The sequence below is a fragment of the Pseudoalteromonas citrea genome (assembly GCF_000238375.3).
Taxonomy (GTDB): domain Bacteria; phylum Pseudomonadota; class Gammaproteobacteria; order Enterobacterales; family Alteromonadaceae; genus Pseudoalteromonas; species Pseudoalteromonas citrea.
In genome coordinates this window covers 230,687-288,357 of record NZ_AHBZ03000023.1, presented here as the reverse complement: position 1 = coordinate 288,357, position 57,671 = coordinate 230,687, and the positions used below count along the sequence as shown (strand labels likewise).

Genomic DNA, 57,671 nt, shown 5'->3' with positions numbered 1-57,671 from the left:
AATAAAACTCGGTGTAAAGGTTGCGCGTTTGATAGTTCACTCCCCAAGATAGACGATGGGTTTCATGTATAAAGTCGACCTCAAATTGGTGAGGTGTGAGATCTGTGATTGGCCGCTCTCCTGTAATTAAGTCGTTAAATGTAGCATGTCGATAAGTATGCGAGAGTTCGATACGACCGCCGGTTAATATTTGATCTATTGCAAATGTTATGTGTGTGTTCATGCCAAAATATTCAGCATCACCTGCATTACCAATACCAGTCCCGCCGTTTGCGAGAGGTATATATTCATGCACATTTTGCTGCCATTGATAAAATGCGCTTATATTTAGCGTACTACTTTGACTCGCTGCGTAGCTGAGTTGCAGTGAAAGCTCATCAAACTGCATGGGCTTGAGCTGCAAGTTACCCGTTAATAGTCGATCATAATTTGACTCTTCACTTGATACAAAAGAGTCAAAGTCGAGCTGCTTTACTTGCTGCTGCGCAGTGGCTGAAAGTGATACATTGTTATTTGCATCAAAGTTAAGTCGCGCGAAAGGTTTAATGTGCAGTTCTGTCACCTCAAAAGGTTGCTCGCCCTGTGTACTCAGTTTTGAATATTCAGTATTTACACGAGTAATTAGCTGCCAGTGTGAGTTAAGTGCAGTACTCATTTGTATGTAAGGCTCATAACGAGTTTCTAACACGGTACTGCGGATATTAATGGGATTGTGGGCTGATGAGGATGGGTGCGTATTAGCAATAAGCTCATTGCGGCTTATAGCAATACCGTATTCGGGTGCTAGTTTATGACTTGGTTGGCTTATTGCGATTTTAGTGGCGTACTCGGTTAATGTTTTTGATTGCGCAAAGCGGCTATCATGCGCTGAAGCAGGGTCTGTTTCCGGTTCGAAAAATGAGGAAATAGAGAGTGTCTCATCTTTGGTTCTTTTGGCAAACCCAGAACCATGTAGTTGCCATGATGCAAAGCCTCGATATTGCCAATTGGCGCCAAACTCTAGTTGTGACTGCTCATTTTCGGTTAAAAAGCGTGTTTCATCCAACGCTGAGAAGTCGTGTATTGTTTCTTCTTGTAAATTATTTTTTTGTGCGTTGAGGGTGAGCTGTACACGGTTTTTTTGCTGTTCTAAATGGCTTGATAGAGTCACATTAACGTTGTTCTCTTGCTCAGTATAGATTTCGTCCGCTGTTAAAATTACTGTGCCGTTGGTATTTTTATCTACGATGTCAGCCGTGGATAAATAGCGCGGGTTTTGTGTATTGATGTTGAGTTGATTATCCCACCCAGACCAAGGTGCCGCTATACGCAGAGATACTTCATCCATCATAGTTTTACCGGATTGCAGTGCGCCTTTGCCAAAAAGGGTCACTTTTTTGGTGTTTTTTTGCGTGACAATATTAATGAGTTGGCTGAATTGGCTTGCGACAGAAAATGGATGGTTTGCTTGGTATAAATCAATGTGCTGAATATTGTCCGTAGAGATCTGTCGAAGCTGTGTTTGCAAAGACGCATTCTTTGATAAGGGGGCAACGCCGTTTATGAGGATGTTTGCTGTTGCATGCGATAGTCCCCGCTTGGCTTGCTTTTCAACAAGGGTAAAGCCCGGAATATTGTCGATAACATCGAATGCGGTTTGCGCCTGTCTTTGTGCCCAAAATTCAGCGGTGAACGTTTGCGGCTTGGACCTGTTTTGAGGTGCAGCAATGCTTGTGTGCGTGGTAAACAGACTGATACTGATGACAGCAAGGTGCCACAGATGTACTGATAGTATGTGATAGATAGACAATATGAAATTCCTGAAACGATGGCTACTTCGCCGTGATTTGTATTTATTAGATATAAACAAACCTTTTATTTCAAAGTGCTAGGGATGAGTGGTGGGTATATTGGGAGGGGAAGAAAAAATAGCCTGTTCGTCCCATGCTCAGAGGGAGGAGTGTCTATGGTGAAAATTGAACAAATATTACGCTGCGTTACATAATTGCGTTACGTGACGTTTATAGGTTTTGCTTAAGTTAATTGGTTGGCCATTTTTCATCATGATGGTCACACTCCCTGTTGATGACGTTTGAAGGCGTTCCACATGGCTCAAATTAATTAAATGGCAGCGGTGTGTGCGGATAAACTGTTTGCTTGGTAAGTGCTGCTCAACCCCTTTGAGTGTGGCGCGTTTTAAATAGGTTTTATTAGAAGTGAAGATTTCAACATAGTTACTCGCTGAGTTGATATGCATTATATCACTCAGTGGGACCAACACTTTGTCTTTGCCACTGTCTACCAACAAGGTCTCGGCGGCTGGGAGAGAATGTTGATTCAGAAAGTGGTGCCATACAACCATAATAACCCCGATCACCATAGGGTGAGATGGGGCAAAATATACCAATGTTGCTGGAATTTTATCATTATAGAAAAAGGCGTCAAAAATAGCTTGGTAGCTCATGGAGCAACAAAAAATAACGATGAAAACCAGTATATAAGGGCGATTCTTGGATTTTTCTTGGCTATGTAATTGATTGAGCAAGCGAAATGAAATGGGTGTTAGTAAGTACCAAATAGCCCATTCTTGTAAGGCCCAAAAAGGGTGATTATTAAAGCGGTGTTCAGGGACGACCAATAAATCGTGCACACTGTTTATTGCCGTTAATAATAAAATAACACCACTCCAAGCCAGGCTTGAGTACAACCACTCTTTTTTGATTTGTGCTGAGAATGTGCTCATCTATTATTAGGGTCTTTATTCGGTACTTACAATGAGTTTATAGTATCTAGGTTAACTGGTTCAATAGTTGTGCAGACAAATTGCCTAAATAGACGCATCCCGTTTCATCTCTAAAAAGACAGAGACACTTGCACCCCACTAAAATGGGTATTTTCAGCTTTCCAGTGACTACTATTAATTTGACGGTATCGTGTGTAGGCTTCAATGTTTAACTGATGAAGCTTCACGGCCGCAGCAACACTTGCAAGGGTATCAATGTCATTGTCGTCGCCCATCAGAACCATTAATTTTTATAATGTGTTAAGTAATGCATAACCTCGCCGTGACCGGGTATAAGGCAAAAACCTAGTAGCAAACCGGCTTAGCCAAATACACAGCGAAAACAACCCCCGTTCTCACGTTTTATATATCGAAGATCGCCGCCATGATTAATCATGATTTGGCGTGAAAGGCTCAAACCGATCCCTGAGCCTTGGGGCTTAGTGGTGAAGAATGGCACAAATATCATGTCAATAACATGCTCAGCAACCCCCAGCCCAGTATCGGCTATATCAACATACACTTGCTGTGCACTGTTTTGCGCTAAGGTAACGGTAATAGCCGCAGTGCTACTCTTGCAATTTAGCTCGGCGGTGTTGATGGCTTCAATGGCATTTTTAAATAAGTTTATGAGAACCTGTTCGATTTGTGCATGATCAAACATCACCAAGTGGGCAGCGTTGATGTTTAATGAATACGCAATTTTACCTGCCTGCAATTGTGAGTGATGTAGAGCGATGATCTGTTCGAGTAGTGGCTCTAAGGAGTTAGGGGTTAGTGTCGGTTTTGGTAAGCTACTGACATTGCGAAAACGTTGGATGAACTCCCCCAAATGCGTCGTCCGAGATGCTAACGTGTTAAGTGCTAAGCTGAGATCTTCTTTATCTTCTTCATCTTCAAAGGTTAATGAGTCTGGCATTAAGCTATGGCAGGTTTGTGCTATAGACGCTAAGGGGGTAATGGAGTTCGCGACTTCATGCGTAAGCACTTGAGTGAGACGTTTGTATGCTTGCTGCTCTTTCATAAGTAACACCTCACGAATCGAGTGCAGGGTAATGACTTTGCGTATTTTTCCTTGTATTTGTGCCACACTTACTTGTATAGACAAGGTGTCTAACTGTTCTCCTTGTTGCCATTGAGCCGTGCTGCGTAGACTTTTCTCTGTGTTGAGTATTAAGCTGCCTAGCGTATTTAATTGCGACAAATGGTCAACTTGTAGCCCTAATAACTTGGCAGCCGCAGGGTTAGATTCAATCACGGTACCACTGGCATCACAGACCAATACTGCAAGGTCTATATGTACTAATAAGGCCTGTAAAAATTGCGTTTGTTGCTCAGCATTGAAACGTGCAGATTGGATTTGTTTTTTCACATTTTCAAAGTGTTGTAGCATAGGGTCATGAGGAGGCAGCCCTAACGTGCTGTCACCATTAGCCAGTGCTTTTATCACATACCCCAGCCGCTTATTATGTTTGTGAAATAGCGAAAAAAGCGTACTAATAAGTGTTGCCGTGATTAAAACTAGTAGCACCCAAGTTGCGGATAACCCATCTTGTATATACAAATAAGTTAGGGTACTTATACAGACCATTAAGCCCGTTAAATGCAGCGTTAATTTAATAAAGGGGTTGCGAATCGCATGGGCCACAGTCTCTATTCCTATTATGTTTGATACATAGTTAAATTTATAAATTGTATTTTTCTAAGCGTCGATACATGGCACCTCGCGTGAGGCCTAGCGCTTTGGCTGCATGACTGACATTTCCTTGATGATGCTTTAATGCGGCACGCACAGTACGCTGCTCTATGATTTCTAAGTCAAATGTGTCGGTGTCTTGTGTAGTGGGCTCATTGGCCGAATTCAATGCTGCGGGCATATTCGTAGAGGGTTGCCCTACAACAGTGGCGATATTGAGCGTGTTACCCTCACTTAAAATAACAGCACGTTCAATGGCATGAGACAACTCTCGTACATTGCCAGGCCATGCATAATCGCATAGCAACTGCATGTCGCAAGGCGCAATGGTTAAATGGCGTTTGTATTTTTTCGCAAAATGAGTGAGGTAGTAATCGACGAGCAAAGGAATGTCACAGGTGCGTTCACGTAAAGCAGGAAGGCGCACTTCAATGGTATTTATCCGATATAGTAAATCTTGACGAAATCGGCCTTGGGCCACTGAATCTGATAAATTATCGTTGGTAGCGCAAATTAATCGAATGTCGACATCAACAGGTTTGCTGCCGCCAACAGGCGTGATCTGTCTATTTTGTAATGCTGCTAATAAGGTCGCTTGGTGCGCCAATGGTAAATTACCTAACTCATCTAAAAACAAGCTGCCACCATGGGCTAATTCAAAACGGCCAACTTTATCGGCCTTAGCATCAGTAAAAGCGCCTTTTTTATGACCAAATAATTCACTTTCAAACACGCTATCAGAAAGCGAACCCATATCTAAACTAATTAATGGGTTACCTCGGCGTAGACTGGCTTGGTGTATGGCGTGTGCAGCAAGTTCTTTACCGGTCCCACTTTCGCCGGTAATCAATATGTTGGCGTCGGTTTGTGCTGCTTTTTCTATGGTATTAAATACCTGCTGCATCGCTGCGCTTTGGCCTAAAAAGTCAAATGCAGGGCCGCTTTGGCTTTCACTGAGTGCTTGATTTAGCCCTTGTGTTTGGCGAGTGAGTTTATTGACTTGTTGTTTGTCTTTGGCGTGGGCGAATGCTGCGGCAACAGCGGCCAATAATTGGTCATTTTGCCAAGGTTTCGCGATAAAGTCGGCGGCGCCAGATTTGATGGCATCGACGGCAAGTTGAATATCGCTATAGGCGGTCATGAGTAGTACAACTATACTAGGGTCTTGTGCGATGATCTTTTTGAGCCAGTAAAACCCTTCTTTGCCACTGATTGAATCTTGGGTAAAGTTCATATCAAGTAAAATGACTTCAATGGGATGAGATTTTATGATTTCCTCGATATCAAACGGATTGCCCGTTGTTTTGACAATCTTATAGTGCTGTTTCAGTAATAGCCGTGCTGCAATTAAAATATCAGGGTTGTCATCAACCACTAAAATAGAACCTGTTTGTTTCATATGTTGTATTTGTCCATAAATTGTTTTTTCTTTTAGCTTATCGCACTTTACCTAACTCAGTCTATGTGGGAGATGTCCATTATTGGGCACATTGCAATTTGATAAGTGTTCTATTAATGGACATATTGTTATTCTATATTAAACTTTAAAACTTTAAAACTTTAAACCTTTGAATTTATTGATTTTTTTAATGTTGGCATACGACTTGATAATATTAAGATATACACCGGCCAATGGCTGCGGACAACGTATCAGTAGGAATAGACGCATGGATAAAAAAATAGCACGTTCAGGACTTCAAACGCACCTTAAAAAAGGGGTGGTAGCTGCCATTGCATTGGGCCTAGCTGCAGCTGCATATGGATTCAGTCAAGCGGGCACTCAGGGTCGCAGCCAGACGTTAGCGAAAGACAGCTTAACCATTAGCATCGTTCGCCAAGGTGCCTTTAAACATGCATTGAGCTTACGTGGTCAAGTAGTTCCTAAAATAAGCATTTACTTAGATACCATCGCTGGTGGTCAGGTTGAGCAACGACTGGTAGAGCAAGGTGAGTTTGTTGAAAAAGGACAGCCCTTGGTACGTTTAAGTAATACTAACTTGCAACTTGACGTGATGAGCCGCGAAGCCCAGGTGACAGAGCAATTGAACTTTTTACGTAATACGCAAATGAATATGGAAACCAGTCGTTTAAACTTACGTCGTGATTTATTAGAAATAGATCTACAAATTAGTCATTTAGAGCGTCGTTATAAGCAGTCTAAACCCTTAGTTGAGCGCGGTGTATTAGCACAAGACAGACTCTCTGAGATTTCAGAAGATTTAGCTTACTACAAGGCGCGTAAAGAGCTGACATTAGAGAGACAAGCACAAGAAAATTCGATTCGTAAAGTGCAGGTTGAACAGCTTGAAGACAGTGCTGATATGCTACAAAAAAACCTACAGTTTGCCCGTAAAAACCTTGATAAATTGCTAATTAAAGCGCCAGTGTCGGGTTACTTGAGTGAGCTTGATGTAGAAATGGGAGAATCAAAAGGCCGCGGTGCTCGCCTTGGTCAAATTGATATTCCTAATGAGTATAAATTGATAGTGCGTTTAGATGAGTTCTATCTAAACCAAGTACAAAAAGACATGGATGTAAATGTGCAGTTAGATGGCGGTAGTGTGATGGCACAGGTAAGTAAAATTGACAGCCGTGTTGCGCAATCACAGTTCCAGGTTGAAGTGGCATTGCCAAGTGGCCAAACCAAGATTAAACGCGGCCAAAGCATTGATGTTGAACTGATGCTAGGTGGAAACAAGGACAACGCATTATTACTAAAGCGTGGCGCATTCTTTACCAGTTCAGGTGGTAACTGGGTGTACGTACTTTCAAGTGATGGCAAAATAGCAGAGCGTCGTGAGATCCGCTTAGGTAAGAAAAATCAAAATTATTTCGAAGTGTTAGACGGTTTATCAGCGGGTGAGCAAGTGATCATCTCAGGCTATAGCAACTTTGATAAAGCACAGACATTAAAATTTTAAGGACCAGACTCATGATCAAATTAACTAACTTAAATCGTGTATTCCGCACTCAAGATGTTGAAACAACTGCTTTAAACGACATTAATTTAACCGTTGAACAAGGCGAATTCGTCGCCATTATGGGCCCTTCTGGCTGTGGTAAGTCAACTTTGCTGTCTATTTTAGGCATGTTGGACTCACCGAGCTCTGGTAATTTTGATTTTGACGGTACTGATATCGCAGGCTACAGCGAAAAGCAGCTATCGCAATTGCGTAAAGCTTCAATTGGCTTTGTATTTCAGAGCTTTAACCTGATTGACGAGCTCACCGTATTCGAAAACATTGAGCTGCCACTGCAATACCAAAGTATCTCGAAAAGTGAACGAAAACAGCGTGTTGAAGACATCTTAAAGCGCGTTGCCATCGATCATCGAGCTGATCACCTACCGCAGCAATTATCGGGTGGTCAACAGCAGCGTGTGGCGGTTGCGCGTGCCTTAGTGATTAATCCTAAACTGGTTTTAGCCGATGAACCAACCGGTAACTTAGATTCTAAAAATGGTGAAGAAGTGATGGCCATGCTGCGCGAACTAAACCGTGAAGGCACAACGGTGATCATGGTGACCCACTCAGAAAAAGAAGGCGCGTATGCCGACCGGTTAGTACGCCTATTAGATGGTCAGATCATGTTAGACAAAGCCAATCGTGTATCCCAAGGACTAGAAAGCGAGGTTGTATAGTTATGATATTTAATTACCTAACCACAGCATTTCGTGCCTTTAAACAGCAAAAGCAGCATTTTTTGTTAAATGTAATAGGTCTAAGTGTTGGCCTAGCTGCGGCAATTTTAGTGGCGTTGTTTGCTAAAAATGAGCTGTCGTACGATGCTCAACAGCCGCACGCAGAACGTACCTATCGGGTTGCACAAGATTATTCAAAATTGGGCTTAGGGGTTATTCCTATTTTCAATTATAACCAAGGTGTTCGCGCGGCTGAGTACAGCCAAGTTGAAGAAATCTTTGCACTTAAAATGGTGGAGTTTACTCGTGAAGCCGAAGTGGATGTTAAGTATAATAATCAGGGCTTTAAACTAAATGATTTGTATGCTTCTACGGCTAACATCGAAAACTTTATTGATATCAAAACGCTTGCGGGCGACTTAAAAGAAGCCATGAACACGCCAGAAAGCCTTGCATTAAGTGAATCTGAAGTGCTACGTATTTTTGGTCGCATCAATGTGGTTGGTGAAACGCTTAATCATGCAAAAGGTAAATATACGGTTCGCGCTGTATTTGCTGACTTACCAGACAATACACACTTTGGTTTTAAAGCCTTAGTGTATGCCGATAACGATCCTAAAGATTTGATGATGACGGCTCATTACGTTTATCTAAGAGTGGGTGCTGGCACAGACATCAAAGCGTTAGAAAAACAGCTGACAGAGCAAACTTATACTGGTGAATTTAAGGGTCAGATGTTTGTTGAATTACATGCTTTATTAGATCTTCATTTAACCGCTAAATCGCCGTTTGAAATGAAAAGCGGTGGGACAAAGCAAGTGGTCAGCATTTGTATCGGGTTGAGTGTGTTACTGATCCTGATTGCGAGTTTTAACTTCATCAATATGACGGTTGCACAATCGGCAAAACGTGCCAAAGAAGTGGGTGTACGTAAGGCGTTGGGCGCAAGTAAAGACCAGTTAGTGGTACAGTTTTTATCTGAATCTGTGTTGGTATCAGTGTTGTCGATGACCATAGCGTGTGTGCTTGTTGAACTGATTTTACCTAGCTTTAATAATTTGGTTGACCGCGATTTAGCGCTTAATTACGTCTCGAATTTTGGTGGGACTATCGTGATTATTGCTATCGCTGTGGGTGTGTTAGCGGGACTATATCCAGCGTTCTTTATCTCGTCGTTCAGTGCAAAGCGTGTATTAAGTGGCGATTTACAGCGCGGCAGTACAGCAATTTGGGTACGTAAGAGCTTACTTACTTTTCAGGCTTCATTATCAATTGGTTTGATTATTGGCTCTGTGACTTTGCTACAGCAGTTATCGCACTTACAAAACCTGCCTTTAGGCTATCAAACTAATCAGCGTTTAGTGATCTCAGATGTGCCGGTGAGCGACGTCTTTACTCAGCAGCCGAGTGCGGTGTTTAACCAATTGTCGGCCATCAATGGTGTGCAGCATGTTGGTGTTATCGACACGCAATTAACGCGCTCGATCAATAATACCCTAAAGCCAACTTGGCCTAATGGCGAAAAGTCGAGTGGATTAACGCCGGTTATTGGTAGCAGCTATGAAGTAGTAAAAAGCTTAGGGTTAGAGTTATTGGCTGGTCGTGACTTCTCGGCGCAATATGCGGGTGATTGGGCGAGCCGCACAAATGGCGTGACGCATCTCGGTGCCATTATTACTGAGACGGTCGCGAAACAGGCGGGCTATACCAATATGGCTGATATCATTGGTAAAACCATTAAAGACACCGGTCGCAATGTTGATATGCGCGTAGTGGGTGTTGTTGCCGACGTAAAAGTAGGTAACGCGCACAATTCGAACTCAGATATCATGTTCTTACTGGGCTTTAGTTACTTCAACCCAACCTCAGAAGTGGTATTAACGGTAAACCCGCAAAATATCTTTACCATCAGACAGCAAGCCGCTGAGATTTTAGCGCAGCATGCCAACGTATTTGAGCCAAATATAAACTTGCTATCAGATAGCTACGCAGCGGTATTAAAAGGCGATGAGCGTGTCTCCCACGTGGTATTGATTTTTACCGGCCTTGCGGTGTTCTTGACCTGCCTAGGTACTTTTGGCTTGGCGTCATCCGCAGCCGCTCGTCGTCAAAAAGAGGTCGCAGTTCGCAAAGTATTAGGCGCATCACGCATCAGCATTGTGAATATTCTAGCCAAAGAGTTCTTAGTATTAGTGGGCGCAAGTATTGCCATTGCTTACCCAGTGACTTACTGGGTGATTGCAGAGTGGTTAGCTAATTTTAACGACCGTGTTGAGCAGCTTGGGTGGGTGTATATGAGCGCGGCATTATTGGTCTCAGGTATCACCTGGTTAACGGTATCAAGTTTGGCATTTAAAGCGGCAAGCGTGCGACCTTCGTTAATATTAAGATATGAGTAGGGCCACTCTCAATAGGTAAGATTGAAAGCTAAATATTACATTTGCAGTTTAATATTGAAGGTGGATAAAAACATCTAACGGTGGTATCGCATTATAGAACGAGACCTGCGTATCGGTTTGAAGTTGGTCCTTGAGGAAATTGGAAAGCGCTTTATTGCGAGCTTGAAAAGCATTTTTTACTGTTAGTATGGAGGGTGTATATGTTGTTTCTGGAAATGGTGTATATACCCAGTACAGTGGTGTTTCAATTGGCAAAAAGCATCGGGATTATTTGAGGAACTTAATGATCTACGAGCTGAGAGTTAGGTCATTACTTTATGCTTAAATAGAGCAATTGAAACTCAATTAACCATGAACTATATAAACTACATAATTACATAAGGATAAACTGAATGATCACACTAACAAACTTAAATCGTATGTTTAGAACTCAGGATGTGGAAACAACAGCTCTAAACAACATTAACTTACATGTTAATGAAGGGGATTTTCTAGCGATTATGGGACCATCAGGATGTGGTAAGTCAACCCTTCTATCTATTTTAGGTATGCTCGACTCCCCTTCGTCTGGCCGCTTTGAATTTTTAGGTATGGATATCGCTGATTATAATGAAAAGCAGTTAGCCCAATTAAGGAAGGCGTCGATTGGTTTTGTTTTTCAAAGCTTTAACTTAATAGATGAATTGACTGTATATGAAAATGTTGAATTGCCATTACAGTATTTGAATATTTCAAAATCTGACCGCAAAAAGCAAGTAGAAGCAATTTTAAAGCGTGTCGCTATTGATCACAGATCGGACCATCTACCTCAACAACTTTCTGGCGGGCAGCAGCAAAGGGTTGCTGTGGCAAGAGCCTTAGTGATTAACCCTAAGTTGATTTTAGCGGACGAGCCTACAGGTAATCTTGATTCTAAGAATGGAGATGAAGTTATGGCTATGCTAAGAGAATTAAACAGTGAAGGAACAACCGTTATCATGGTAACTCATTCAGAGAAAGAAGGCGCATATGCGGATAGGTTAGTAAGGCTGTTAGATGGGCAAATAATGATTGATAAAGCAGATACTGTAGTTCGATTAAACGAGGTTGGTTAGCATTTGAGCGAATGCGACCTTTCAGAGCATTGTATTAAAGCTTCCTTTTTCGAACTTAGTAGGTTTGAGAGTAGGGTAATTACATCGATAAGGAAAATAAAGCGTGTTAATTAACTATATGAGAATAGCATTGCGCGTCATTAAACATGATACGTGGCACTTTATGTTAAATTTGTTTGGTTTTAGTATTGGCTTAGCTGCTGCTATCATCGTTGGGCTGTTTGCAGCTTACGAATGGTCTTATGATAATCAGCACCCTAATGGAGAGAGGGTATATCGAGTTCATACTGATTACCGAGCATGGGGTTTACAAATGATAGCTCATTCAGATTCAAGACTATCTTTGGAAATGTTAAATCATACTCAAGTGGAAGATGTTTTAATTTTATCGCAAATGAAAGATCTAGGCTATTTTTCGGAACCTCTTGCTATGGAAGTCGTGATTAATGGGGAACAAGCCAGGCTATCTAATGCATATGTAGCATCGGCGAATATAGGTGATTTCATTCAGTTAGACGTATTGTCAGGAGATTTAGATAAAGCACTCACAGAACCTGGAAAATTAGCCATTAGTCGGAGTGAATCAATACGTTTTTTCGGGACTGAAAACGCGCTGGAAAAAACACTTAGTTACGACGGCGGTCGATACGTCATTGCCGCAGTATTTGCAGATCTACCTGATAATACGCACTTTGTATTTGATACGCTAACAGGTATTCCAAAAGTATTATCACGACCAATTCGTGGCTATGTCTATATGCGTCTTGACCAAAGCGCGGATCCCCGTGTGATTGCTGAACAAATAACAACTAACATGCGTGAAAAATCGACTGGACGTGGGAAAAAGTTGAGTATTACACTAAACAGTTTACAGGACTTGCATTTTCACAGTAATGGCCCGTTTGAAATGAAGCAAGGTAGCTCAAAATTAGTCATGCAGGTGAGTATAGCGTTGACATTTTTATTATTATTGATTGCAAGTGTGAATTTTATCAATCTAAACATTGCAAGCGCCGCTAAGCGAGCAAAAGAGGTAGGGGTTAGAAAAGCACTAGGAGCAAGTAAATCCCAGTTGATCACACAGTTTTTGATAGAATCTTTATTTGTTGTTACTTTAGCTGTTGTTATCGCACTTTTTCTAGTTGAACTATCTATACCTTACGTAAATGCGTTGCTTGAGCGCAGCTTGTCACTGAGCTTTTCTTCTCTATTCTTGGCATTAGTGATCTCGGTGACGTTATTAATTGGTGTGTTGGCTGGATTGTATCCAGCACTATTTATTGCGTCATTTAGTGCAAAAAGAGTACTTAGTGGTGATCTACAACGAGGTAAAACGGCTATTTGGGTTCGAAAATTGACGTTAGCTTTGCAGGGGGGGCTATCGGTCGCTTTGATTGTTGCCGCTGTCGTTATTTACAAGCAAATGGCGTTGATTGATAGTTTACCTGTTGGGTATAGTAAATTGGATCGGATAATTATCAAAGACTTACCAACTGAAGCTGTTTTTCAAATGGAAGGTAGTCATTTACTGGCACAATTAGAGCAGATAGAAGGTGTTGAGCATGTCTTACCATCGAATACTATTCTCACAGAAGATATTACTGCTGAATTGTTTTTTACATGGCCGAATGGGGAACAGTTGCGAGGGACACAGCCTACAATTTCTACTGGATTTAACCCAGTAGAAACACTTGGTTTAGAGCTGGTTGCTGGGCGAGATTTCTCATCGGATTATATAAGTGATTGGGCTGTGACCAATGATCAAGGAGAGCGGACTTTTTCTGTTTTGATATCTGAAGGATTGGCTAAGCAAGCAGGTTATTCAGATCCAACTACGTTATTAGGAAAGACATTGTCTGCGAATGATGGAAACTCTCGTGCTAAGGTCGTAGGTATAATTAAAGATATAAAAATTGGTTCGGCACGGCAACAGCAATTACCATTATCAATTAATGCGGCCGCCATAGATAACTCACCTGAAAGCCATGTAGTAATCAAAGTGGGCCCAGGTGCAAACAAAGTGAGAATTATGGAGCAGGCTCAAAGATTTATTTCAACAGAACTTGCCGTTAGTGATGTCAAAATCAACTTGATTGAGGATGACTATCGGCATGCACACATTAATGAATATAGAATACAACAATTAGTTTTACTATTTAGTGGTCTCGCAATCTTACTAACTTGTTTAGGAATTTTAGGTTTGGCATCTTTTAGTGCGATACGTCGACAAAAAGAAATAGCTATACGTAAAGTGCTAGGGTCATCTAGACTCAGCATTGTGAATTTATTGTCTAAAGAGTTTTTAGTTATCGTCTTATGTGGTGGGGGAGTCGCTTGTCCTGTAAGTTATATCTTAATGAGCGATTGGTTGGCAAACTTTAATGAGCGGATAGAGCTCGCATTATGGATATATGGAGTTGCTGCTATCAGTGTGATAGGGATTACTTGGTTAACGGTTGCAAGTTTAGCGTTGCGGGCAGCAAGCACTCGTCCTTCCCTGATATTGAGATATGAGTAACATTGAATTGTTATAAATATTGCAATTGATTGCTTCAATTATAATTTTGATGGTTGTAAATTTGATGTACTTTCAACCATCGACCATAATTTGAAAATAAAAGTAATGAGATTTTCTCTGTCCTGGATAGGGGGGTTGCCTATCTAACAGAATAAATTTGAACGATTGTAACGAAAATATGCTAACATAAATTAGGCGCACTTTACCTACCCTAAATCAAAAGCATGTAGGTTAAGTCTTAAACTTTATTTTGCAATCCTAAGGTGTTATTTAGTAAAGTATTGGCACATGTGTTGATACGCAGGAACACATAAACTTTAAGTGGGTATTTAGTAAGTATGTTTAATGATAGAGATAGTTTAATCTTAGCAACGTTGAATAATAGTGAGAAGTTGCATAGCGAGAGTTTTGAGTATAAATCTCTTTTTTTAAGCTTGATCACGCCAGATGAAACAAATGCTCGGTTTTTACCTAGTATATTTATTGAAAATGAACATGCTAGGCTGTTTTCTGAACGAAAAATGACTAAAAAGCAATTGATAGATCTTTATGATGCGCAAGAGAAAGTGATCATAGGGAAGGGTTGTATAATCAATTGCTTAAAGTATGGCACAAATAGTTGGAAAAAAGCTAATCATACTGTTGACTCGATCATTGAGTTGGGTGAAAACATCTCTGTATCAGAAATGATTCAGGTACCGACGTTATATCCAATAGATAATTCACAATATCAAATTTTAACAGGCCATAGACGATTTTTTGCTATGATTTTCATTTATGGCTTAGATCATGCGGCTCAGTTTAAAGTTTATGATGCAAAACCAGTATTGTATAAGGTCAAGCAATTTCAAGAGAATGCGAGTCGGGAAGACCTTCCACAATATGGAAAGTTACAGGCGTTTTTGTCGGCAATGTTGGAAATTGAAGGGTTGGATTCAGCTCGGTTAAAAATAGGACAGAAAAAGTTAACGGTGAAAGAGAAGGCCAAGAATTTAGGAATATCAATGGGAGCATTTGACAATTACAATGTGTTAACACGATATCCAGAAATAATTAAAGCGTATGCTAATGGCCTTAATGCATCTTTTCTAAAAGTAAAAAAAATCATTCTGGAATGTGAATACAATCATAAATCAGAGTTCAATAAAAAACTTATTAATCAATCAGATAAAAAAATAATATCTGAAAAAATACTTGAGAAACTTTCTGGAAAAAAACAATTAGTATGTAAACCCGTGCAATTTCATATCAAAAATATCTCTAGCGTAAATACTTTGAAAAAATTGTTATTCACGGATGTTTCTAAAGTAACCCCTGGTTTTGATTGGGATAGCTTAGATTGGGATGATGTTGATGCAGTAAATAAGGTGCTCATTAACTTAGTTGATGATATTTCAAGTTAGCTTTCGCCTGTAGTGACTATATAAAAGTAATTACTTAATTTTCTAAGGCGTAGACTTTTTACAGTTGGTACTTTACTTTCATATAAATTATGATAGTTTTGAGCCAGCTGTATTTAGTCCTATCGTTAAGTAAACATTTTGGCGGTAAGCTATTTCACAATCAAATAACAGTTTACTCAATAGATTGGTTATATATGATGAACTTGTGTTTGCATTGGTGAATTGAGTGTAATTAGTTTATAAAAATAAACTATAGTCAATATTGGAAGTAAGTAATTGATATATTTAATGTGTCTTAATGTACTAACTTCATTAGAAGTGAAAGTGCTGTTCAGCATATAATTGAGGTAATAGTGAATATGCAAAGCCCTTGGGTTGTAACACCCGAAAAGAAAGACAGTAAGGCAACTCGATTGCTCTGCTTTCCTTATGCGGGAGGTGGTATTTCGTCCTTTTGGTCTTGGTCAAAACTCGTAGCAAGTAATATAGAAGTGAATATTATTCAAAACCCAGGGAAAGGATCTCATTTTAAAACTCCCCCAATAGATGATATGGAGATGTTAGTCACTCAGCTGATGCCAAATTTAAAAGAAGTTTTGTCAGGGGATTATATAATCTTTGGTCATAGTTTAGGTAGTCGAATAGGGTTTGAAGTTGCAAGAAGAGCTTTATCCTGTGGGCTTAATGCACCAAAACATTTTTTTGTTTCAGGTAGTGGGAGTCCAGATAAAACATGTTTAAAAAAAACTCCACGTGAATTATCTGACAGGGAGTTCATTCAGCAGCTGAAGGATATTGATGGCACGCCTAAAGAGGTCCTTGAAAGTCAAGAGCTAATGGAGTTATATTTACCTATGCTCAGAGCTGACTTTAAAATCGCTGAAAATTACTTTTTTAATGGCTCTGATGTTATTCCTTGTGATGTAACGGTGATTACTGGTAAGGAAGATAAAATTTCGTTTGAGAAGTTAATGGGCTGGGATCGTTTTTTTATAAATACTGAGGTTCAGTTTTGTAATGGTGGTCACTTTTTTATAGATACACATCAACAAGAACTCATGCAATTGGTCAACAGAAAACTTAGAATGTATGTTGGGTTTGAAGCTGAGCACGAAAAGGTTGGGGAAGTTTAAAAGGTGGTAATAAAATTCATCGGATATTTTGAAGTATGAGTCATAGTTGCTGTAAGGGCTCCTGAGATAGTAGCTACTCTCATTGGTAGAACAAGAATAAAAGTACTAAAAACTATGTGGAGTATAGTTATAAAAACATCTTTATTGAGTTTTTAGCCCGACTATATTTGTACACAAATCTGTTTGATGTTGTCGTGATTTTTGAAGGCAACATTGACTGATATTAAAAGATCTCATGAGTGAGATGATTAACTTAATTGAACTTTGGAGGCATTTTGAAATATGCAAAATTTATTTTATATATATCTGTAATTTTTACTTGCTCAGTTAACGCAAATACATTTATAGACTTGTATAAAGCAGGGCTCAAAAGCAATCTATTATTGAAGGCAAACAATGCCAGCTTTGATTCAATAGAGCAAGAAAAAAGAACTGCACTTGGTGCTTTTCTACCGAGTGTTAATTTACAAAGCAATTTCCGATTTCAAGACTTAGACGCTTCTCAGCAGTCTCAAAACTATTTGCTGCACACTCCAGATACTGATACTAAATCTGAAGGTGTAGGGTATGCGATTAACGTAGAGCAACCCCTGTTCGACCTGGAACTGTATCATCGTTATGATAGAGCTGCTTTGAATTCGAAGCGTACAAATTTAGAGAGAAATTTAGCTGCTTATGAATATTTACGTGATTATTATGATGCATATTTAAATATCTCATCTGCATGGGCTGAGCGGGAGAATCTAAAAAGTTTACTACGAGCTTACACTGAACATCTAATTTTAATTAGAAAGCAGCATGCGATTGGACTCGCACAGCCAAGTGACCTTTATCAAGTTGAAGCTTCATTAGCAAATCTAAAAGTGAATGAAATAATGATTGAAAATAGGCTGAACTTTTCTTTTAAGCGCTTGGAACTTATTTTACAGAAGGAGGTTTTTTTTATTCAACACATGAGTGTTGACGTAGAACATTTTGCTCAGCCAAGTAAAAGCCCAAATGAATATCTTAAGGAGTTTAGCCAGAATCTAGACTATCAAATCGCTACCTTTGATGTGAAAATGGCAAAAAAAGATTTGAAAATTGCTAAGTCATTAACGCTTCCTAAGGTATCAGCAAGTCTAAGCTATAACTATAATAATCAGGATGATACTTTTGACTTTCAAGCGGATAGATACTTAAAACAAGATGGATTAACGTTCTCGATCAATATGACTATGCCGCTTTATGCTGGTGGGAGGGACTCGTCTAGAGAAAAAGGGACCACATATTTATATGAAAGTCGAAAATATCAGAAGCAATTTCTACAACATCAAATAAAACACTCTATCGCTGCTACTTACGATAATGTTCGAGCCAATATTGAATCGATTAGCGCACGTCAGAAATCTATTGAAGCGCTTGAGTTGGCTTTAGAAAATACAAAAACCGAGTACATGAATGGCTTCAATGATTATATTCAGCTCAGAGATAGTCAAATAAGATTACATGAAGAACGTAACCAGCTAGTAATTGATAAAACTACATTAATGTCAAGCTATTTTCTACTAAACCAATTAACAGGGACTAACGTTGAAGAACTGGCACGTAACATAAACTTACTTTATGGTGGGGAGATAATAAAAAATGAAAGTTAATATAGTGGTTCTTTTATTGATATTAGTGACTGGTTGTTCAAAGGAGAGTCAAGATCATACGAATGACCTGATTGAGAGTGATACAATTAAAATTAATGAGCAAAAACTCTTTGGGGCTTGGGTTTCGTCAGACAGTCTGGATGGCTTTGAGTTTCATGCATCGCCAACAAAAATAGGCAGCTTGAATGCTGATTTTACTATTACACAAGCACATCTGCAGAAAGAAGGTGTAATGTTTAAAGGTAATAGGGCGTCTAATTACTTTACTTGGAATATCGGTAGGGATGGCCAACTAAGGTTGGACCTCAAAGATATATCATGTCAATCGCGGCCTTTAGTATTGTGTGATACAACTTCTCGGTTGCAAATTGAAGTACTAGGCAAGGAAGGAAGCTTGTTAGAGTTCCGTATATCTGAAGAAAAGAACCTTGATGGTATATTTGATAATGGCTATAGTTGGCAGCTGAAGCGAAAGCAGTTACCTAATATTACTTTTGACAATATGGCTTATTTAATCGAAGACTTGTTCAGTGTGTCCCGTCAGAGTTACCTTACGTCTGGAAATAGTGGATTAGAATTGTATTTATCAAGAAACGAGAGTGATTGGAGGTTTGTAGAGCAAGAGAGAAGTGAGTATTCTATCAGCTTTACCCACAATGAAGCGTTTACTACTGCCAATGATTTTTATATCTATAATCTTGGAGAGAGAGAGCTCTCTGTGAAGCATACATTTGATTATGTAAATATTTATCCATCTTTTAATGGTGAGTTACTGTTAAGTTATTCCAACAATAGACAGTTTTCAGAGGAACTAGGAGTCGACATTAACCAAGTTGATCCAGATGGCTATATCTTTAATCTGAAAAGGACACATGCAGTATCCTTGGTTGAACCAGAGGAGTTAACGTTCAAAATTAAAGATGGTAGCACGTACTACAGTAATTTTTCCGATGTTTTTGGCCTTGAGTGGTTAGACACTGATCTTGGAAATAGTTTAAAATTTATCGGAAGCAAGGCTTACATATCATCTTTAGATGTATTGACTGGTAGTGCTTTAGTTACTGCTGAATTTGATTGGCGCTATGGAGAATCAAATTATGATGTGATCCTTGAGAATGATAGGGTAATTTTTAAGATTACATTCTTAAATGGGGATGCAGGCCGATATAGGGTAATAACATCAAACTATGATAAACAAGAACAAGAGTACACGGTACGAAATAATTTAGATTATTTCTTTGAAAAGAATAGTGATATTTTTTTGGATGAAATTGAGTCAAAACACTTTGAGTTTATCAATCTCAATGCCGTAGTGACAAGTCGTATTAGTTTATTAGAAGACGGTGATATTGAATTAGGTGGTATAGACAATGTGGAGGGCGGTCGGTGGTTTTTGAGTGACCACAATGAAATAACTCGGTTTGAATGTCAAACAATTAGCGAGGTGGAGATAAAAGACTTTCAAGGTTGTCTGGACTCTTTTCGGTATGTGGCGACAGAAGAAACTAAAACGTCTTACTCTCATATTACTAAGGTTAGATTTCTCAACAAGATAAATGATAGTTACTTAGTACAATATGATGCCGCCTTCTGGGGAGGTCGGTGGGGTAGGGAAGATCACATAGGTTACTTTTCTACTTATTACATTTGGAAACACTTACCAGTAAAGGAAACAAAATGAAAAATTTATACAAACTCCCAGCTAGAATCGATCATCTTGCCATTGCTGTTCACGATATTGATGAGGCCTTATTTTTGTATCAAGGGATATTGGGTTTTGAACTACTGAATAAGCGAGAAGTTTCAGGTGAATTCTCGGGTATGCTATCTGCAGAACTCGATGCTAATGGTTTTACAATTGTTCTAATACAGGGTACGGGAGAGGCCTCTCAAGTTACGAAGTATATCAACGAGTACGGAAGTGGTGTGCAGCATGTTGCTATTGAAGTTGAAGATATGGATTATTTAGTTAATACGCTGAGAAGTAAGGGCATGGAATTTTCAACAAGTGTTATTAATGGTAAAAACTTGGTACAGATTTTTTCAAAACGAGATAAAAATTCGGGCATGATGTTTGAGTTTATTAAAAAGCAGCAAGTGAATTCAGGGTTCGAGAAAAGTAATATACAAGATTTGTTTCAACAACTAGAGGATAGTGGGGCTTACTAAAATGGGAAATACAAACAACATCATCGCTTGCCTTCAGCAAAACGCGAAAGACAAACCAAATGACATTGCTTATGAGTTTCTAACTGATTTATCGTTGACAACACAATCGATTACTTACCGTCAGCTTATGGTGGATGTTACACAGATAGCAAAAAACTTACTTGAAAATGTTTCGCCTGGCGAAAGCGTACTCTTACTATATCCTCCAAGCATAGAATATATTAAAGCATTTTTTGCGTGTGTAATGGCTGGGGTTGTTGCGATACCACTTTACCCACCAAAGAAAAACAATAAATCAGACAAAGTCTTTGTGGTAGCAAAAGCATCAAAGGCTAAGTTTGCATTGACGACACAAAAAGATCTACCTTCAATTAGTCTATTTTGGAAAGACAATTCAGAGTCAAAGATATCTTTCTTGGGTACGGAAGAATTAATTGATACGCCAAGCAATAGAGTACTACCACCGATCAGTTTAGAGGCCCCTGCATTTTTACAGTATACATCTGGATCAACAGGTAATCCAAAAGGCGTGATAATTACACAAGGAAATATTCTAGCAAATACACAATATTTAGAGCGCTTATCAGGTGCGCATGAAAAAGACATTTTTGTTAATTGGTTGCCATTATTTCATGATTTGGGTCTGGTGACAGCAATACTCTTACCTGCGTATTTAGGCTGTAAATCAGTATTAATGGCGCCAGCTACATTTGTTCGTAACCCAGTAGTATGGCTAAAAGCCATGACACAGTTTAAAGGGACTATTGGTGGCGCCCCAAATTTTGCATATGACCTTTGTACGGATAAAATTGCAGAAGAAGAACTTGCAAATATTGATTTATCGAATTGGCGGATTGCTTATAATGCAGCTGAGCCGGTTCGCTATGAAACACTGTCTCGTTTTACTGAGCGTTTTTCTTCATCTGGATTTACGTTAAATAGTTTTTACCCAAGCTATGGTATGGCCGAGTCAACAGCATTTATCTCCGGTGGGAATGGTAATGATGACCTCCAAGTTTTATATATTGATAAAAGTGAATTGGCAGACAATAAATTAAGTATTGTTGATGAGGGCTCACCCAATAGTGTTGTATTCGTAGGTAATGGATTGACTGACGAACTACACTCGTTAAAAATTGTCAATCCGACAACGAAAAATGTATTGCCGGATGGAGAAATTGGAGAAGTTTGGTTCAGTGGTCCTAGCGTTTCTCCTGGGTATTGGCTACAGAATGAGGTTTCTAAACAAACGTTTGATAATCGACTACCTAGTGATGGAGACACCATTTATCTACAAACGGGTGATTTAGGGTTTATTTATGATGGACATGTTTTCATTACTGGGAGAAGTAAAGATCTTATTATTTTGAAGGGAAAGAACTATTACCCCCAAGATTTAGAAGCGACCGTCAAATATTGTGATGGTTCAATTCATCCAGGATTTACAGCAGCTTTTGAGGAAAATGATAAACTTATCATTGTTACAGAAGTTAATCGAAATGCGATGAAAACACTAAACTCAGAACAATTAGTTCAGAATATTGCGCGTAGTATATATAATCAGCATAACATAGCAGTGGACGATATCGTATTACTTAGACCATATCAAATCCCCATGACATCAAGTGGTAAGATTCGTAGAAAGCAAACAAAAATGTTATATGCAAAAAATGCATTAGCGAGTTTGTATAACAAGATTAGTCGGGAAGAAATGATAAAGCCGACTGGAGATGTTGAAAGCTCTATTCATGAAATCTGGTGCGAAATCTTGGAGATCCCCGAAATTAGTGTGAGTACTGGTTTTTTTGAATTAGGAGGTAACTCAATTAAAGCTATCCAAATTGCTGCTGCAGTTGCAGAACGATACAAGGCACTAAAACTGGATGAAAATAAAATCTTAGAATGTGTCAGTATTAAAGAAATGGCAGAGTTAATAACTCTATCATTAATGAAACATGCTCAGAGTGATAATATGGCAGGAGCAATTAGGATATGATAGCGAAAAATATTATAGTAGATCTTTATCAACGAGGTGTAATCATTCAACACGATGACAGTGAATTATTACTAACAGGCAATACAAACTCTTTAACTCCTCAAGACTTAACACAGATTAAAGAGAATAAATCAGAAATATTAATATTACTTGATCAAGAAAATAGATCACAGTTACCATCTATAAATAGAACCAGAGCTGATCATTATGTTGCACCGGTTAGTAGCTTTCAGCGGAATATGTTTATTTTAGAATCACTTTCTGATGATAAAAATTATTACAATGTACCAGTCGCCTTTCGTCTCACGGGTGAGATAGAAATAGCAGCATTAGAAAAAGCAGTGGCGTCGTTGTGCAAAGAGTTTCATATTTTAAGAACTGTTTACCAATATGATAATGAGGAACTAATTCAAGTTATAGAGCCTTATGAACTTACAAAAGTAGCATTTGAAATTGTCTCGCTAGATGCTGAACAAGTTGAGTTTCGCTTACAAGAGGAAGCAAATTATTGCTTCAACTTGAGTGAGCAGTGGCCTATTAAAGTTGCTTTGCTCAGATCAGAGAAAGAGCAGATTTTGAGTATTAATATGCACCATATTGCGGTAGATGGTTATTCTGCAAAGTTAATTGTAAAAGCATTAAGTAACGCTTATGCACGATATTGTACGGCGAACTTAACTGATACAATGAATAGTGATATAGTGGAACTATGTCCACCTCAATACGCGGATTATGCGCATTGGCATCAACAGTATTTAACAAGTGAAGCATGCGAAAAGGCACGTAGCTATTGGCGACAGCTGTTGAAAGAGGCGCCTAGTTGTCACAATTTTCCATTAGAATATCCGAGGCCATCTACATTATCGGTAGAGGGAGGTGATGCTTCTATTGAGATTAAAGGGAGCTTATTTAATCAGCTTGTGATTGCAGCAAAGAATAAAAATACATCAGTATTTTTAGTGTTACAAAGCTTATTCGCTGGCTTCTTAGCCCGCTATGGAGATGAAGAGGATCTGGTAATTGGGTCTATTTATGCAAATCGACAGCCTAGAGAGTTTATGGGTACAGTCGGCATGTTTGCCAATACAGTTCCGTTTAGATACAAATTGAAGGAAGAAACCGATTTAAATCACATTATTGATAGTACATGTGCTCAGCACTATTCAGCGATGGAACATCAGCAACTGCCGTTTGAAATGATGCTTGAAGGCCTTAATATAGAGAGAGACTCATCTTATAATCCGCTAGTTCAGATTGCATTTGTCTTACAAGAAAACTCACTTGATGATTTTTCGCTTCATAATTTACAAAGTGAAGCTATTAATAACCGCCAAGCAGTAGCTAAGTTTGACTTTTCTGTGCATGTTTATATTAATAATGAAAGTTTAGAACTGCAGTGGGAGTACAATTCGAATTTGTTTAGCCGCGAAAGAATGGATGCAATTATTAACGAGTTTACTTTATTCGCTAGGCATCATGTCCACAATGAATTTGACAGAGTCCACCACTATCAATTTCAAGATTTAATGATACACTCTGATGTATCGAGAGATAACTTTAAGCCCTACATAAGTAACCCTGAGATTATAGAGCAATATGCACTATCGCGACCTAATAAAGTTGCCGTTTATCAGGGCGCTGAAGTTATAAACTACTCAGATTTAATTGTTCAAGCAAATAAGTTAATAGCAGGGTTGCAAGAGCGGGGGTTGGTCGCTGGAGACCGTATCGCGGTCTATATGGATAAGTCGATCGAACAGATTACTGTCATGTATGCCGCTATGAGAGGGGGTTTTGTTTACGTTCCTTTAGACCCGACTTATCCAGCGGAGCGATTAGCATATATTTGTGAGAACGCTCATGCTCAGTTGCTCATACATGCTGCTCATTTAAGGCCTTCAGATGTTATTGCCAGTTCAATGAAACTGGAACGCTTTGAAACACTTATTACGTCTACAGCTATACCTGATTTAGCTGTGTTGAGGGAGAATGACCCTGCTTATATTATTTATACTTCAGGTTCAACTGGTAAGCCCAAGGGAGTGATAGTTTCACATGGAAGCCTTTACTTTTCATTGCAAGCAAATAAGCAAGTATTCGAGTTTATGCCAGAAGATATTATGCCAACTGTCGGTTCTCAAGCATTTGGAGTATCTTTGCTTGAAACATTTGTGCCTCTTATTTCTGGAGGAACGGTACAAGTACTGGAAAACTCTGCTGTGAGAGACCTGAACTCTCTCATTGAGCTTACACAAAATGCTACAGTCATACATATGGTGCCCAGCTTGATGGCACAATGGTTAGATTTTGTGGAAGCTAAGCCTGCTCAGTATCAAAAATTAAGATTATTACTGGTAGGTGCTGAAGCTGTGCCACCCAGTCTGCTAAAGAGATTATCAGAGTGGCGAAAAGACATTGTTGTACGCGTGTTATATGGCATGACTGAATCAGCAGTTGTGAGTAGTAGTTATTTGTCACACGAGCATGATGGCAATGGATACAGCCTCGGCAAGGTGCACCCAAACATGCGGTTTTATATTATGAATCGATTTGGAGTGCCACAACCTCAGGGAGGAACAGGAGAGTTATATGTTGGTGGTCTATCATTAGCTGATGGCTATGTTGACTTACCTGAATTGACTGATAATAAATTCAGCCAACACCCTCAATTACAGGCAAGGTTGTATAAAACGGGGGATAGGGCCAGACAGCATTCATCTGGTCATTTTGAATTCTTAGGCCGAGTTGATCATCAGGTGAGTTTACGTGGTATGCGTATTGAGACTGGCGAAATCGAAAGTTTAGTTAATCAGATTGGGGAAATCAAAAAGTGCATTGCTCATGTGATGCCGTTAGACAGTGGAGATAGTAAATTTTTACTTTATTATACAAAATATGGAGATATTGACAGAGCGGTTATTGAAGAGTCTATCAAAAGTGTCTTGGCTAAAGGGGTCCCAGAATCAATGAGGCCATCGGTTTTTATGCAACTAGACAGCTTTCCTTATAATCCCAATGGGAAAGTCGATAGAAATAAACTACCTAAACCTGTGACTAACTCACATTATGTTGCTCCGTCTACCGAGAGTGAAAAGTATCTACATGAGCTGTGGTGCAACATCCTGGAAGTAGAACAAGTTTCTATTGTTGATGGCTTTTTCGAGTTAGGCGGCCATTCATTAATGGCGACTAAGCTTATTAATCATGTAAATGAACATTTTAAAATTAATTTGCCATTGAAGTTGTTTTGGGAAGCCTCAAATATTCATTCATGCGCGTTTGAGATTGATAAAGCAGTTGATAAGTTGAGCTTAGTTGACTTACTTATGTCTGATGAAGGTGAAGTAGCGAAGGAGGAGGTTGACGAACTTGTCATTTAAATATCTATGAAAAAAAACAAACTCACATTACAGAGCCTACTTTTTAGTGGAGCGCCAAAAAAACTGTACATTGCGATTACATTAGGTATGCTGTCCGGTGTACTTTATAGTTTAATTATTCCAACTATTCTCGTTGGCTTAAACTCTGAGCAAAGTTTTATTTTAGGTGAAAAATATAAAGATAGTATTAATATAGTATTTTTTGTTTTAATTTTAAGTGTGTTAATAACAAAAGCAACATCTGTTATTTTGGTTAATAATATAGCCAAAACAGCAGTTGCAAAACTTAGGGTTACACTTTCCGATAAAATAAATAGTATGGAAGTTAGCCAAGTAGAAAAAATAGGCTATCCGAAAATATTAAATATTTTAACCGAAGATATGAGCCGAGTTACAAGCGCATCTTTGGCTATTCCTATGGTGTTAGTTTCATCAATGACAGCAATAGGTATGCTTGTATATTTAGCTGTTTTAGATTTTAATATATTTTCTTTTACGATATTATCAATTGTAATCGGATTGTTTTTATTTAGACTGCCAGTTAATAGATCGAAAAGGCATTATAATAGGTCTAGAGATTTTAGAGATGCAGTACAAGAAGGGTTTCGTGGCTTAATTTATGGTTCATATGAGTTAAAGTTAAATAGAGAAAAATCTAAACGCTTTTTGGAAAAAGAAATACGAAAACCAATTGAAGGCTCTTTAGGATCTGAGAAAAAAGGTGACTTTATTTTACACCTGGCAGGGAACTCAAGCGAAGTATTATGCTTCTTTGCGATTGGGGGGGTGGTTTTTTTATTACCTGCAAGTAATGGCCTTGAGCAGCAAAGCTTGTACGGTGTTGTTATGGCATTACTATATATTACGGGGCCAATAGCTAGTGTGCTGGGGTTAATGCAACAGCTTAAAATGGGTGAAATAGCTTTAGATAGAATTAACAAAATTTATGAAATAGAGTTGGTAGCTAATGAATCACCCAATCAAGTTAAGCTCGATTGGAAGGCATTGACACTGAGTAATATTAAATATGCATATTCAACCGAAGAGGGTAGCTTTTCGATAGGTAAAATCAATTTATCCTTAGAACGAGGAAAAATATACTTTATTGTAGGTGGCAATGGTTCTGGAAAGTCGACATTAAGTAAAGTGATATCTTTACATTACTTACCCAATGAAGGGACGATGAAATTTGACGGTCAGGAGATATCAGTGAGTAATCTAGATGCGGCACGAAATCGTATTTTTGTGATTTACTCCAGTTATTACTTATTCAATACTATTTATAAAGACCTGAGTGATGATGATTTTTTAATGATTGATAAGTATTTAAGACTATTTAAATTAGAAGGAAAAACAGATCTCATCGGTAATGAGTTTACGACTGTTAAGTTATCAGATGGGCAGCGAAGGCGTTTAGCGTTGATTATTGCTCTAGTTGAGAATAGAGATATTTATATCTTAGATGAGTGGGCTGCCGACCAGGATCCCGAATTCAAAGACTTATATTACGACCACATTTTGCCAGAGCTAAAGCAAAGAGGTAAAACTGTAATTGCTATTACGCATGATGATCGCTATTTCACATATTGTGATGAGGTTATTAAAATGGAGAATGGTCAAGTAAGTTCTATAAAACCCATGCGAGAAAGCTGCGCGGTGGACGATTTAATACGACAGAAACCATTAAAGTTAGATGCATAGTTAAAGAGATAAACATGAAACTACGTGATTTTTTAGATATTTGCCGTACAAAGCAAATTCAGTTTTCATTAAAAAATGAAGAACTTAAAGTTAATGCTCCAAAAGGAGTCTTAACAGCTGATATTATCAAGCAACTCAAGATATTCAAAGTTGATATAGTAGAGCTACTACAAGAGCCTAGTTCGGAAAAATTAGTGGTGAACATTCAGCCTGGAGAGTCATTGTTGGCTTCACCTGGGCAGCAACAAATGTGGCTATTAAGCTCTATGCATACATTAGCTGACAGCTATCATTTCTATCGTTCAATTGAGTTTAACGGTGAGTTAAATATTAAGGCGTTAGAACAAACTTTTAAGGCAATAATTGAGCGTCATCATAGTTTGCGTACTGTATTTTTTGAAGAAGACGGTGCGATTTACCAACAAGTGCAAGTCGGAGCAAACTTCTCTTTACCTTTTGAAGATGTGAGTGGCTTATCCGGTGAGCAACAAGAGAAAATAATTTCTGATCAAACAGATACTATTAGGTTAATGCCATTTGATTTAGCTAAAGATCTAATGTTGCGCGTTAAATTATTTAAAACAGCTGACAATATTTATACGCTTAAACTTGTTTTGCACCACATAGCATCAGATGGCTGGTCACTAGGTGTACTCATCAACGAAGTAAAGGAGTACTATGCGTACTTTACTGGCAAGAGCGAAAACCAGCTCCCAGAACTGCCAGCACAATATACGGACTTTTCGGTTTGGGAGAGACAGAAACTAGAGACTCAGCAACATAACGATGCAATGAGTTTTTGGCGAGACTATTTGGCCGATGCCCCAGTAATGCATGGGTTACCTATTAAACGCCGACAGATAAAGGATACATATAACTTATCGACAGTTTCTAATACTTTAGATGCCTTAACAGTAAATGCTCTTAAGCTATATTGCCAGACTAATGGATTAACCGTTTTTCTATTTTTGGAGTACATGTTTGCTATTCTGTTGAGTCGCTATAGCCAAAGCCATGATATTGTCTTAGGAACCCCTGTGGGTAACAGGGGGGATGATCGGTTAGCTGGATTAATAGGTTATTTTGTTAACACCTTGACATTAAGGCATAGCATCGACTTGGAACAGAGCTTTTGTGAAGGGGTGCAGCAGAGTAAAAATAATGTCCTTACTGCAATGGAAAATCAGCAGGTGTCATTTGAGGAGATTGTAAATGAAATTGTAGAAGGGTATGACCGAACTTCATCGTGCAATCCATTAGTTCAGGTGATGTTTACCCTACAAAACAATGAAATACCTGAACTTGAATTTGAAGATCTCACCTGTTCTGTGACACATTATGATCAAAATAATGTGATGTTTGATTTGTATTTAAAGGGTGAAGAATCAGATGGGGAGATAAAGTTAGACTGGCATTATTTGGCAGAGCTCTTCGATCGAGACTTAATTGAGAGTATGGCTCGTCATTTTAATACTTTGATTCGCTCTGTGTTAAAAGATGATAATCAGATACTTGGTCAGGTGAACTTACTAACGAAAAGTGAGGTTGATCAACAGCTTGAATATGCACGTGGCGATGTTATAGAGTATATACAAAGTGAACCTGTACATGCTTTATTTGAGCAGCGTACATTAAATCACTCGAATGATATCGCGGTGGTGTCGGGTGAGCGACACTTGACCTATAAAGAACTCAATGAGCAAGCAAATCGCTTGGCGCACTACTTAATATCTCAAGGGGTTGGTAAAGATAAGTATGTCGGTGTTTATTTGGAGCGCTCTGTTAATTTATTGGTCAGCTTACTCGCTGTTTTGAAAACTGGCGCAGCATATATACCTTTTGAGCCAAATAATACGAAAGTTAGAAACCAGCAAATAATAGATGATACACAGTTAGAGTTAATGATCGTTAGCCCAACCTTATTATCTGAAGTGCCAAATAAAAGAGTTAATGTTTTTGTTATTGAACAGAATGTAAGTTGGTTAGAAACCTTCAGTAGATCTAACCCAAATGAACATATTGAACCAAATGATACTGCATATGTTATATATACCTCAGGTTCGACAGGAAAACCGAAAGGTGTTGAAATTAGTCATGCGAGCTTAATGGATTATTTGAATTATGGGTTGAAGCATTATTACGAAAACACGCTATGCGGCTCTCTTTTGGTAACCTCTCATGGCTTTGACATTGGTGTGCCAAGTTTGTACCTTCCTTTATTGGTTGGGGACACCGTTAAGCTACTATCGCAGCAGGATGTATTACACGATTTAGCGAAAGAAATTATTAATGATGATAACGTTTTATTGAGAATGACTCCCAAACATGTTGAAGGAGTATTGTTATTATTAAACAAAGATGTTTGTGCTAATCAACATGTTTTTGTGATTGGGGGTGAGCGTTTTGATAGTGCTTTGGCAGAAAAATTACAAACTACATTCCCAAACAGCCAGATATACAATCACTATGGGCCTTCAGAGTCTACAGTTGGGTGTATCATTTATGATGTATCTGCACATATAACTAACTTGCCACAGGAACTGCCGATAGGTAAGGCGATGGCAAATGCACAAGCCTATGTTCTAGATGAAAGGCAGTGTATATTGCCGACGGGAGTGGTAGGTGAATTGTATATCGGAGGCTCAGGGCTTGCTAAGGGATATTTGAATAGCCCGGAGCTTACTGCCGAACGCTTTATTGCAAACCCTTATTTTAACTCGGCACTGTCAGGTACCAGTGAGCGTTTATATAAAACAGGAGACTTAGTTCGTTTACTACCAGATGGTAATTTAGAGTTTATAGGACGTATAGACGACCAAGTAAAGCTATTGGGTTATCGAGTTGAACTTGGTGAAATAGAATATCATTTATCCATGCAATCGACTATTGACTCTGCGTTGGTAATGACCAAAGAGAATGAAGGCGGTGATAAATATTTAGTGGCTTATGTGAAGGCTTCTACAGAGGGACTCACGTGTGAGACAACTGAATTAATTTACACTGTTGATATGAACTTAAAAGATGCATTACCGCAATATATGGTTCCGGCAAGCATCGTATTAGTAGATGAATGGCCATTAACGCCTAATGGTAAGATAAACAAAAGTGCATTACGCAAACTCAATGAGAGCATTATAGAAGCAGTATGTATTGCCCCAGAAAGCGATGTTGAAAAGGAGTTGTTAGATATATGGACAGAGCTACTAAATTTAGAGGCTGATAAGGTGTGTGTTACAGCTGACTTTTTTGAATTAGGTGGTCATTCTTTATTGTCTATACGTTTATTATCGAAAATACGAAAGCACTTTGAAATTGAAATTGATATTGATACTTTGTTTTCTGCGCCAACTATTAAAGGGATTGCGGGGGTTATTGCGAAGAACAAAGGTGGCGTTAGCCGAGGTACCATAGTTGCGATGGAACAAGAAAGCGATGAGATCCCCCTATCTTTTGCGCAGCAGCGCTTGTGGTTTATTGACCAAATGCAAGGGAGTTCAGCAGAATATAACATGCCAGCAGCATTTATAGTTGAGGGGGATTTGAAGCCATCGTTAGTTGAAAAAACGCTAAGTACCATTGTTGCGCGCCATGAAATATTGCGTACAGTCTATTCTGAAAAAGAAGCTCTACAAATTACACGTAAAGAGACAGAGTTTAAATTAACACTTGCTGATTTGTCTCACTTAACTGATGAGGCACAAAATATAGCGCTGCAGCGGTTGATAGTTGAAGATGTTGAGAAACCATTTGATTTACAGTCCGATCTGATGATTCGTGCTAGCTATGTGAGTTTGACCGCAGGCAAAGGCATACTGTTATTCAATATGCACCATATAGTCAGCGATGGCTGGTCTATAGAAGTTTTAACGAAAGAGTTTTATACATTGTATAAGGCCTTTGCGGAGGGAAAGGAAAGTCCGTTACCAGAGCTAGAAATACAATATAAGGATTTTGCGTATTGGCAACGAGAGTGGTTACAAGGTGACGTGCTAGAGTTGCAACTAGCCTATTGGGAGCAGCAGCTTAATGAGTTACCCTCAGTACACAGCTTACGTTTAGACCTGCCAAGACCTGAGGTGAAACAATATGCTGGTGAAAAGGTCAGTAGTAATCTGCCAGCAAGTACAGCGCAAGCGATAAGCAAGCTTAGTCAAGAGCATCAACTCACACCATTTATGTTATTGCACAGTGCACTTGCATTGGTTTTATCACGCCATAGTAATAACTCAGATATTGTCATCGGTACTCCAGTAGCGAACCGTATGCAAGAAGAGCTGGAACCTTTGATTGGTTTCTTTGTTAATACGCTTGTATTACGGATTGATACGGCACATGATGATTTGAGTGACTATTTATCACATGTAAGGCAAGTTCATTTAGACGCGCAGGTAAATCAAGATGTACCATTTGAGTTACTTGTGGAGCGTTTAAAAGTCGCACGGACAACGGCTCATTCACCGCTATTTCAAATTATGTTAACTACCAGCACAGACTACGGATTAAACAGTGAAGATGACTTAGCATCATTTGCACTTCCTAGTGTTGATTTACGCCCTCTAGAATCAGATTTAATCCAAGCCAAATTTGATTTGAGCATCGACATGAGCATAAGTGCAAAGGGTATTAAATTAGATTGGATATATGATAAGGCCTTATTTACGAAAGCACATATTGAGCAACTTAATTCTCATTTGTCAAACCTTTTGACTAGCTTAGCTCAAGCTAGTTCTGTAAACAAAAAAGTACCAATGTTATCAATGTTATCGGATACAGAAGTGACATCGTTATTGAATGATTTCAATAGTACACAAGTGGATTACCCTAAGTCTAAATGTCTTCATCAGATATTTGAGGAGCAAGTTAAAGCCACACCGAATAATATTGCTTTAACCTTTGAAAACCAGGATTTAACTTATGCAACATTAAATGATAGAGCCAACCAGCTGGCGCATTGTATTAGAGCACGGCAAGACGTTATGCCAGATACATTAGTCGGTGTATGTGTGGATCGGTCGTTAGAAATGGTAATTGCAATACTTGCTGTTCTTAAATCTGGAGGGGCATATGTGCCCCTTGATCCGGAATATCCACAAGAGCGTTTAAGTTACATGTTCAAAGATGCAGAGTTAAATGTCCTGATAACTCATTCTAGTTTGCGCAATATGTTGCCTGAATTTTCTGGTGAAATGATTTATGTTGACAATTTAGGTGGCATAGAAAGTCCTGTAGGGTTTGCAAAGTACCCGGCTCATAATATACGTGTTGATGAATTAGGCTTAACTGCGGCACACTTGGCGTATGTGATTTATACTTCAGGCTCAACGGGCCAGCCTAAAGGTGTGTTAATTGAACATCAGAATACATTAGCAATGCTATTTTGGGCGAAATCAATATATAGTTCAGATGTGTTGTCTTCAGTTTTAGCGTCAACGTCGCTGAACTTTGACTTATCTGTATATGAACTGTTTTTGCCACTAATTTCAGGTACAAAAGCACATATAGTTAATAATGTTATGGACTTACATGGGCCAAGTGAGCTAGATGTCACATTGATTAATACAGTTCCCTCAGCTATGCAGGCACTCATAGATAACCATGCGATCCCTCAAACCACCCAAGTTATTAATTTAGCAGGTGAAGCTCTTTCAGCTAACTTAGTAAATGATATATTTGCACAGAGTAACGATATGACCGTATATAATCTATATGGCCCTTCGGAAGATACGACGTACTCTACTTTTGCACAATTTGATAAAGCAGTATTGAGTGCACCGAGTATTGGGCAGGTCATTTCAAATAGCCAAGGGTATATCTTAGATGCAAATAAAAATGTTGTGCCTCGAGGTACTGCTGGAGAGCTATATCTAGGTGGGGATGGGGTTGCGAGAGGGTATCTTAATTTACCAGAGTTGACTTCAGAACGGTTTATAGATAACCCATACTATGATGCCGCTACGTTAAATAGCAGTAAGCGGTTATATAGAACCGGAGACCTCGTCCGTTACTTGTCAAATGGCGAGCTTGAGTATTTAGGTCGGATAGACGACCAAGTAAAAGTTCGTGGGTTTAGGATTGAACTTGGAGAAATCGAACACCAATTGGGTAAGTTAAAAGAAGTTGAATCTGCCCTAGTGATGGTAAAGGGGAGTAATTTAGGTACTCAGCAATTGGTTGCTTATGTTAAACCTGTATCGGAGCTGCCTGGAGACGAAAGCGATGAGATGAAAGTTGTATTAACGGAATCTATAAGAAAGAGTTTACAAACTATTTTGCCAGCTTATATGGTACCAGACGCGTTTGTAGTAATGAATTTATGGCCTTTGAACTCAAACGGTAAAATTAATCGCAACGCTTTACCAGACCCTAGTGATGCAATGCTAAACGTTGAATATAAAGAAGCTGAAACTTATACTGAACAGGTGTTAGTGAAAGTTTGGGCTGAGTTATTAGATGTACCTGAAGATAAAATCAGTGTTACAGCGAGTTTCTTTGAACTAGGGGGGCATTCTCTACTTTCTATGCGCTTATCGTCTGAGATACGCAAGCACCTGGGGGTTGAACTTGAAATTAAAACTGTATTTTCTACCCCTATCCTGCAAGATTTAGCTAAGGTTATTATTAACTCTGGAAATGTTGAAAATAGTCGTGGTTCAATTAAAGCAATTAAACGCACAAGTGATAAGGCGGTAGTCTCTTTTGCGCAGCAGCGCCTATGGCTGATCGATCAATTGCAAGGAGGGTCTGCGGAATATAACATGCCAGCCGCATTTAAAGTTGATGGACCGCTTAATATTAGTCTAGTTGAGCGAGTGTTCAATACGATAATTGAGCGCCATGAAGTACTACGCACTGTTTATGTTGAAGAAGGTGAGGAAGCTTTACAGCATATTCGTCAAGAATTCGCTTTTTCTTTGGGTAGGCATGATTTCTCATTTATACCTGATGGTGAAAAAGATGATGCACTACAAAAGTTTATCGCAGAAGATGTCGCACTAGCATTTAATCTGAAAGAAGATTTAATGGTCCGTGCAAACTATATTAATCTTAGAGATCATAATGCGAGTTCTGGTATATCTCAATCAGGTGTACTGTTGTTTAATATGCACCATATTGCTACGGATGGTTGGTCGGTCGATGTACTAACGAAAGAGTTTTTTGTGCTATACCAAGCTTTCTCAGAAGGCCGAGCGAATCCATTACCTGCACTTGATATTCAGTATTCAGATTATGCACAATGGCAAAGAGAATGGTTAAAGGGCGAAGTACTAGAGTCGCAATTAAGCTATTGGGAGCAACAGCTTGCTGATGTACCTTTAGTACATGGGTTGCCTTTGGATAAACCCAGACCTGAGGTTAAAGAATATCAAGGCGCTATAGTTTCTCGTCAACTGCCAATTGAAGTGGCACGTGGCTTAAATAAGCTAGCAAAACAAAACCAATTGACTCCTTTCATGTTGCTTCATAGTGCTTTAGCTCTAGTGCTATCTCGCCACAGTAATAGTGCGGATATTGTGGTTGGGACACCAATAGCAAATCGATTACAAGCAGAGCTGACTCCGGTGATAGGCTTTTTTGTAAGCACACTAATATTACGATTAAATACGAACTATGAAAAGTTAGAAGACTATTTGGCACATGTAAAACAGGTACATTTGGATGCGCAATCTAATCAGGATGCACCATTTGAACAAATAGTTGAAAGGTTAAAAGTACCAAGAAGCACAGCTCATACGCCACTTGTACAAATTGTACTTAACACGAATATGAATTCGGGGTTAAATAGTGATGAAGAGGTTGCATCATTTAACTTACCTGGCGTAGAGCTTAGCCCGTTAGAGTCTAGCTTCGTGCAGGCTAAATTTGATTTCAATATCAATATGAGTATCAATGAAGAAGGAGTTGATTTACGCTGGACTTATGACACTGCGATATTTACTCAGGCACATATTGAACAGTTGGATGATCATTTAGCTAGGTTACTGAATGGGTTGGCAAACGTAGTGAGTTCGACAAAGACGTATGAGTTACCTATATTGTCAGAGTCGGAAGTGAACTACTTAGTCAATGTCTTAAATGAGACACCGTCCGGTTCAGTTAATACGAAAAATATTAATACTTTATTTGAAAGGCAGGCCGCTGAACATCCGGATAACATTGCAATTAAACATGCCGACGCAACCATGACATATCAACAGTTGAATGAGAAAGTTAATAGGTTGACACATTATCTACAAGAGCAGAAAATTGGAAAAGGAAGCTATATTGGAGTTTGTTTAGAGCGCTCACCAAACCTTCTTGTCTGTTTACTGAGTGTATTAAATTCAGGTGCAGCTTATATTCCATTTGAACCCAGCAATACAGAAAAGCGCAACGGGCAAATTATAGAAGATGCAAATGTTGAGTTGGTCTTTGTTGATTCAGCATTACAATCACGAGTTCCACAAAGTAGTGTAAAAACTTGTTTACTAGATGAAAGCTTAGATTGGTTAGATAGTTATAGTTGTGATCATAAACTTGAAAAGGCGTCGCCCTCAGATGTTGCTTATGTAATTTATACTTCAGGTTCTACAGGGAAACCTAAGGGTGTTGAAATCAGCCATCATAGTTTAATGGACTACTTAAACTTTGGCATGACACATTACTATAGCGACTCGCTGTTGGGATCTATGCTTGTGACATCACATGGTTTTGATATTGGTGTGCCGAGTTTATATATTCCTTTATTGACTGGAGGTAAGGTTCAATTATTAGCTCAAGATAATGTCGTTAACGATCTTGCAAAAGAAGTGACGCAACAAAGTAATGCATTATTGAGAATGACCCCGAAACATGTAGAAGGCATGCTCATCGTGTTAGGTGAACGTTGCTATGAACAGGAACATGTATTTGTGATAGGCGGTGAAAAATTTAGTAGTGATTTAGCCTTAAAGTTGCAAGAAGCATTTCCAAAGAGTCAAATCTATAATCATTATGGACCATCAGAGGCAACGGTTGGGTGTGTTATTTATGATGTAACTGCCAATATAAAGTCATTACCAATTGAGTTACCAATTGGTAAGGTTATGGACAATACGCAAGCTTATATACTTAATGAGCAGTTATGTATATTGCCAGTTGGAACTGTCGGAGAGTTATATGTAGGTGGTGATGGTTTAGCTAGAGGGTATTTAAATCAGCCCGAGCTCACAGCAGAAAAATTTATCGATAATCCTTTTTATGACTCTAATCAAAAAGGGGCAAGTTTAAGGCTATATAGAACGGGTGACTTAGCGTGTTATTTACCTGATGGGAACTTGGAATACATTGGGCGAATTGATGATCAAGTTAAAATTCGGGGGTATAGAGTTGAAATAGGTGAGATCGAGTATCAATTGAGCATTCAAGAAGGGGTAGAGTCAGCTTTGGTTGCTGCCAAAAAAAATGAGTCTGATGATTACCACTTAGTTGCATATGTGAAGCCTGAGCAGGCTGTATTTGAGAATGAGGAAAATATTACTGCTGAATATGCCATACAAGTTAAAGAGCGACTAAAAACAGCATTACCTGAATACATGATCCCAAGCGTATTTGAAATAGTGCAGGAATGGCCATTAACTCCGAATGGGAAAATTAACCGTAAGGCATTACCTGAATCGGGGGGAGTTGGCTCACAAGGTTGCTATATCGCTCCGGATACAAAGACTAAGAAGGAGCTGGTAACTATATGGTCTGAGTTATTGAAGCTGAATGCAGATAACTTAAGTGTAACGGCTGACTTTTTTGAGTTAGGAGGGCATTCGATTGCCGTATTGTCTGTTGTCCGGCGAGTCAAAGACTTATATCAAGTCGAAATAGGTATGGAAGATGTGTTTACGTATCCAACAATTTCATCATTGGCTGATTTAATTGAAAACCGGCTTGTATTAAAAGATATTAGGGACAACACACAAATTGAGGACGTAATAGAGGAGGGGGTGTTATGAATATAAAGCAAATAATTTCAAATGCGATAAATGCAGGGGTTGTACTGTATCAAGAAAGCGGGCTGTTAAAATACAAATTAATTAAGGGTGAGTTTCCGAGCGAATTAAAGTCTTTAATTGTGAGCCACAAAGAAGAAATAATTAGGTTTTTAATGGAGAATGACTCTTCTGATACTATTTATCAAGCACCGTTTAAAGTGGATAACGAGAATAATGGAGAGTTAGTTTTATCATATGAACAAGAGCGTTTTTGGTTTATAGATCAGCTAGAGGAATCATCAACTCACTATAACGTTCCTTTTGCTGTAGAAATACAGGGAAGTTTTGATTTAGAGATTGCGAAGGTTGCTTTATCGAGAGTTGTTGAAAGACACCATATTCTAAGAACGACGTACCATGAAAACAGTGATGGCCCATTTCAACGAGTTAATGAGTATGATACTGGACTTGAGCTTAAGGTACTTGATTTTTCAAAGGAGGCAAGTGCATCGAAAGAACGTATGGTTAAGGATGCAGTTGGTATGGAGTTTTTAACTGCATTTGATCTTGAGTCAGATTTAATGATTAGGGGTACATGGATACAAAAACAAGAAGATGTGGGAGTTTTTGTCGTTGTTTTACACCATATAGCATCTGATAATCATTCAAGCAACATATTACTGAAAGAGTTTTTTGAGAACTATCAGTCAATTAAGCTGGGGAACTTGACGGATCTGCCTGAGTTAACGCTTCAATATTCAGACTTTGCTCAATGGCAAAGGGATGTTAGTAGTGAGCAGTTAAAAGTCCAACTAGCATTCTGGCAAGATAAACTTAAGGGTATGCCTGTAGTACATAATTTGCCGTTAGATCACCCAAGGCCTGAGCAGCAAACTTTTGCAGGAGACTTTCAAAGGTCGACTCTACCTGCAGCATTGACCGCCAAGGTCGATGCTTATTGTAAACACAGAGGTATTACCGTTAATTTATTTTATGAAACGGTCTTTTCAATATTATTGAGTGCGTATTCACAAACAAACGATATAATCGTGGGTTCTCCAATAGATAAAAGAAATCATGAAAAGCTTGAACCAATGCTAGGGTGCTTTTCGGATACAATGTTGATGCGATTTGATGTCGATGACAAGTCTACTTTTAAAGAATATTTGTCTGAGGTACAAAAAGATTATGTTCAGTCATTGGCCAATGGTGAAATAAACTATAGCACGATCGTCAACGAGTTAGGTCATGAACGCAGTTTAGCATTTAGCCCAGTTCATCAAATCAGGTTTACATTACTTAGGAATGAAAGTGAGCACTTTGAGTTTGATGAGCTGAGTATTTCAGAGTTAAAAATGGAGGAAACGAAGACAAAGTTTGATCTTAGTTTCCAAGTATTCTGGAGCCAAAATAGTGTTGATGTTGGGTTACTGTATAGTACTGACATTTTTGAAAAAGATACCATCATGGGGTTTGTGGATTTTTATTCGAGCTTACTTGAGCAAGTATTGGAAGATGATAGTGTTCAGGTATCCACACTGCTTTGCGCTGAGCCGAGTGATGTCGAAGAGCAATTATTATTAGCGGGTGGAAACGTTCAGAGCCTAGAGGGTGAAAGTATTTCATCATTATTTAGCAAAACCGCTGAGCAATATTCTCAAAAAGTAGCATTAATTTGTGAGGAGCAGGAGCTCACTTTTACTGAGTTAGATCGAAGGGTAACTGCACTCTCCAGCGTATTATTAAATACGACTCCGGCAGGTGAGTATATTGGATTATATTTAAATAGAAGTATTGACACTGTGGTGGCAATGTTAGCAGCGTTGAAAGCTGGGGTTCCATATATACCCCTAGAACCTGGAAACCCCCGCCGTAGAAATGAGATGATAATTAAAGATGCGGGAATAAATACGATAATATACCATAGTGATACGCATGATAAGATATCTTTTTTTGCTGGGAAATTACTTAATATAGAAAGTGATATTGATACGAGTAAAATGCAACCCGCGATTTCCAATAAACTTAGTACTGACGTTGCTTATACAATTTATACTTCTGGTTCGACCGGTTTGCCAAAAGGTGTATTAAATACTCATAAAAACTTATTAAACTTTTACTATGTTTTTAAAGAACAATTGGATGGTTTTAATATGGAAGGTGATAATGGGTGGTTATGGGTATCATCTTATGCATTCGATGCATCGTTAAAAGGGCTAATTGCAGTTATTCTCGGTAATACAGTTGTTATACCGACAGAGCATGAAGTAAAGCACCCTGCAACGTTAGCAAAATTGATCAAGAATAATGATATTAAGGTATTTAATGCCACGCCATTACTGATGGAATTCGTATTGCCTGAGCTTATAGCTTCCGATATCGCGGTTGATCTTATTGTGAGTGGTGATAATATTAGTCAAGTATTAGTCAAGGATTTACATAGCTATTGTGAAAGAGTTAATCGTAGTGTAATTAATGCTTATGGCCCAACAGAGGCAACGGTTAATGCCGCGTTTACCAAACTACTGGCGAAAGAGCCTATTTCTATCGGTAAGCCAACGGTTAATACTCAGCTTTACATTTTAAATGGCGAGCAACACTTTATTCCAAAAGGTGCAATCGGAGAACTTTATATAGCAGGGGAATGCCTAGCTAGCGGATATTTGAATCGCGATGAATTAACACATGATAGCTTTATTCCATGCCCATGGGATAAAAATAAGTCGCTATTTAGAACTGGGGACTTGGTGCGATATTTGCCTAACGGTAATATTCAGTTTATTTCTCGAAATGATGACCAAGTAAAGGTGAGGGGTTACCGAGTTGAGCTTGGAGAAGTTGCTGCCCATATTCGAGGTATAGATAGTATAATTGATGCGGCGGTGACAATTAATGGTAAAGACTTAGGTGTTAATACTAAAATAGTGGCTTACTTTGTCACCAAAAAGCAGTCTAACTCTGACTGTATTGAGAGTAAAATAAGTCAAAGTTTACCAGGCTATATGATGCCGGATGAATATATACCAGTGGATGAAATCCCTAAAACACCAGGGGGTAAGGTTGATTTTAATCTGTTAAAGCAAATTAAACCTAGTAATAGGGGAAATCTACCTAACGTATTATCTCACGACAGTGATATTGAACAGAAGCTACGTAATATTTGGTGCTCAATCTTATCAGTTGAAAGTATCTCAGACAGTGATAACTTTTTCCAACTGGGCGGACATTCATTATTAGCAATGAAGTTGATTGGAGATATTAAAGAAGAATTTGATGTGAATATGGAGCTCAGAGACCTATTCTCACTGTTAACGTTTTCGAGTCAAATTGATTTCTTGGAAAGTCAGATCAAATGTGAGGGGGCTATAAATTCGACATCGTTAGCATCTAGCACCATAGAAGAGCAGCTATCTAAAATTTGGTGCCAAGTTTTGAATTTAGATGAAGTTGATGTTAAAGACAACTTTTTCCAAATTGGTGGACACTCATTATTAGCTATGAAATTGATTGCCGAAATAAAGGAAACTTTTGAGGTTTCACTGGAGCTTAGGGAGTTATTTTCACTGCTCACGTTAGAGAGTCAAATTGAGTGGTTAGCTGATAAGCTCAATATTTCGGGTGCAGATCAAAATGAAGATTTCGAGGAAGTGGATTGGGGTTAACATCTCAATCTACGGTTAATAGAACTACAGCCAGTTTGTATTAATAATAAAAATAAAAAACTGGCTCATGTACACAGTAAAATAGTAACGGAGCTATAGAATGAAAAACTTTAATAGTTTTTTAAAGGAATTGAGGTATGCGAATGATAATGTCGGATTCTATAAAAAATCTTTCTCAGAAAATAATATTGAACTAGAGAAAATTCAAGGTATCCAAGATGTAGATGACATCCCGTTTACTGATAAGGCTGACTACAGGAAAAACTTTCCGATTGGAACTTTAGCCAAAGGGTTTGTTATTAATCACCCTATGGTTACCAGTAGCCGAAGTTCAGGTTCAACAGGTGAAAGACTAATTACGATAGAAATGGGTATGAATTTACTTAACCGAGCAGTATCATGTACAAAAATCAATCCAGTAATTTTAGAAATTTTTACAAAGTTAGACAGAAAGATTGCGAGGTATGCGGCCCCTAATTGCTCTGATGTTGAGTGTGCGAACCCTAATAGTAGCATTGAAGATAGGACGTTGGCCGATAATACGCTAGTTTTACCTGTTTATCATGACCTCCTTACGACCACAGAGGCAATGATTGATAGAACAATCGAGGAAATTGAAACGTTTCAACCCGATCTCTTTTATATCGATCCAACACACTTTGCATTTTTGTTGAGGGAATATAAGAAACGAGGGTTAATGCCGCCTCAGATACCGATAATAGGTGCATACACTGGAACGACTGCATGCAGTAGAAGACAAATTACAGAGTTTTACCCCGATCCGAATATGTATAGCCAGCTTTTATCATCAACTGAGTTTGGTTGGGTTGCTATGGAGTGCAGTCATGGTCATTTACATGTAAATGATGATAGCTTCTTTTTTGAATATGTGGATTTGGAAGATGGAGAGGCACTTCCTGACTCGTTTAAAGAGCTTTGTATTTCTAGTATCGACCAAGGCGCTTCACCACATATTCGCTATCGTACGGCAGACATAGTTTCAGTCATAGAAGGCCAATGTGAGTGTGGAAGTGATAGACCGCAGATAATTATGGAAGGTAAATTATCTCATTTCTTATCTAAAGACGGGCTGCCTTTTTTGTCGCCTAATCAGGTCGACAGGCTGATTGGAGCGCCTCAATGGTTAGAACTATATCAGATAGAGCAAACTACGGAAAATAGCTTCCTATTAAAAATAATAGTCAATGAAAATTATGAACAAGGAAGTGAACAGTATATTGCTAATTCACTTCAAGAAAAGTTTGAAACAGGCATTCGAGTCGATGTTAGTGTCGTCAACTATATTTCAGCAGAAAGATCTGGTAAATATCAATATGTAAAAGGACTAATTAGTCATGTTTAAAGAAGAATTAACAATAAAAATCGCGAATGACTTTCCTGGTACAAAAACGGAAATAGATGGTCGCCGAGTGGTATATCTTGACAGTGCAGCAACATCATTGAAGCCACAGGCAATGATAGATGCAACGACTGAATATTATTCAGGTATATCATCCAATGTACATAGAGGCAAAAGCTATAGCCTTGAATTGGTATCAAATAGATATGAAGAAGCGAGGTATAAAACCGCAGAGCTACTATCATGCGCAGGTAATGAAATAGTTTTTTTGAGAAACACGACAGAAGCCGTTAACTTAGTTGCAGCTGGTTTGAGTTTGACAAAAGAAGATAAAGTCTTAATTTGTGCTGATTCCCATCACTCAAATTTATTGCCTTGGATGGCTCGTTCGAGTGTAGATACTGTCCGAGTATTACCTGCTGGTGGTTTGGATTTAGAGCATTATTATGAGCTGTTAAAGCTAAAACCAAAAGTTGTTGCAATAACACATTGTTCAAATGTCACTGGCATCTACAACCCGTTGGAAGAAATGACAAAAGCAGCGAAAGAAGTGGGGGCGATAGTGTTAGTGGATGCGGCTCAGTCAGTACCACATCGTAAGGTAAGTGTTTCAAAGCTAGATATTGATTTCCTAACTTTTTCACCTCATAAAATGCTAGGGCCGACTGGTATTGGGGTATTGTATGGTAAGAAAGATATGCTAGAGCAGTTGACTCCAGTAAATTATGGAGGGGGAATGGTTGATTGGGTAGACTTGGAGGAGTTTCGTTTACGAAAGTTACCGCATCGACTTGAAGCGGGAACACCTCATATAGCAGGTGCATACGGATTGACTGCAGCAATTGATTATATCAATGAGATCGGGTATAACACTATTTCTGCCCATGACACTTATATGGGTAAGAAAATGCTGAACATGGCATTGGAACGAGATTATATTCAAGTAGTTCAGCCAGATAGTGATTGTGATCGAGGGGCGGTATTGAGCTTTAGCATCCCTTCACAACCAAAGTTAGATGATATCGCGAGAGTACTTAGTGATACGTATGGCATTATGTGTAGGAATGGTCACTTATGTGCACAGCCTTATATTGAGTCTGTAGCTGGGTCGCAGGTGTTGAGAATATCTACATATTTATATAATACAGAGTCTGAAATTGAACATTTCTTTAGTGCTTTAGATGATTTAAACACATTTATGTTTTAACTCAACGGTACAGCCCAGTGTTATTAAATCAAGAGATTATTGTACTAGGCTTTACCTTGTTGTTGCTCACAATGACGAAGTAACTTGGCTATCTAATTCGATTATTAAGTAAGTTTTTATAGTCGTTAAAAGAAAAGGTTTGGTTTCTTGCCAAGGAAATTGATTTACGGTAAATAGGAAAATATCATGGATACACAAGAGGATTTTGGTCTTTTAGAAGATGATAAAGTAAAAGTTGGCTTTCTATCAGCAAAAAAATTACCTTTAGTCATACACGCAATTGATGAAAGTGTGAGTTTGAATGACTGGTTTTTGATTAATGAGGATTTATTAAAAGAGCTGAGAGACCAATATGGTGCAATTTTATTCAGGGGTTTTAATATCGATACAGCCAGCAAATTTGAAGACTTTGTGACATTGAGCAGTAGTTCTCCAATGGACAATTATTTGGAGAGGCAATTGAAGCGAGATCGGGTTGAAGGTAATGTTTTCACTTCTACTGCGCACCCGAAAGAAGGTGAGATATTTCTTCACAATGAACAATCTTTTAATTTAGTTTTTCCACGAAATATATATTTCAACAGCCATACGGTTGCGCAGAAGGGGGGGTGTACACCATTAGCTGATACGCGGAAAATTTTCGCTAAAATCCCAGCTGAAATTAAAGAGCGCTTTATGGCTGAGGGTTACTTATATCAGCGTAACTTTATGGAGTACGTCTACGTTGAATGGCAATGGGCGTTTCAAACAGAGAATAAAAAAGAAGTTGAAGAATATTGTGGTGAACATGAGATTGATTTCCAGTGGGGTGATGAGAAAAGCCACATTAAGCTCAATACTAAACAAATTCGCCCTGTTGTTGCCATTCACCCAAATACAAAAGAGCCTTGTTGGTGTAACCATTTCCTACCATTTAATGTATACACATTAGAGTCCCAAATGCAGACGATGATTATGCAGTCATTCTCAGAAAATGAATATCCGTATCACACCTTTTATGGCGATGGCACACATGTTGATCCTGACGTAGTCGCTTTGATACAGCAGATATATTTAGACGAACAGGTTACATTTGATTGGCATAAGGGTGATGTTCTAATGGTCGATAATTTATCTGTAGCGCATGGGCGTCAATCATTTGAGGGCGAACGACTTGTTTTAACTGCATTATCAGAGCCCTGTGATTGGCGTAATCTAGAAGTGGGTACTGCGGGGTAATGAATTTTTACTAAAGGCATTATATGCTACCAGTATTCGATCTCACGAGTGAGATGCACCTCCCATTTGATTGTTAGAAGATAAAGAGTGTAAGCAGAGAAAATAATGAGTAATGTAAGAAGCACTATAGAAAAGCTTGAACGTTTAGGAATCCAGTTCTATCTAGTTGACGGTAAACTCAAAAGTAAGGCCAAAAAAGGTGCGATCACGACCGAAGTTTCAGCCTTGATTAAAGATCAGAAACAAGAGATAGTTGATTTTCTAAGTTGCGAGAGTAACGAGACTGAGCATCAAAAAAAGTTACCTAAAATAGAGAAGTTAAGTTTAGATAAAGCTGCTATGTCCTTTGCTCAACAGCGCTTATGGTTTATTGATAAGTTACATCAAGGAACGGTTGATTATAATATTTCCGCTGCCTTTTCAGTGATTGGCCATTTAAATATTGCTTTGGTTGAAAAAGTATTAAATATAATTATTGAGCGACATGAAATACTCCGAACTATTTACGTTGAAGAAAGAGGTTCCACGATTCAGCATATTATGCCGTTTGTAAACTTTGCAATTACTCAGCATGATTTATCTTCTTTAAATGGCAATGATAAAAGTAAGGCTCTACAAGCGTTAGTGATAAATAATGCGAAACAGCCCTTTAATTTAGAGTCTGATTTGATGTTACGGGTAAGTTATATTCAATTAGCCCATGAAGATACTTCGGTTAATAATAGTAATGAAGGCGTACTACTATTTAATGTGCATCACATCGCATTTGATGGTTGGTCTAAAGATATTCTATTAAGGGAGTTTGTTACTTTATATCGGTCGTTTAGTGAGGGGATTGCGAACCCCTTGCCAGCGCTAGATATACAGTATTCAGATTACGCGACTTGGCAGCGGGGCTGGCTGAAAGGGGAAGCCTTGGAGTCTCAAATTAGCTATTGGGAAAAGCAACTGTATGATATTCCTCATGTACATGGGTTACAATTAGAATCGTCTCGAAGTGAAACTAATGGGCGCCAAGGAGCTAAACTAATAGGAAGTTTACCGAAGACTATTAGTAAGGCACTGCAAGATAAAGCGAGTGAATATCAATTGACACCATTTATGCTGTTGCATGGGGCTTTGTCGTTGTTACTATCACAGTATAGTGATAGCAATGATATAGTAATAGGTACGCCAATAGCGAACCGATTAGAAAAAAAGCTGTCTTCCCTCATTGGCTTTTTTGTTAATACGCTCGTTTTGAGAGTGGATACAGCACATGAGAATTTGGCTGATTATTTTGCCCATGTTAGACAAGTACACTTAGGTGCTCAATCGAATCAAGATGTACCATTTGAGCAACTGGTTGAACGTTTAAAGGTGCCAAGGAGTAACGTTCATAGTCCATTGTTCCAGATTATGCTTACAGCAGATACAAATAATGGGGTTGATAGTGGGGATATAGATACGCTTGATTTATCAGGTGTACAATTAGCGCCTTATCAATCTGAATCAATATTGGCTAAATTTGAACTGGAGGTGCATTTTAGTATCGGTACATCTGGAATAAAGATTAACTGGATATATGATAAGTGTTTATTTAGCGAGGATAAAATCACCCGATTAAATGCACATTTATGCCATTTGTTGACAGCCTTAAGTGAGGTTGCAGAAGAGAGCGAGTCTCTAGATACTTTAATGATGCTCTCTGAAACGGATCAACATCATTTACTCACAGAGCTTAATGACACAAGGGTGGCATACCCCAAGGAGTTGTGTATTCATGAGTTGTTTGAGCAGCAAGCCATCGAGAACCCGGACAATGTGGCAGTAGTATTTCAGGGGGAGCAATTGACTTATAAAGCTTTGAATGAGCGCTCGAACCAGTTAGCACATTACTTAGTAGAGCAGCATCAAATAAAGCCAGACACATTGGTGGGGTTATGTACCGAGCGGTCTTTAGAGATGGTGATAGGGATATTAGGGATTTTAAAGGCTGGGGGGGCATATGTGCCAATGGATCCGAGTTATCCAAAAGAGCGACTCGCATATATTATGGAAGATGCGGCGCTGGATGTAGTGCTGACGCAAGGTTTGGGGGCAGAAGCTTTAGCGGGGCATACGGGATCCCTAATTGGATTAGAAGCTGGGGATGTATATGCGTCTTATAGTAAGGTGGGGTTGGAAAGATCACAACAGGGCTTAACGTCAAAGAATTTGGCTTATGTCATTTACACGTCCGGGTCAACGGGTAAACCAAAGGGAGTGATGATCGAGCATTTATCTTTATTAAACTATCAATTGCATATGCAAGAAGCATATGCAATGAGTTCTGATGATGTAATTCTGCAGTTCTCAAATATTTGCTTCGATATATTTGTTGAGGAATTCTTTGGTTCACTTACCTTAGGAGCCAGTCTAGTACTAAGTGATTCAGAATGCCGAAATAGCCTACAGAGTTTTATTCGTTTTTGTGAACGTTATTCGGTCTCAATAGTGAGTTTACCAACTGCTTTTTGGGCTCAGTTAGTTTGTGATAGGCAAGTATGCAAAGCTTCATCGCTAAAGACCGTCATTGTGGGTGGGGAAACTTTGACTGCGTCAACAGTGAGTAATCATTACCACTGTTTGGGAAGTGATACGCAGCTCATTAATACTTACGGACCTACGGAGACAACGATTACCGCCGCGACTTATGTTACTTCTAATGATGATGATTGTGAAAAGCCTGTGCCGATAGGTAAAGCTAATATTAATAACCAATTGCTTATTTTGGATTCACGACAGAACCTTATACCTAAGGGGTCAGTAGGGGAATTATATATAGGTGGTGACGGTTTAGCCAGAGGCTATTTAAATAGAGAAGAATTAACCGCGAAGCATTTTATAAAAAACCCATTCTATTGTGATGGCGGGTCAGAGTATCTATATCGAACTGGTGACTTAGTGAGATATGTTGAAGATGGCAATATAGAATTTTTAGGCCGAGAAGACGATCAAGTAAAAATCCGGGGCTTCAGAGTTGAGTTGGGTGAAGTGGAATTACAACTGGCAACGCAAGCTGGTGTTGATTCTGCCGTTGCAATGGTGAAAACGATAGCCGGTAATCAGCAATTGATAGGGTACATTAAGTTGAATCATGCAGTTGATGAATTAGCACAAACAGACTTCGCATTACAAGTACAAAAAAATATGGCAATTAAACTGCCTGATTATATGATCCCCAACTTAATTCAAGTAGTTGAAGGTTGGCCGTTGACGCCGAATGGAAAAGTAAACCGTCGTGCATTACCGTTACCTGATGAAGGTAAATTACATGGTGAATATATCGCACCTGAAACTGACGTTGAGTTATTATTATCTAGAGTTTGGTCTGAGCTATTAGGGATCGATGCAGGTAAAATAAGTAAAGCGGCTAATTTCTTTGAATTAGGTGGTCATTCCCTACTTGCAATGCGTTTATCGTCGAAAATACGTGAACTACTTAATATGGAGCTTGAAGTTACGGCTGTATTTGCCACACCGATTTTACAAGAGTTAGCAAAGGAAATAGAGATAAAGCATTGCACCACAAGCCGTCCTGAAGTTATACCAGTAGAACGTGAGAATGGTATAGCTGAGCTATCATTTGCGCAGCAACGCATATTATTGGTGGATCAAATGCAAGGAGCTTCTCCAGAGTACAATATGCCAACGATTTTAAAAGTTTCAGGCGACTTAGATATTAAATTGGTTGAAAAAACTCTAAATGCAGTGATTGCACGACATGAAGTATTACGGACGGTATATATCGTAGACTCAGATATACACTATCAAAAAATTCGTAATGAATTTCAGTTTGTTTTGGGGTCACATGATTTATCAAACTTGCCAGAAAAAGAACGCGGAGAGATATGTAAGTCATTGATAGGTGAGGAGTTGAATTCTCCATTTGATTTGCGTAAAGACTTAATGATCCGAGGGGCTTATGTTTGCCTGAAGAAAGCTAATGAGTACAGTAATTCTGTCTCCGAAGGGTTATTGATGCTTAATATGCATCATATTGCTTCTGATGGTTGGTCAACCGAAGTCTTGATCCAAGAGTTTTTTACTATTTATCAGTCGTTATTAGAAAAGAAGAGCATTACTCTACCAAACTTGGAGATCCAGTATGCTGATTATGCTATTTGGCAAAAAAAGTTTATACAAGATGGCATGCTGGAGTCACAACTAGATTACTGGCAAAGGCAGTTGGAGGAGGTACCACCGTTACATGGTTTACAGTTAGATAAAAAGAGGCCGCCTGTTAAAGGGTATGAAGGTGGTATCGTTACCGCTGAGTTACCAAGCAATATTGCGAAGACATTATTAAAATTAGCAAATCAACAGCAACTAACTCCGTTTATGTTACTGCATAGTGCATTAGCTGTCGTACTTTCGCTAAATAGTAACTCTCACGATATTGTGGTAGGTACGCCTATCGCAAATAGGTTGCAAAGTGAGTTGGATCCGCTCATTGGCTTTTTCACAAATACATTGGTTTTAAGAGTTAATACAGATTATGAAACGTTAGATGATTTCTTTGCTGCGGTGCGAAATGTTCATTTAGGTGCTTTGTCACATCAGGATGTACCATTCGAGCAACTAGTTGAAAAGTTAAATATACCAAGGGGAGCAGGGCATACGCCATTGTTTCAAATTCTGTTAACCACTAATACAAATTATGGCGTAAATAGCGCTGAGCAACAAGCGTTGTTTAATTTGCCAGGTGTTGAATTTCATTCGTTACAGCCGGATACAGTTCATGCGAAGTTTGATTTAAATATAAGCTTGAATATCAGTGAACAAGGAATAGGATTGAAGTGGATTTATGACGTGGGGCTATTTAATCAGACAACGATCGAACGATTGAATGACCAACTTCAGCGAGTGCTTTGTGAATATGCTGAGCATATTGATAATACAGAATTTAAAATGGATGATCTAACCATATTATCAAGTAGTGAGAGTGAATATCTTATTCATGAGGTTAATAGTAATACAGTCGAGTATGCGCAAGACAAATGTGTGCATGAGTTAATTTCTTACCAGGCTCAACTGTCACCATATAATACAGCTATAATATCCGCTGGTGAGTCCATGAGTTATCAAGAGTTGGATAAAGCATCCAATAAACTAGCTCAGTATTTAGTCCGTGAAGGTGTTGGTATTGGAGATTGTGTTGGGGTTTGTTATGAGCGCTCTACTCATTTATTGGTATGTTTTTTAGCTGTTCTGAAAGTGGGTGCAGCATATATACCTTTTGAGCCAAGAAATACGGAAGATAGAAATGCGCAAATAATTGCAGATGCGAAACCAAAAATAGTGTTAGTTAACAGTTCTTTAGTAAGTTTTATTCCACAAGAAGTTGTTAAGGTGCTCATAGTTGATAAGTGTTTGAAAGAGCATCGTTGGTTAGAACAATATAGTGATAACCCTCTTAATCTGAAAGTATCTCTAGATAATGTCGCATATATCATTTACACATCGGGCTCTACAGGGAAACCAAAAGGAGTTGAGATCTGTCATGCGAGCTTGATGGATTACTTAAACTATGGACTAACTCATTATTATGATCGAATGAAGATGTCGGGTTCTTTACTGGTGACGTCTCATGCGTTTGATATAGGTGTCCCGAGCTTATATTTACCGCTTTTGAGCGGCAATATAGTAAAGTTATTAACGCAAAATAATGTTTTGCCAGACTTAAGTAAGGAAATTCGTCAAAAAGGGAATCAATTATTAAGAATGACACCCAAACATGTAGAGGGTATGCTAGTATTGCTGGGTGATGAAATTTGTCTTAACGGCCATGTATTTGTGATTGGTGGAGAACGATTCGAAAGTTCGCTGGCAAAAAGGTTACAAGTACAATTTCCAAATAGTCAGATTTATAACCATTATGGGCCTTCAGAATCTACGGTGGGATGTATTATTTATGATGTAACAGCTCATATCGAAAGGTTGCCAGATGAGTTGCCTATTGGTAGAGTAATGCCGAATGCGCAGGCTTATGTTTTGGATGATAGACTGCGATTGTTGCCTAAGGGAGTAATTGGTGAACTATACATTGGTGGTAATGGTTTAGCGAAAGGTTATTTAAATAATGCTGCGTTGAGCACAGAACGCTTTATAGAAAGCCCCTTTTCTAAAACAGCCAATGGCATCACAGATACACGTTTATATAAAACGGGTGATTTAGTGCGTTTTGCAACGGATGGAAATTTAGAATTTATCGGGCGTAGCGATGATCAAGTTAAAGTTCTAGGCTATAGAATTGAGTTAGGGGATTTGGAGTACCATCTTACACAACAGGTGGAGGTGGACTCGACAGTTATTATCGTAAAAGAGAACAATGTTGGTGATAAATACCTTGTTGCGTATGTTAAGTCTTCACAAGAGTATCTCACATGTGAGACGATTGAAGTCCATGCTTTTGAGTTTACAGATAGGATATTTAAAAGACTAAAAGCATTACTACCATACTATATGGTACCTAGCAGTATCGTATTGGTGGAAGAATGGCCGCTAACCCCGAACGGGAAGATAGATAAAAAAGCTTTATCAAACTATAGTGATGATAGCAGGCGGCAGAGCGTGGTAGTCGCACATACAGAAGTTGAAAGGGAATTGGTTGCTATTTGGTCGAAGTTATCGGGATCTTCTGTTGACGAAGTGTGCATAGAAAGAAATCTATTCGATCAAGGAGGACATTCACTGTTAATTGTTAGGCTTTTTACACAGGTACGTAATGTATTCTCTGTTGAGTTGACGATGAGTGATTTTATTCGAACGCTTAGCTTGAGAGAGATTTCTAGTTTTATCTCTTCTTTTAGGTTGGATACGGCTAGTGAGCTCGATGTTGAAGATATGGAAGAGCTTGAATTATAGAAATGGGGAATATCGTAATCATATGGCCCAAGTAAAGGGTCATATGGTTAATATTTATTAAGGAGTTTTGTTATGCATATGGTTAATTTGGGTTTTATCAATGAAAGTAAGTTACCAATACAAGTTGAAGCGATAGATTCAAAGCAAGATGTCACTAGTTGGGCAAAGGAAAATAAACAAGAAGTTCTCACTTTACTAGATGAGCATGCAGGCATATTATTTCGAGGTTTTGATATACCGGATGTACCGGCTTTTGAAGGGTTTGTTCAAGGACTGTTTGAAAATTTAAAAGGAGATTATGGGGATTTACCAAAAGCAGACGGAAGTAAAAAAATATATAAGTCAACGCCATACCCTGACAATATGAAAATATTGTTTCACAATGAATCATCTCATTTGAATATATGGCCACAAAAGCAATGGTTTTTTTGCGAACACCCTTCAAAGGTTGGTGGGCATACTCCAATTGTTGATTGTCGGAAAGTATATGAAGACTTATCACCTATGGTGAAAGGGATGTTTAAAGAAAAGGGTTTAAAATATATCAGAACGTTTAGAAAGCGATTAGATGTTCACTGGAGTGACTTTTATAAGACGGACTGTAAAGCTGAAGTAGAAAAAATTTGCAACAACAGTGGTACACAATTTGAGTGGTTTGCTAATGATGTTTTGCAAACCAGCAATTTAGCACCGGCAATAGTGAATCACCCAAAAACTAACGAGTTATCTTTTTTTAATCAAGTTCAGTTGCACCACCCTTCGTATTTAGACCCATCAGTAAGAGAGATGTTGGTAGAGATGTATGGTGAGAATAAATTACCTCGTAATGTATTATTCGGTGATGGCACTAAAATTCCCGATGAAGTGTTAGAAGAGGTAAACGCTTGTTATGACAAACATGCGATAAGGTTCGATTGGCAGCAAGGAGATATATTAATGTTAGATAATATGTTGATAGCGCACGCTCGAGACGAATTTGAAGGTAAGCGAAAAATCGGCGTTGCAATGGGTGATATGTTTCAAAATATTACTGATTAATTCAAATTTTATCTTCCGGCAGTTATAGAAGAAATGACAACTAGATTTAGTTTAAAATCAGTCTTTAAAATATTATTAGTTTGCTATAAGCAGTAAACGAGAGAGTTTTTATTTGTTAATGCACAATGATTGAGTGCTTAGCTGTTATAAATAATTAAGTTAGTAAAATGAGGCGGTTCTTTGAAATTAAAAAAATTATTAGATGAGTTGAAACAAGCAGGTGTAATTTTTAAAATAGAAGAGGATAGGCTCAAAGCTAATATACCTAAGTCAATTACTCCTGAGTTAAAGAAGCAGCTTCTACTTAATAAAAATGAGCTAAAAGATTTTTTACTTCGAGTAAATAGTGCAAGCAATAAAAACTCGTTAATGATTACTAAAAGACCCACAGATCTGCAGGTGCGTTTGTCTTTTTCGCAAGAAAGGCTTTGGTTAATAGATCAGCTACAAGGTGATAGCTCAGAGTATAATCGACCAGCTCTATTTCATTTTCGAGGGGCAGTTCAGTTCGATATTTTGAAAAGAGTTTTGTCTATGATTATTGATAGACATGAAATATTAAGAACAACTTATCATGAGCAAGATGGCATACCTTATCAATGTATTAATCCACCTTGTGATATTCACCTTGAAAAGAAATATATTGATAGGCATAACTTAACGTCTATTATTGAGGCTGAGGTGGTTAAGCCATTTGATTTATCATCAGACTTAATGGTTCGTTTGTGTGTGTTTTTGTATCAAGATCGAACTGAGGACTCTGGCGTTATTCTATTGAACTTACATCATATTGCGACAGATGGATGGTCAATGGAAATATTAACTAAAGAGTTTTTTACTTTGTATACGTCTTTGATTGAAGGGGGAGATAGCCAGCTTGCCGAGTTAGAAATTCAATATGCAGATTATGCACATTGGCAGAGGGAGACGTTCCAAAAGGAAAAATTGGAAGGGCAGCTGAGCTACTGGGAGCAGCAATTAGAAGACGTACCAGGGGTTCATGGTTTGCCACTGAGTTATCCACGTCCTGCGATCAAACAGCATATTGGTGCTGTTGTGAAGGGGAGTTTATCCGCCAATGTTAGCCAACAATTGCAAGCATTAGCGAAACAACATCAATTAACTCCATTCATGTTATTACATGGTGCGTTATCGTTACTGTTGTCAAGACATAGCAATAGCCATGATATTGTCATAGGCACGCCTGTTGCAAATAGGTTGCAAGAAGCACTGTCGCCGCTTATCGGGTTTTTCGTTAATACGCTCGTGTTGCGAGCAGATACAGCCCATGAGACGTTGGCAGAATACTTTAAGCATATAAGGCAAGTGCATTTGGAGGCGCAGTCAAACCAAGATGTGCCTTTTGAGCAGTTAGTAGATAGATTAAAAGTCCCTCGAGGAGGAGCACATAGTCCTTTATTCCAAATCATGCTGACGACGAGCACAGATTATGGTTTGAGCGCAGCGGAGGAAGTAAGCTCTTTACCGGGACTGGCATTGGAAGGATATGACAGTGGGGCAGTGACAGCGAAATTTGATTTAGATATTAACTTGAGCATGAGCGATGAAGGGGTAGGACTGACCTGGACGTATGATATCAGTGTGTTTGATGAACAAATGGTCTCGCGTTTGAATACACATTTATGCCGACTCTTAACGAGCTTAGCGGAAGTGGGTGAAGGGACAGCAGCGCCACACAGTTTAGCGATGCTATCCAGTGCAGAAGAATATCATTTAGTGACAGAGCTTAATGATACGGGAGTGACCTATCCAAAAGAGCTATGTATTCATGAGTTATTTGAACAACAAGCACAGGATAATCCAGATAGTGTGGCAGTGGTATTTGAAGATACGCAATTAACCTATGGCGAGTTGAATTCGCAAGCGAATCAGTTAGCGCACTATTTGGTTGAGAAGCATAATGTTAAGCCAGACACATTGGTGGGGATATGTGTAGAGCGTTCGCTAGAGATGGTGATAGGGATATTGGGTATTTTGAAGGCGGGGGGTGCGTATGTGCCACTGGACCCAAGTTATCCGCAAGAGCGTCTTAGCTATATGATAGAAGATGCGGGGCTCGAGGTTGTGCTCAGTCACGAGAGTGTAGTTCGCGTATTGGGTGAGTTTAGAGGCACAGTAATCTCACTCGATTCATCAGAATTGTATGCACATTATAGCCCTGCCGAATTGTGTAAATCAGCGCTAGGGCTTATATCGAGTAATTTAGCGTATGTGATTTATACATCGGGTTCGACAGGTAAGCCCAAAGGGGTGATGATCGAGCATCGTAGTGCGCAAGCTCTCATGCATGAAATGTCTGATTGGTTTGCCGGTGTGACACGGTTTGGTTGGGGGGCCAGCTATGTTTTTGATGCGTCCTTACAGGGGCTCGTGTGTTTATTCTCAGGCAGAACATTAATCGTGGTGCCTGAAGTCATCAAAACGCAACCAGAGCGATTGCAAGACTATATTCAATCACACTATATAGAATTACTCGATTGCACGCCGAGTGTTCTGCAATTCTGGCTTGATACATGGCACGATTTTACACCACCACATTTATTGGTGGGAGGGGAAGCGATAAGTCAAGCATTATGGCAACGTTTGGCAGGTTATACCGCTGAAGGGATAGAGATCCGTAATGTGTACGGGCCAACCGAATGTACAGTGAACAGTACGATGGCACATGTCAGTGGTAAAGAGGTTCATATTGGCAAGCCTTTATCGTATATGCGCTCATATGTGTTAAGTGACGATGCGTGTCGAGGGCTTGTACCGTACGGTTCAGCGGGTGAGTTGTATTTAGGGGGGGATGGTTTAGCCCGAGGTTATTTAAATCAGCCGACCTTAACCGCAGAGCGGTTTATTGATAACCCTTATTTTGATGAATATGACCCACATAGTTCAAAAAGATTATATCGTACGGGAGACTTGGTTCGCTATTTACCGGATGGAAATTTAGAATTCATTGGTCGTACAGATGACCAAGTTAAGATCCGCGGCTTTAGGATTGAACTGGGTGAAGTTGAATCACAGCTGGCGCAGCAAACTGGAGTCGATTCAGCTTTAGTGGTGGCCAAAGAATTAGCGGGAAGCCTACAGCTTATTGGATATATCAAGCCAGACGAAGTGATGGATGAGTCTGCACACAGTACCTATGTGAATGCGCTGAAAACCTCGTTAAAAACAACCTTGCCTGAGTATATGGTGCCGAGTGTATTACAGGTGATCACACAGTGGCCCTTAACGCCGAATGGTAAAGTAGATAAAAAGGCTTTGCCAGAACCAGACAGCAGTGTATTACAAGGCGCGTTTGTGGCACCTGAGTCAGCAACCGAGCATGCGTTGGCAGCTATTTGGTCAGAATTACTGACGATAGACGCGGCGCATATCAGTCGTACTGCGAACTTCTTTGAATTGGGAGGACATTCACTCTTAAGTATTCGTTTAATAGCAGCGATCCGTCAGCAGCTCTCAATAGAGCTGCCAGTGCAAACGGTCTTTGATACAGCGAGCTTAATGGCTTTGGCTGAAGCGGTAGATGCTGCACAAGGTAATACGATACACGCGCCTTTAGTCGCGGTTACCCGCTCGGAAGGGAGTGAGCCGGTGTCATTTTCACAGCAGCGCTTGTGGTTTATTGATAAGTTACAAGGGGGCTCACCTGAATATAATATGCCTATGGCGTTAACGGTACAGGGGCAACTGGATATTGATTTGATAAACCGTGTTATCACGGAAATAGTATCGCGTCATGAAGTGCTCAGAAGTGTGTATATCGAGGTTGATGGCCAGGCGCAGCAGGTGATAAAAGAGATGTCAGACGTCTCAGTGACAGTGATGCAAGAAGATGTGTGTCATTTGCAAGGAGAGGCACAGCAACACGCGGTACGGGCATTAGTTGAGCAAGAGTTTGTTACGCCGTTTGATTTAGCTGACGATGCGATGATGAGGGTAAATTATATCCATACGTCGTCAGACTCTGGGGTATTGTTATTTAATATGCACCATATTGCATCAGATGGGTGGTCGATGGATGTATTGAGCCAAGAGTTCTTTGCATTATATGACGCATTTAGTGCAGGCAAAGCGAGTCCATTACCGGCATTGGCTATCCAGTATGCGGATTATGCGCATTGGCAACGGGAACATTTAGTCGGTGGGGAGTTAGATAAGCAATTACTGTATTGGGAGCAGCAACTAGAAGACGTACCAGGGGTTCATGGTTTGCCACTGAGCTATCCACGTCCTGCGATCAAACAGCATATTGGTGCTGTTGTGAAGGGGAGTTTATCCGCCAATGTTAGCCAACAATTGCAAGCATTAGCGAAACAACATCAATTAACTCCATTCATGTTATTACATGGTGCGTTATCGTTACTGTTGTCAAGACATAGCAATAGCCATGATATTGTCATAGGCACGCCTGTTGCAAATAGGTTGCAAGAAGCACTGTCGCCGCTTATCGGGTTTTTCGTTAATACGCTCGTGTTGCGAGCAGATACAGCCCATGAGACGTTGGCAGAATACTTTAAGCATATAAGGCAAGTGCATTTGGAGGCGCAGTCAAACCAAGATGTGCCTTTTGAGCAGTTAGTTGAGCGTTTGAAGGTGCCGCGCAGTGCGATGCATAGTCCATTATTTCAAATCATGATGACTATGAGCACAGATTATGGCGTTGTTGAAAGGAAGGAACGGAAGGTCGCTTTACCTGGGGTGGAGTTACAAACGTATGAATCAGAGACAGTGCAAGCGAAGTTTGACTTAAATGTTGGCCTGAGCATGACGGATGAAGGCGTTGGGATAAGCTGGACATACGATGTGGGTTTA

The 57,671-nt window shown here is 39.1% G+C and carries 26 protein-coding genes (2 of these 26 running past the window's edge); 21 read left to right on the top strand and 5 right to left on the bottom strand.

Features of this window, described 5'->3' with window-relative positions; translation table 11 throughout:
• From PCIT_RS17190 to PCIT_RS17170, 5 genes are all read right to left on the bottom strand, one after another.
• A protein-coding gene (locus PCIT_RS17190; RefSeq protein ID WP_010365962.1) for a TonB-dependent receptor plug domain-containing protein crosses the window boundary here: on the bottom strand, positions 1 to 1,789 show its 5' portion. Its footprint begins 230 nt before the window's first position; 1,789 of the gene's 2,019 nt are visible here — the first part of the coding sequence; the start codon lies at positions 1,787 to 1,789; its stop codon lies beyond the left edge, outside the window.
• Between the two features lie 177 nt (positions 1,790 to 1,966).
• On the bottom strand, positions 1,967 to 2,722 hold the full coding sequence (locus PCIT_RS17185) for a LytR/AlgR family response regulator transcription factor (protein ID WP_010365964.1): 756 nt from the start codon (positions 2,720 to 2,722) through the stop codon (positions 1,967 to 1,969).
• Between the two features lie 110 nt (positions 2,723 to 2,832).
• Positions 2,833 to 2,997 (bottom strand): hypothetical protein, encoded by a 165-nt coding sequence (locus PCIT_RS17180; protein WP_157592851.1) that lies wholly within the window; start codon positions 2,995 to 2,997, stop codon positions 2,833 to 2,835.
• A gap of 86 nt (positions 2,998 to 3,083) precedes the next feature.
• Positions 3,084 to 4,409: a sensor histidine kinase gene (locus tag PCIT_RS17175; RefSeq protein WP_010365966.1), complete on the bottom strand. Its 1,326-nt coding sequence runs from the start codon at positions 4,407 to 4,409 to the stop codon at positions 3,084 to 3,086.
• Positions 4,410 to 4,446: 37 nt separating this feature from the next.
• Positions 4,447 to 5,856 (bottom strand): sigma-54-dependent transcriptional regulator, encoded by a 1,410-nt coding sequence (locus PCIT_RS17170; protein WP_010365968.1) that lies wholly within the window; start codon positions 5,854 to 5,856, stop codon positions 4,447 to 4,449.
• Between the two features lie 268 nt (positions 5,857 to 6,124).
• On the opposite strand from PCIT_RS17170, the gene PCIT_RS17165 reads away from it, so the two are divergent.
• The 21 genes from PCIT_RS17165 to PCIT_RS17065 form a co-directional block, all read left to right on the top strand.
• Positions 6,125 to 7,378, top strand: a complete 1,254-nt coding sequence (locus tag PCIT_RS17165; RefSeq protein ID WP_010365971.1) for an efflux RND transporter periplasmic adaptor subunit — start codon at positions 6,125 to 6,127, stop codon at positions 7,376 to 7,378.
• Between the two features lie 11 nt (positions 7,379 to 7,389).
• Positions 7,390 to 8,097, top strand: a complete 708-nt coding sequence (locus tag PCIT_RS17160) for an ABC transporter ATP-binding protein (protein WP_010365973.1) — start codon at positions 7,390 to 7,392, stop codon at positions 8,095 to 8,097.
• 2 nt (positions 8,098 to 8,099) lie between these two features.
• Positions 8,100 to 10,496 carry an ABC transporter permease gene (locus PCIT_RS17155; RefSeq protein WP_010365974.1) on the top strand — a complete coding sequence of 799 codons (2,397 nt, stop codon included), beginning with the start codon at positions 8,100 to 8,102 and terminating at the stop codon, positions 10,494 to 10,496.
• A gap of 392 nt (positions 10,497 to 10,888) precedes the next feature.
• The gene (locus tag PCIT_RS17150; protein WP_010365976.1) at positions 10,889 to 11,590 is read left to right on the top strand and encodes an ABC transporter ATP-binding protein; all 702 of its coding nucleotides are present in this window, start codon (positions 10,889 to 10,891) and stop codon (positions 11,588 to 11,590) included.
• A 103-nt stretch (positions 11,591 to 11,693) separates the two neighbouring features.
• On the top strand, positions 11,694 to 14,108 hold the full coding sequence (locus PCIT_RS17145; RefSeq protein WP_010365978.1) for an ABC transporter permease: 2,415 nt from the start codon (positions 11,694 to 11,696) through the stop codon (positions 14,106 to 14,108).
• Between the two features lie 338 nt (positions 14,109 to 14,446).
• Positions 14,447 to 15,511 (top strand): hypothetical protein, encoded by a 1,065-nt coding sequence (locus PCIT_RS17140; RefSeq protein ID WP_010365980.1) that lies wholly within the window; start codon positions 14,447 to 14,449, stop codon positions 15,509 to 15,511.
• Positions 15,512 to 15,870: 359 nt separating this feature from the next.
• Positions 15,871 to 16,644, top strand: coding sequence for a thioesterase II family protein (locus tag PCIT_RS17135; protein WP_010365982.1), 774 nt, complete (start codon positions 15,871 to 15,873; stop codon positions 16,642 to 16,644).
• 275 nt (positions 16,645 to 16,919) lie between these two features.
• The gene (locus PCIT_RS17130; protein ID WP_010365985.1) at positions 16,920 to 18,281 is read left to right on the top strand and encodes a TolC family protein; all 1,362 of its coding nucleotides are present in this window, start codon (positions 16,920 to 16,922) and stop codon (positions 18,279 to 18,281) included.
• Entirely contained in the window at positions 18,271 to 19,962 is a 1,692-nt protein-coding gene (locus PCIT_RS17125) for a hypothetical protein (RefSeq protein ID WP_010365986.1), read from the top strand. The genes PCIT_RS17130 and PCIT_RS17125 overlap by 11 nt, the downstream gene beginning before the upstream one ends.
• On the top strand, positions 19,959 to 20,450 hold the full coding sequence (locus tag PCIT_RS17120) for a VOC family protein (RefSeq protein WP_010365989.1): 492 nt from the start codon (positions 19,959 to 19,961) through the stop codon (positions 20,448 to 20,450). The genes PCIT_RS17125 and PCIT_RS17120 overlap by 4 nt, the downstream gene beginning before the upstream one ends.
• Position 20,451: 1 nt before the next feature.
• Complete coding sequence (locus PCIT_RS17115) at positions 20,452 to 22,446, top strand: AMP-binding protein (RefSeq protein ID WP_010365990.1); 1,995 nt, start codon at positions 20,452 to 20,454, stop codon at positions 22,444 to 22,446.
• Positions 22,443 to 25,826 carry a non-ribosomal peptide synthetase gene (locus PCIT_RS17110; protein WP_010365993.1) on the top strand — a complete coding sequence of 1,128 codons (3,384 nt, stop codon included), beginning with the start codon at positions 22,443 to 22,445 and terminating at the stop codon, positions 25,824 to 25,826. The genes PCIT_RS17115 and PCIT_RS17110 overlap by 4 nt, the downstream gene beginning before the upstream one ends.
• 6 nt (positions 25,827 to 25,832) lie before the next feature.
• A complete protein-coding gene (locus PCIT_RS17105; RefSeq protein WP_010365996.1) occupies positions 25,833 to 27,527 on the top strand; it encodes a cyclic peptide export ABC transporter in 1,695 nt (564 codons plus the stop codon).
• A 14-nt stretch (positions 27,528 to 27,541) separates the two neighbouring features.
• Positions 27,542 to 37,489 (top strand): non-ribosomal peptide synthetase, encoded by a 9,948-nt coding sequence (locus tag PCIT_RS17100; RefSeq protein ID WP_010365998.1) that lies wholly within the window; start codon positions 27,542 to 27,544, stop codon positions 37,487 to 37,489.
• On the top strand, positions 37,486 to 41,130 hold the full coding sequence (locus PCIT_RS17095) for a non-ribosomal peptide synthetase (protein WP_010366001.1): 3,645 nt from the start codon (positions 37,486 to 37,488) through the stop codon (positions 41,128 to 41,130). Before PCIT_RS17100 ends, PCIT_RS17095 begins: the two co-directional genes overlap by 4 nt.
• A gap of 100 nt (positions 41,131 to 41,230) precedes the next feature.
• Positions 41,231 to 42,493 (top strand): phenylacetate--CoA ligase family protein, encoded by a 1,263-nt coding sequence (locus PCIT_RS17090; RefSeq protein ID WP_010366002.1) that lies wholly within the window; start codon positions 41,231 to 41,233, stop codon positions 42,491 to 42,493.
• A complete protein-coding gene (locus PCIT_RS17085) occupies positions 42,486 to 43,697 on the top strand; it encodes an aminotransferase class V-fold PLP-dependent enzyme (RefSeq protein WP_010366004.1) in 1,212 nt (403 codons plus the stop codon). The genes PCIT_RS17090 and PCIT_RS17085 overlap by 8 nt, the downstream gene beginning before the upstream one ends.
• A gap of 186 nt (positions 43,698 to 43,883) precedes the next feature.
• Positions 43,884 to 44,915, top strand: a complete 1,032-nt coding sequence (locus PCIT_RS17080) for a TauD/TfdA family dioxygenase (protein ID WP_010366006.1) — start codon at positions 43,884 to 43,886, stop codon at positions 44,913 to 44,915.
• A gap of 105 nt (positions 44,916 to 45,020) precedes the next feature.
• Positions 45,021 to 51,803, top strand: coding sequence for a non-ribosomal peptide synthetase (locus PCIT_RS17075; RefSeq protein WP_010366008.1), 6,783 nt, complete (start codon positions 45,021 to 45,023; stop codon positions 51,801 to 51,803).
• A gap of 72 nt (positions 51,804 to 51,875) precedes the next feature.
• Positions 51,876 to 52,841 (top strand): TauD/TfdA family dioxygenase, encoded by a 966-nt coding sequence (locus tag PCIT_RS17070; RefSeq protein WP_010366010.1) that lies wholly within the window; start codon positions 51,876 to 51,878, stop codon positions 52,839 to 52,841.
• Between the two features lie 180 nt (positions 52,842 to 53,021).
• Positions 53,022 to 57,671, top strand: the 5' end (the start) of a protein-coding gene (locus PCIT_RS17065; RefSeq protein ID WP_192992822.1) for a non-ribosomal peptide synthetase. The gene runs 9,027 nt beyond the window's last position; the window shows 4,650 of its 13,677 coding nt (coding positions 1–4,650); the start codon lies at positions 53,022 to 53,024; its stop codon lies off the right edge, out of view.

Bases quoted from the DNA above. Each gene is read 5' to 3' on its own strand.
- PCIT_RS17185 (WP_010365964.1), bottom strand. From the start codon at position 2,722: ATGAGCACATTCTCAGCACAAATCAAAAAAGAGTGGTTGTACTCAAGC.
- PCIT_RS17180 (WP_157592851.1), bottom strand. From the start codon at position 2,997: ATGGGCGACGACAATGACATTGATACCCTTGCAAGTGTTGCTGCGGCC.
- PCIT_RS17170 (WP_010365968.1), bottom strand. From the start codon at position 5,856: ATGAAACAAACAGGTTCTATTTTAGTGGTTGATGACAACCCTGATATT.
- PCIT_RS17165 (WP_010365971.1), top strand. From the start codon at position 6,125: ATGGATAAAAAAATAGCACGTTCAGGACTTCAAACGCACCTTAAAAAA.
- PCIT_RS17160 (WP_010365973.1), top strand. From the start codon at position 7,390: ATGATCAAATTAACTAACTTAAATCGTGTATTCCGCACTCAAGATGTT.
- PCIT_RS17155 (WP_010365974.1), top strand. From the start codon at position 8,100: ATGATATTTAATTACCTAACCACAGCATTTCGTGCCTTTAAACAGCAA.
- PCIT_RS17150 (WP_010365976.1), top strand. From the start codon at position 10,889: ATGATCACACTAACAAACTTAAATCGTATGTTTAGAACTCAGGATGTG.
- PCIT_RS17140 (WP_010365980.1), top strand. From the start codon at position 14,447: ATGTTTAATGATAGAGATAGTTTAATCTTAGCAACGTTGAATAATAGT.
- PCIT_RS17135 (WP_010365982.1), top strand. From the start codon at position 15,871: ATGCAAAGCCCTTGGGTTGTAACACCCGAAAAGAAAGACAGTAAGGCA.
- PCIT_RS17125 (WP_010365986.1), top strand. From the start codon at position 18,271: ATGAAAGTTAATATAGTGGTTCTTTTATTGATATTAGTGACTGGTTGT.
- PCIT_RS17120 (WP_010365989.1), top strand. From the start codon at position 19,959: ATGAAAAATTTATACAAACTCCCAGCTAGAATCGATCATCTTGCCATT.
- PCIT_RS17115 (WP_010365990.1), top strand. From the start codon at position 20,452: ATGGGAAATACAAACAACATCATCGCTTGCCTTCAGCAAAACGCGAAA.
- PCIT_RS17110 (WP_010365993.1), top strand. From the start codon at position 22,443: ATGATAGCGAAAAATATTATAGTAGATCTTTATCAACGAGGTGTAATC.
- PCIT_RS17105 (WP_010365996.1), top strand. From the start codon at position 25,833: ATGAAAAAAAACAAACTCACATTACAGAGCCTACTTTTTAGTGGAGCG.
- PCIT_RS17100 (WP_010365998.1), top strand. From the start codon at position 27,542: ATGAAACTACGTGATTTTTTAGATATTTGCCGTACAAAGCAAATTCAG.
- PCIT_RS17095 (WP_010366001.1), top strand. From the start codon at position 37,486: ATGAATATAAAGCAAATAATTTCAAATGCGATAAATGCAGGGGTTGTA.
- PCIT_RS17090 (WP_010366002.1), top strand. From the start codon at position 41,231: ATGAAAAACTTTAATAGTTTTTTAAAGGAATTGAGGTATGCGAATGAT.
- PCIT_RS17085 (WP_010366004.1), top strand. From the start codon at position 42,486: ATGTTTAAAGAAGAATTAACAATAAAAATCGCGAATGACTTTCCTGGT.
- PCIT_RS17080 (WP_010366006.1), top strand. From the start codon at position 43,884: ATGGATACACAAGAGGATTTTGGTCTTTTAGAAGATGATAAAGTAAAA.
- PCIT_RS17075 (WP_010366008.1), top strand. From the start codon at position 45,021: ATGAGTAATGTAAGAAGCACTATAGAAAAGCTTGAACGTTTAGGAATC.
- PCIT_RS17070 (WP_010366010.1), top strand. From the start codon at position 51,876: ATGCATATGGTTAATTTGGGTTTTATCAATGAAAGTAAGTTACCAATA.